53 protein-coding genes (1 of these 53 running past the window's edge) are annotated in these 57,671 nt (G+C 56.9%); 24 read left to right on the top strand and 29 right to left on the bottom strand.

Annotated features, from left to right (window positions below; translation table 11 throughout):
• On the bottom strand, positions 1-241 hold the 5' portion of the coding sequence (locus ABJT94_RS20245; RefSeq protein ID WP_348477762.1) for a hypoxanthine-guanine phosphoribosyltransferase. The gene continues 317 nt to the left of window position 1, outside the view; 241 of the gene's 558 nt are visible here — the first part of the coding sequence; it begins with the start codon at positions 239-241; the stop codon falls past the left edge of the window.
• A 138-nt stretch (positions 242-379) separates the two neighbouring features.
• Here ABJT94_RS20245 and ABJT94_RS20240 point away from each other — a divergent pair, with 138 nt between their 5' ends.
• Positions 380-892 carry a dihydrofolate reductase gene (locus ABJT94_RS20240; RefSeq protein ID WP_348477763.1) on the top strand — a complete coding sequence of 171 codons (513 nt, stop codon included), beginning with the start codon at positions 380-382 and terminating at the stop codon, positions 890-892.
• Positions 893-898: 6 nt separating this feature from the next.
• Here the strand turns inward: ABJT94_RS20240 and ABJT94_RS20235 are convergent, their stop codons facing one another.
• Positions 899-2,125, bottom strand: a complete 1,227-nt coding sequence (locus ABJT94_RS20235) for a multidrug effflux MFS transporter (RefSeq protein WP_348477764.1) — start codon at positions 2,123-2,125, stop codon at positions 899-901.
• 114 nt (positions 2,126-2,239) lie between these two features.
• Positions 2,240-3,385 carry a response regulator gene (locus ABJT94_RS20230; protein ID WP_348477765.1) on the bottom strand — a complete coding sequence of 382 codons (1,146 nt, stop codon included), beginning with the start codon at positions 3,383-3,385 and terminating at the stop codon, positions 2,240-2,242.
• A 135-nt stretch (positions 3,386-3,520) separates the two neighbouring features.
• On the opposite strand from ABJT94_RS20230, the gene ABJT94_RS20225 reads away from it, so the two are divergent.
• The gene (locus ABJT94_RS20225; protein WP_348477766.1) at positions 3,521-5,203 is read left to right on the top strand and encodes a diguanylate cyclase; all 1,683 of its coding nucleotides are present in this window, start codon (positions 3,521-3,523) and stop codon (positions 5,201-5,203) included.
• On the opposite strand, the gene ABJT94_RS20220 is transcribed toward ABJT94_RS20225, so the two are convergent.
• The 6 genes from ABJT94_RS20220 to ABJT94_RS20195 all read right to left on the bottom strand — a co-directional run bounded on the left by ABJT94_RS20220 (position 5,145) and on the right by ABJT94_RS20195 (position 12,420).
• Complete coding sequence (locus ABJT94_RS20220; protein WP_348477767.1) at positions 5,145-5,537, bottom strand: response regulator; 393 nt, start codon at positions 5,535-5,537, stop codon at positions 5,145-5,147. The genes ABJT94_RS20225 and ABJT94_RS20220 overlap by 59 nt on opposite strands.
• Before the next feature lie 80 nt (positions 5,538-5,617).
• Positions 5,618-8,446 carry a PAS domain S-box protein gene (locus ABJT94_RS20215; protein ID WP_348477768.1) on the bottom strand — a complete coding sequence of 943 codons (2,829 nt, stop codon included), beginning with the start codon at positions 8,444-8,446 and terminating at the stop codon, positions 5,618-5,620.
• Positions 8,447-8,535: 89 nt separating this feature from the next.
• On the bottom strand, positions 8,536-9,597 hold the full coding sequence (locus ABJT94_RS20210) for a Glu/Leu/Phe/Val dehydrogenase dimerization domain-containing protein (RefSeq protein ID WP_348477769.1): 1,062 nt from the start codon (positions 9,595-9,597) through the stop codon (positions 8,536-8,538).
• A 178-nt stretch (positions 9,598-9,775) separates the two neighbouring features.
• Positions 9,776-10,237: a Spy/CpxP family protein refolding chaperone gene (locus ABJT94_RS20205; RefSeq protein WP_348477770.1), complete on the bottom strand. Its 462-nt coding sequence runs from the start codon at positions 10,235-10,237 to the stop codon at positions 9,776-9,778.
• Between the two features lie 108 nt (positions 10,238-10,345).
• On the bottom strand, positions 10,346-11,014 hold the full coding sequence (locus tag ABJT94_RS20200; RefSeq protein WP_348477771.1) for a response regulator: 669 nt from the start codon (positions 11,012-11,014) through the stop codon (positions 10,346-10,348).
• Positions 11,014-12,420, bottom strand: coding sequence for an ATP-binding protein (locus tag ABJT94_RS20195; protein WP_348477772.1), 1,407 nt, complete (start codon positions 12,418-12,420; stop codon positions 11,014-11,016). Before ABJT94_RS20195 ends, ABJT94_RS20200 begins: the two co-directional genes overlap by 1 nt.
• Before the next feature lie 425 nt (positions 12,421-12,845).
• On the opposite strand from ABJT94_RS20195, the gene chrA reads away from it, so the two are divergent.
• Entirely contained in the window at positions 12,846-14,036 is a 1,191-nt protein-coding gene (chrA, locus tag ABJT94_RS20190; RefSeq protein ID WP_348477773.1) for a chromate efflux transporter, read from the top strand.
• 134 nt (positions 14,037-14,170) lie between these two features.
• Entirely contained in the window at positions 14,171-14,584 is a 414-nt protein-coding gene (locus ABJT94_RS20185) for a VOC family protein (RefSeq protein WP_348477774.1), read from the top strand.
• Positions 14,585-14,643: 59 nt separating this feature from the next.
• On the opposite strand, the gene soxR is transcribed toward ABJT94_RS20185, so the two are convergent.
• The gene (gene soxR / locus ABJT94_RS20180; RefSeq protein ID WP_348477775.1) at positions 14,644-15,084 is read right to left on the bottom strand and encodes a redox-sensitive transcriptional activator SoxR; all 441 of its coding nucleotides are present in this window, start codon (positions 15,082-15,084) and stop codon (positions 14,644-14,646) included.
• A 368-nt stretch (positions 15,085-15,452) separates the two neighbouring features.
• On the opposite strand from soxR, the gene ABJT94_RS20175 reads away from it, so the two are divergent.
• Positions 15,453-16,295 (top strand): helix-turn-helix transcriptional regulator, encoded by an 843-nt coding sequence (locus tag ABJT94_RS20175; RefSeq protein ID WP_348477776.1) that lies wholly within the window; start codon positions 15,453-15,455, stop codon positions 16,293-16,295.
• Between the two features lie 270 nt (positions 16,296-16,565).
• Here ABJT94_RS20175 and ABJT94_RS20170 read toward each other — a convergent pair whose 3' ends face one another.
• Positions 16,566-16,718, bottom strand: coding sequence for a hypothetical protein (locus ABJT94_RS20170; RefSeq protein ID WP_348477777.1), 153 nt, complete (start codon positions 16,716-16,718; stop codon positions 16,566-16,568).
• A gap of 117 nt (positions 16,719-16,835) precedes the next feature.
• On the opposite strand from ABJT94_RS20170, the gene dctP reads away from it, so the two are divergent.
• The 6 genes from dctP to ABJT94_RS20140 all read left to right on the top strand — a co-directional run bounded on the left by dctP (position 16,836) and on the right by ABJT94_RS20140 (position 22,869).
• Positions 16,836-17,876 carry a TRAP transporter substrate-binding protein DctP gene (gene dctP, locus ABJT94_RS20165; protein ID WP_348477778.1) on the top strand — a complete coding sequence of 347 codons (1,041 nt, stop codon included), beginning with the start codon at positions 16,836-16,838 and terminating at the stop codon, positions 17,874-17,876.
• Between the two features lie 279 nt (positions 17,877-18,155).
• Complete coding sequence (locus ABJT94_RS20160; RefSeq protein WP_348477779.1) at positions 18,156-18,746, top strand: TRAP transporter small permease; 591 nt, start codon at positions 18,156-18,158, stop codon at positions 18,744-18,746.
• Positions 18,747-18,796: 50 nt separating this feature from the next.
• Positions 18,797-20,080, top strand: a complete 1,284-nt coding sequence (locus ABJT94_RS20155) for a TRAP transporter large permease (protein WP_348477780.1) — start codon at positions 18,797-18,799, stop codon at positions 20,078-20,080.
• Positions 20,081-20,107: 27 nt separating this feature from the next.
• Positions 20,108-20,551: a universal stress protein gene (locus tag ABJT94_RS20150; RefSeq protein WP_348477781.1), complete on the top strand. Its 444-nt coding sequence runs from the start codon at positions 20,108-20,110 to the stop codon at positions 20,549-20,551.
• Between the two features lie 135 nt (positions 20,552-20,686).
• Positions 20,687-21,823 (top strand): zinc-binding dehydrogenase, encoded by a 1,137-nt coding sequence (locus tag ABJT94_RS20145; RefSeq protein WP_348477814.1) that lies wholly within the window; start codon positions 20,687-20,689, stop codon positions 21,821-21,823.
• Positions 21,824-21,834: 11 nt separating this feature from the next.
• Positions 21,835-22,869, top strand: coding sequence for a proline racemase family protein (locus tag ABJT94_RS20140; RefSeq protein WP_348477815.1), 1,035 nt, complete (start codon positions 21,835-21,837; stop codon positions 22,867-22,869).
• 19 nt (positions 22,870-22,888) lie between these two features.
• On the opposite strand, the gene ABJT94_RS20135 is transcribed toward ABJT94_RS20140, so the two are convergent.
• The 5 genes from ABJT94_RS20135 to ABJT94_RS20115 form a co-directional block, all read right to left on the bottom strand.
• On the bottom strand, positions 22,889-23,281 hold the full coding sequence (locus ABJT94_RS20135; RefSeq protein WP_348477782.1) for a DUF393 domain-containing protein: 393 nt from the start codon (positions 23,279-23,281) through the stop codon (positions 22,889-22,891).
• An 8-nt stretch (positions 23,282-23,289) separates the two neighbouring features.
• Positions 23,290-24,207 carry an oxygen-dependent coproporphyrinogen oxidase gene (hemF, locus tag ABJT94_RS20130; protein WP_348477783.1) on the bottom strand — a complete coding sequence of 306 codons (918 nt, stop codon included), beginning with the start codon at positions 24,205-24,207 and terminating at the stop codon, positions 23,290-23,292.
• Positions 24,208-24,241: 34 nt separating this feature from the next.
• Positions 24,242-24,823, bottom strand: a complete 582-nt coding sequence (locus tag ABJT94_RS20125; RefSeq protein WP_348477784.1) for an L-threonylcarbamoyladenylate synthase — start codon at positions 24,821-24,823, stop codon at positions 24,242-24,244.
• A gap of 230 nt (positions 24,824-25,053) precedes the next feature.
• On the bottom strand, positions 25,054-26,151 hold the full coding sequence (gene dprA / locus ABJT94_RS20120) for a DNA-processing protein DprA (protein ID WP_348477785.1): 1,098 nt from the start codon (positions 26,149-26,151) through the stop codon (positions 25,054-25,056).
• Between the two features lie 115 nt (positions 26,152-26,266).
• Complete coding sequence (locus ABJT94_RS20115; protein ID WP_348477786.1) at positions 26,267-27,340, bottom strand: LysM domain-containing protein; 1,074 nt, start codon at positions 27,338-27,340, stop codon at positions 26,267-26,269.
• Between the two features lie 529 nt (positions 27,341-27,869).
• Between ABJT94_RS20115 and def the strand changes: the two genes are divergently transcribed.
• From def to ABJT94_RS20070, 9 genes are all read left to right on the top strand, one after another.
• Positions 27,870-28,376, top strand: a complete 507-nt coding sequence (gene def / locus ABJT94_RS20110) for a peptide deformylase (RefSeq protein ID WP_348477787.1) — start codon at positions 27,870-27,872, stop codon at positions 28,374-28,376.
• 3 nt (positions 28,377-28,379) lie between these two features.
• Positions 28,380-29,348 carry a methionyl-tRNA formyltransferase gene (gene fmt, locus ABJT94_RS20105; protein ID WP_348477788.1) on the top strand — a complete coding sequence of 323 codons (969 nt, stop codon included), beginning with the start codon at positions 28,380-28,382 and terminating at the stop codon, positions 29,346-29,348.
• Positions 29,345-30,634 (top strand): 16S rRNA (cytosine(967)-C(5))-methyltransferase RsmB, encoded by a 1,290-nt coding sequence (gene rsmB / locus ABJT94_RS20100; protein WP_348477789.1) that lies wholly within the window; start codon positions 29,345-29,347, stop codon positions 30,632-30,634. Before fmt ends, rsmB begins: the two co-directional genes overlap by 4 nt.
• Before the next feature lie 19 nt (positions 30,635-30,653).
• Positions 30,654-32,030 carry a Trk system potassium transporter TrkA gene (gene trkA, locus ABJT94_RS20095; RefSeq protein ID WP_348477790.1) on the top strand — a complete coding sequence of 459 codons (1,377 nt, stop codon included), beginning with the start codon at positions 30,654-30,656 and terminating at the stop codon, positions 32,028-32,030.
• Positions 32,031-32,216: 186 nt separating this feature from the next.
• Positions 32,217-33,665: a TrkH family potassium uptake protein gene (locus ABJT94_RS20090; protein ID WP_348477791.1), complete on the top strand. Its 1,449-nt coding sequence runs from the start codon at positions 32,217-32,219 to the stop codon at positions 33,663-33,665.
• Positions 33,666-33,916: 251 nt separating this feature from the next.
• Positions 33,917-34,903, top strand: a complete 987-nt coding sequence (gene glyQ / locus ABJT94_RS20085) for a glycine--tRNA ligase subunit alpha (protein WP_348477792.1) — start codon at positions 33,917-33,919, stop codon at positions 34,901-34,903.
• A 6-nt stretch (positions 34,904-34,909) separates the two neighbouring features.
• Entirely contained in the window at positions 34,910-36,985 is a 2,076-nt protein-coding gene (gene glyS, locus ABJT94_RS20080) for a glycine--tRNA ligase subunit beta (protein ID WP_348477793.1), read from the top strand.
• A gap of 134 nt (positions 36,986-37,119) precedes the next feature.
• Complete coding sequence (locus ABJT94_RS20075; protein ID WP_348477794.1) at positions 37,120-37,875, top strand: lysophospholipid acyltransferase family protein; 756 nt, start codon at positions 37,120-37,122, stop codon at positions 37,873-37,875.
• A gap of 201 nt (positions 37,876-38,076) precedes the next feature.
• The gene (locus ABJT94_RS20070; protein WP_348477795.1) at positions 38,077-40,665 is read left to right on the top strand and encodes an EAL domain-containing protein; all 2,589 of its coding nucleotides are present in this window, start codon (positions 38,077-38,079) and stop codon (positions 40,663-40,665) included.
• An 88-nt stretch (positions 40,666-40,753) separates the two neighbouring features.
• On the opposite strand, the gene ABJT94_RS20065 is transcribed toward ABJT94_RS20070, so the two are convergent.
• The 5 genes from ABJT94_RS20065 to ABJT94_RS20045 form a co-directional block, all read right to left on the bottom strand.
• Positions 40,754-41,506, bottom strand: a complete 753-nt coding sequence (locus ABJT94_RS20065; protein ID WP_348477796.1) for a DsbA family protein — start codon at positions 41,504-41,506, stop codon at positions 40,754-40,756.
• A 54-nt stretch (positions 41,507-41,560) separates the two neighbouring features.
• Positions 41,561-42,181, bottom strand: coding sequence for a DUF924 family protein (locus ABJT94_RS20060; protein ID WP_348477797.1), 621 nt, complete (start codon positions 42,179-42,181; stop codon positions 41,561-41,563).
• The gene (locus ABJT94_RS20055) at positions 42,162-44,027 is read right to left on the bottom strand and encodes a hypothetical protein (RefSeq protein ID WP_348477798.1); all 1,866 of its coding nucleotides are present in this window, start codon (positions 44,025-44,027) and stop codon (positions 42,162-42,164) included. Before ABJT94_RS20055 ends, ABJT94_RS20060 begins: the two co-directional genes overlap by 20 nt.
• 124 nt (positions 44,028-44,151) lie before the next feature.
• Positions 44,152-45,687 (bottom strand): GTPase, encoded by a 1,536-nt coding sequence (locus ABJT94_RS20050; RefSeq protein ID WP_348477799.1) that lies wholly within the window; start codon positions 45,685-45,687, stop codon positions 44,152-44,154.
• Positions 45,671-46,879, bottom strand: a complete 1,209-nt coding sequence (locus ABJT94_RS20045) for a GTPase (protein WP_348477800.1) — start codon at positions 46,877-46,879, stop codon at positions 45,671-45,673. Before ABJT94_RS20045 ends, ABJT94_RS20050 begins: the two co-directional genes overlap by 17 nt.
• 214 nt (positions 46,880-47,093) lie before the next feature.
• Between ABJT94_RS20045 and ABJT94_RS20040 the strand changes: the two genes are divergently transcribed.
• Positions 47,094-47,333, top strand: coding sequence for a DUF5062 family protein (locus tag ABJT94_RS20040; protein WP_348477801.1), 240 nt, complete (start codon positions 47,094-47,096; stop codon positions 47,331-47,333).
• On the opposite strand, the gene ABJT94_RS20035 is transcribed toward ABJT94_RS20040, so the two are convergent.
• A complete protein-coding gene (locus tag ABJT94_RS20035; protein WP_348477802.1) occupies positions 47,330-47,914 on the bottom strand; it encodes a VTT domain-containing protein in 585 nt (194 codons plus the stop codon). The genes ABJT94_RS20040 and ABJT94_RS20035 overlap by 4 nt on opposite strands.
• Positions 47,915-48,093: 179 nt before the next feature.
• Here ABJT94_RS20035 and ABJT94_RS20030 point away from each other — a divergent pair, with 179 nt between their 5' ends.
• On the top strand, positions 48,094-48,966 hold the full coding sequence (locus tag ABJT94_RS20030) for a DUF1989 domain-containing protein (RefSeq protein ID WP_348477803.1): 873 nt from the start codon (positions 48,094-48,096) through the stop codon (positions 48,964-48,966).
• On the opposite strand, the gene ABJT94_RS20025 is transcribed toward ABJT94_RS20030, so the two are convergent.
• Positions 48,923-49,633, bottom strand: a complete 711-nt coding sequence (locus tag ABJT94_RS20025) for a 16S rRNA pseudouridine(516) synthase (protein ID WP_348477804.1) — start codon at positions 49,631-49,633, stop codon at positions 48,923-48,925. The genes ABJT94_RS20030 and ABJT94_RS20025 overlap by 44 nt on opposite strands.
• Before the next feature lie 148 nt (positions 49,634-49,781).
• Between ABJT94_RS20025 and ABJT94_RS20020 the strand changes: the two genes are divergently transcribed.
• Entirely contained in the window at positions 49,782-50,060 is a 279-nt protein-coding gene (locus tag ABJT94_RS20020; RefSeq protein WP_348477805.1) for a hypothetical protein, read from the top strand.
• Positions 50,061-50,164: 104 nt separating this feature from the next.
• Positions 50,165-50,380, top strand: a complete 216-nt coding sequence (locus ABJT94_RS20015; RefSeq protein ID WP_348477806.1) for a TIGR02450 family Trp-rich protein — start codon at positions 50,165-50,167, stop codon at positions 50,378-50,380.
• A gap of 38 nt (positions 50,381-50,418) precedes the next feature.
• On the opposite strand, the gene ABJT94_RS20010 is transcribed toward ABJT94_RS20015, so the two are convergent.
• The 6 genes from ABJT94_RS20010 to ABJT94_RS19985 form a co-directional block, all read right to left on the bottom strand.
• Complete coding sequence (locus ABJT94_RS20010; protein WP_348477807.1) at positions 50,419-51,435, bottom strand: TauD/TfdA family dioxygenase; 1,017 nt, start codon at positions 51,433-51,435, stop codon at positions 50,419-50,421.
• Between the two features lie 271 nt (positions 51,436-51,706).
• On the bottom strand, positions 51,707-51,943 hold the full coding sequence (locus tag ABJT94_RS20005; RefSeq protein ID WP_348477808.1) for a hypothetical protein: 237 nt from the start codon (positions 51,941-51,943) through the stop codon (positions 51,707-51,709).
• On the bottom strand, positions 51,940-52,431 hold the full coding sequence (locus ABJT94_RS20000) for an MOSC domain-containing protein (protein ID WP_348477809.1): 492 nt from the start codon (positions 52,429-52,431) through the stop codon (positions 51,940-51,942). The genes ABJT94_RS20005 and ABJT94_RS20000 overlap by 4 nt, the downstream gene beginning before the upstream one ends.
• Before the next feature lie 88 nt (positions 52,432-52,519).
• On the bottom strand, positions 52,520-52,762 hold the full coding sequence (locus ABJT94_RS19995) for a YdcH family protein (RefSeq protein ID WP_348477810.1): 243 nt from the start codon (positions 52,760-52,762) through the stop codon (positions 52,520-52,522).
• A gap of 325 nt (positions 52,763-53,087) precedes the next feature.
• Complete coding sequence (locus tag ABJT94_RS19990; RefSeq protein WP_348477811.1) at positions 53,088-54,764, bottom strand: hypothetical protein; 1,677 nt, start codon at positions 54,762-54,764, stop codon at positions 53,088-53,090.
• Positions 54,765-54,866: 102 nt separating this feature from the next.
• Entirely contained in the window at positions 54,867-57,353 is a 2,487-nt protein-coding gene (locus tag ABJT94_RS19985; RefSeq protein ID WP_348483107.1) for a hypothetical protein, read from the bottom strand.
• Positions 57,354-57,671 lie beyond the last annotated feature (318 nt).

Genomic DNA, 57,671 nt, shown 5'->3' with positions numbered 1-57,671 from the left:
CGTCGCGGTAGCGGGTGGCGTGAAGGTAGCTGATTTCCAGCGGGAAACCGAGTTTGGTCACCAGTTTGCCGGTGAGCACCAGGCCGCCGTTCATCACGCTGAAGACGATGGGGTTTTTCTGGGCCAGGTCCTGCGAAATGCCGACCGCCATGTTATCGATGGCTTGCTCGACCTGTGCTTCTGTAAACAGGCAATCAGCTTCATTCCAGACTTGCTGGATATCAGACGGGATGGCGGTCATTACTGCCTCTGTGGTCAGGTTTTAAACGGGGGGCGAACTTTAGCGGCTCCTTGAGTGCGGTGCAAGCGGAGCGACAGACTGTTCACTGTTCGGTAGTATAGTCGCTGTTTTTTACCACGAATACTGACGGAGAGTTCGATGCACATCGCCCTCATCTGGGCCATGGCCCGCAATGGCGTCATAGGCCGGGACAACAAGCTGCCCTGGTACCTGCCGGAAGACCTCAAGTACTTCAAACGGGTCACCACTGGCAAACCCGTCATTATGGGCCGTAAAACCTACGACAGCATTGGCCGGCCCCTGCCCAACCGCACCAATATTGTGGTCACCCGGGATGCCAGCCTTACTCTGGAGGGCGTTAAGGTCGTCACTTGCCTGGAAGACGCGCTGGATATCGCCCGGGCTGAATCGGTGATCAGTGATGTCGATGAGGTGATTGTGATGGGCGGCGCCGAGATCTATGCCCAGGCCCTGCCATATGCCGACCGGCTTTATGTCACCCTGGTACACGCTGAGGTTGAAGGCGATGCTGTCTTCCCGCCGATCGATCTGGGCGCTTACCAGGAACTGGCGCGGGAAGATTTCAACGCCGAAGGCGCCAACCCGTTCGACTATTCCTTTGTCGTTTACGAGCGGCCCGAAGCGGATTAAGCCGCGCTACTCTTCAACAAAGCCGTTCAGCCCCATCCAGGTGCAGAACAGGGAAGCGCTACCGAAGATCGTGAACCCCGCGACCAGCGGAATCAGGGTGTCGTTGAAAAACAACCCCACCAGGTAGGAAAGCGGCACCGAGATAAAGCTGGTCAGGGAACCGATCAGCGCCGCACCCAGGCCCGCCACCTTGCCCAGTGGCTGCATCGCCATTGCATTCAGGTTGCCGAACAACAGGCCGACCGAGAAAAAGCCGCTGGCACCGATCACCATAAACTGCCCTATCGGCGGCAGCCCGCCCTGCAGCAACGCCAGCACCCAGAGCAACGCGAAACAGCCAATGAAACCGAACAACGCCAGATAACTGATCAGCCGTGTGCCAAAGCGCATCACCAGCCGGCTGTTGACGTAAGACGCGACGCCAATGGAACCCGCCATAGCAGCGAAGTAAAGCGGGAAGCGGTCGCCCACGTCGTAGAGTTCCTGATAAATCGCCTGGGCCGAACTGAGGTAGGTGAGAAAACCCCCGAAAATAAAGCCGGCCGCGGCGGTGAACCACATGGCGCTGCGGGTGGTCAGCACAATGCCGGCATCACGCAGCAAGGCTGTCCAGGCAAAGGGCTTGCGCTTGGCTTTGGGCAGCGTTTCGGGGTGGCGCCAGCCGAACCAGACGGTAATAACGAGTGCAAGGCCAATGAATACCGCAAAAATCATCCGCCAGTGAGAGAGTTTGACCACTAACTGGCCAACCGCCGGGGCGATCATCGGCACGATGATGAACACCATCATGATGAACGACATCACCTGCGCCATGGCACGCCCAATGTATCGATCGCGGATAATCGCGACCGATACGATACGCGGGCCGGAAACGCCAAATCCCTGCACCAGCCGACCGAACAGCATCCACTCCAGTGTCTGCGCCTGCATCGAAATCACCGAACCTATGGTAAAACAGACCAACCCACTGAAAATCGACGGTCGCCGGCCAATCACGTCGGATAACGGACCGTAAAACAACTGGCCAAAGGCCATGCCCAGCACCAGAAAGGTTATGATCATGTGGGTTTGGGCAACGTCGGTAATGGCCAGGTCGGCAGCAATGGCCGGCATGGCTGGCAACATCGCATCCATGCTCAGGGCAACCAGGGAGGTCATCAGTGCCATTAGGGTGACGAATTCGGGCAGGCGCATTTCGGGGCGGGCGGGTTTGGCCGGTGGAGCGGTGGTCATTATGGTTCAGTCCGGAACAGGTCGGCGGCAGAAGTGCCGACGATGCAAACGCGCAGTTTATCACGCTTTGAGCGCACAGGCGGGGCGCCGCCCCAATGCGTGACTTATGGCGGCTCAGACCTGTAAATCCAGCCCCAGAGCACGTTGCAGGCGCAGCATCTTATTGGCTTCGGGCTGGGGCCGGGTCTGCATTCCGGCCAGGTGCATTAACAGCAAATCCCGGCGAACGGCATCGGACGGCAGGTGATGAATCGCGCCGATGAATTCGCGCATGGGCAACGGTAATTGCCAATTGATCTTAACGGCATTGCCATAGCGCGAACCGAACTGAGTCACCAATTGGTCGAGCATGGCGTCATCGGGCTCGCTGGTCGGGTTGGGGTGTTGTTCAATCACATCCAACACCGCAAATTCACCCAGCCGGGAGAGCAGACCGGCGGTGTAATAGGGAGCCGGGTCCAGCTTAAGCCGGGCAGCAAGTTTAGCGGCGGCTTCGGCGACGCGCTGGCTTTCTTCCGAGTAACGCTGCATGCGGTTTTTAATTGTGGGCGGCCGATCTGCTGAGCCTTGGTTCAGCAACAGGGCACTCACCTGGGCAATCGCCATGGCGACGCCCATGGTTGCAATGGCATCCAACAGGGTCAGCACTGAACGGCCGTAGCGCCGCATCTCGCTGCTGTTGGCCACGCTCAGCAAGCGCGAGGTGATGATCACATCATCCTGCCACCGCTTGGCCAGTAGTTTGGCCGTTGGCAGTTCGTCCTGCCACTGCAGCGACAGCACTTCCTGCGCATCCGGCAGCAGGGTTAAGCGGTCGAGCTGCTGTGCCTGCGCTTCCAGCCAGGCGACCCAGTCTGTCGGCGTATCCGACGGTTCAACCGCGGAGTGACCGGAAGCGGGTTTGAAAAACGGCGTCAGTCGTTCCATCACGTCTTCAGGTGTGAACGGTTTGACGATATAGCCGTTCAACCCGGCACGGTGGCTGGCAATAACGGATTGGCGATCGCCCCGGCCGGTCACCATAACAATGGGCACGGTATCGTTTTGCTGGCGAATGCGACGTGCCAGATCCAGACCGGTATCACTACCCAGGAGGTTCCAGTCGCAGAGTACCAGGTCCATCGGTTTGGTGCGCCACAGGGACCAGGCTGAGTCGGCATCTTCGGCTTCATGCAACGACAAGCTGTTGCGGATACTGCCGACGATGGTCAGCAAGAGTTCCCGCATCAGCGGGTCGTCCTCTACGATCAAAATGTTCATGACTGCTACGCACTGCCTATTCTCGCTAACTAGGCTATAATAACTTGACCAGAGGGTCATAGCCATGCGACTCCAGTCGAACGCAAGCTTTGCGGAAAATGCGCTGGCGTAGCAACCCCCGATAACGAGGTAACAATGGCGTCGAACGACGTATTGGCAAAACTTGCATCGTTGCGCCATCAGTTTCAGCAGCGCCTGCCGAACGAAATCGAGCGCCTCGCTGAACTCTGGGATAACTGGATTCAGCGCGGCGAGGATGCAGACCGGCAAGCGTTATTGCGTCAACTTCATACGTTGAAAGGCAATAGCGGTACCTTTGGTTTCTCGGCTTTGAGTGCACAGGCAGCACAACTGGAAACCGCGCTGGATGCCCGGCAACGTAACCAGGCCTCCGCTGTGAGCGGTTACTCCGATCTGCTGGTCGAATTGCGGGCCGCCATCACACAAGGCGACAAGGCTGCGCCTGATGCACCGCATATGGTTTCAAACCCTGAGGCCGAGTCAGCAATACGCCCAACCAGTGCCCCTGCGCAGCGCCCGCTGCTGGCCTACATAGCCGAAGAAAACACCACGCCCGACCAGGCGCTGCTGAATAACCTGTGCGTTCAGGGTTATGACGTTACCAACGCACCGCTGTCGAGTAATGCCGAACAATTGCCGCCCTGGGTATTGCTGGACCTGTCTGAAACACAGGGGTCGGTACGCCGCTTTCTAGCACCCATTCACCATTGGCTCAAACAAGGCGTGAACGTCATCGCGCTGATCGATCAACTGGATTTTCAGGCGCAGCTGGCGCTGGTGCGTGCCGGTGTTCGCCATTGCCTGGTGCGTCCGGTATCCGTCGATCAGTTGTTGCGCCTGCTGAAGCCTCGCATGGGGCAGGCACCGGCGTTTCAGGGGCGGGTATTGATGCTCGACGACCAGCATCAGGTCATGCACTACTACCAAACCCTGCTGGAAGCTTCAGGGTTGAACGTTCAAACAGAAAGCGACCCGGCCCGGGTGTTCTGGCAGATCGAGCAGTTCGACCCGGACCTGCTGTTGCTCGACATCAACATGCCCAAAGCCACCGGCCCCGAAGTAGCACGAGTGCTGCGGCTGCACGAGCGCTTCGCAACCCTGCCGATCCTGTTTCTGACAGCCGATTTCGACCAGGCAGCACAGCGCAGTGACCTGCTCAACATCGGCTCGGACGATTTGTTGTACAAAAGCATGGACGAGGACGAATTGGTTCAGCAAGTAACAGCACGCGCCGAGCGGGCCCGCCAGTTGCGAGACCAGATCAACCGGGATGCGCTGTCGGGTCTGAACAACCACGGTGCGGTGCAGCGCGCCTCGGAACTGGCTTTTGCCCGGGCGCACCGCCAGCAAACACAAAGCAGTCTGGTGGTGCTGGATCTGGACCACTTCAAGGCAGTAAACGATCGTTACGGGCACGATATGGGCGATCAGGTAATTCGCACCCTGTCGCAGTTGTTGCTGGCCCGGTTTCGCCATACCGATACGGTTGGGCGTTACGGTGGCGAGGAATTTGTCATTCTGTTGCCGGATACCCCGACCGAACGGGCCAAAGTACTGACCGATGCCATTCGCAGCGATATGTCAGCCCTGAGGTTCACGACTCCCACGGGCAGCTTCACCGTCACCTTCAGCGCCGGCATCAGCAATGCCCGGAATTACAGCAGCCACCTGGAACAATTCAAAGCCGCCGATGAAGCGTTGTACCAGGCCAAGCAGGGGGGCCGGAACCAGGTGGTGATCAGCCCGCCGACGGCTGCGCCTGATCCCACAGCTGGCGCACCTGATCGGCCAGCGTAAGCGGGTCGAACGGTTTGGGAATAACCCCGATGGCACCCAATGCCTGATACTCGCTGATCTCGCCGGGCTGGGCCCTGGCGGTCATGAACACGGCGGGCACCTCGCTCATGCCAGGCAACGTGCGTAACCGGCGCAGGGTTTCAGGGCCGTCGAGGTCTGGCATCATCACATCGAGCAACACCAGGTCCGGAATACGGTGGCTTACCGCACTCAGGCACTCAGCCCCCGAGGCACACTGGGTAATTTCCAGCCCGCCCACCGTCACCAGCGCCAACTCGGCTATCGCGCGGATATCCGGATCATCTTCCACATGCATGACATGGTTCAACGGCATAGGCCGGTACCTCTGGATCAGAAATCTGACGCCAATCTAACAGCTTTTAACTAACATCACACAGCTTGCAGCCTGTCGTTCTATACTCTCATCAAAACCACTCGAAATTCGGTCAGCCCCGGACGCGATTCGAAGCCGATATCGCCACCCATGTTTTGCACAATGCTGTGGCTGATCGCCAGCCCGAGCCCGGTGCCGCCCTTTTGTCGGCTGTCTCGGTTGTCGGCCTGGCTAAAACGCTGAAATATCTGTGACCTGAACGCCTCCGGGATGCCCGGGCCGTGGTCGCGCACCGTGATGGTGACGGTGCTGGTGGTCGTTTGCGCATCAATCGTCACGTACCCGCCCTCGGGCGAAAACTTAATGGCGTTGGAGAGCAGGTTGGCCATGATCTGTTCGAAGCGGTGCGCATCAACCTTCACGTTAACCGGCGGTACCTCTCCGATGGTCACCGCAACGCGATGCAAATGAGCATAGCCCGCTATGTTGTCGGCCGTGGTGGCTAGCAATGGCTGCAGGGCATGAGCCTGCAAATCGAACGGCATGCGCCCGGCAATGAGTTTATCCATATCCAGCAGGTCGTTTGCCAGCAAAATCAGGCGGTCGGTGTTTTTCAGGGCAACGCTCACCATTTTGCTGGCGGCGGCTGGCACTTCACCCAAATGCCCGGCTGCCAATAATTTCAATGACCCGGAAATGGACGTCAGAGGGGTGCGCAGTTCGTGGCTGACGGTCGACACCAGCTCGCTTTTTAACCGCTCTATGCGGCGCCGGTCGCTGATGTCGTCGTACACCGTCCATAGCAGGCGGCTGCCATCCACGTCCAAGACTTTCAGGCCGATAACATTAGCCGGGTACTGGTGGCCGTCGCGGTGCTTGACCTTCACCTCAACCGGGCCGATCTGATCTTTTTCAGCGGATTCACGAACGCCCTGCTGGTCAATCTGGTGGCTCAGACCAGGCGAGAGTTCACGTTTGGTCATGGTCAGCAAGGTGTCACGGTCGTAACCGCTCTGCTGCACAAGCGAATCGTTAACCGCTATAAAGTGGCCATTGGACAGGTCAGTCAGCGCAATGCCCAGCGGTGACAATTCAAACAGAACCCGAAGCCGGGCTTCGCGCTGCTGCAATAAGCGCTGGTCCTGGTCACGCCCAAGAACCGACTCAATCCACCGGCCAAGCAATCGAACGAACGCCAGGTTCGATTCATCGATCGATTTTTCCAACGGTGTTGAAGATGAAAAGTTCAACGTGCCATAAACCTGGCCATTCACCGTCAACCTGATACCCACATAGGTCTCTACACCAAACAGGTCATAGCACGGGTGCCGCTGATACGCGGAACCGGCGACTGCCTGGATAATCAGCTCATCGCTGCGATCAAGAATCAAACTGCAAAAGGTATCCCCCAATGCAAAAACATCACCAGGGGTTAATGGCACGCCATCAGGGGCATGGCAAAAACGTACCTTGTAATCATCGTGATCTACCTGGCTGATAATACCCAGCTCCAGCCCCAGGTGTTCACTGCCCAAGGCCAGTGCCCGGTTAAGCCGTTCGTTCAAGTGAATACTGTCGTCGGTCGCCAGATCATTCAGCACCTTCAAAAACTGCAGCTGGCGGTGCAGGCTCTGCTTGATGTTCGTTTCGTCGGTTACATCGATGCTCAAGCCAACCAATCCGGCAATATCACCCGTTGAATCACGCAACGGTATTTTGGATACCCGGTACCACAAAGGTCGACCCTCCTGATCTGCACCTTCGCTTTCGAGCAGTGAGATCGATTCACCCTGCTCAAGCACTGGCCGCTCTTGCTCGTCAGCCCGATCGGCCAAATACCCGGGATACAGATCACGGTCATGCTTACCCAAAATGTCTGCCTCACTGGCCAGCCCCAGGTGATCCAGCTCAGCTCGATTGGCCAATATTTTTCGACCGCTGCGATCCTTCACGTAAATGTTCATCGGGATGTTGTCGATGATGGTGCGCAGCAATCGCTCCCGACTTTGCAAGGCCTGGTTAGTTTGCAAGCGTTTGAACTCGCTTTCTTTTAATTCGCTGATGTCCAAATGCGTTCCCATCACCCATTCGGGTCGCCCATCATCCATCCAACTGACGACTTTCCCCCGGTCCAACACCCAGACCCAGTGCCCGAGTTTGTGCTTCATCCGGCAAACCAGTTCATAAACCGGCGTTTCACCATTGAAGTGTGCGTTCAGCAGTACTTCTGACGAGGACAGATCCTCCGGATGCGCAAGCGATTGCCAGGTATTAATGGACACCGGCTCCAGTTCCGCTAGCTGATACCCGACGATATTGGCCCAGCGCTCATTAAAGACCGTGGCTCCGGTTTGAACGTTCCATTCCCAGAGGCCCGCCTGGGTCCCCTCGGTGAGCGCCCGCAAATACACCCGGTCCGGATTCTCTCGTCGTTGCAGCTCAACCTCGGCCAGCTCAGCCAGGTCCGCAAGAACCGTACGCTCGTTGTCGGTGAGTGTGCGGGGTGACGGATCAATCAGGCAAAGAGTGCCCAGAGCTGATCCGTCACGCGCTCGCAATGGCATGCCGGCGTAGAAACGAATCTTCGGTTCACCGGCTACCAGTGGGTTGTCTGCAAAGCGACTGTCCAGAAGCGCATCCGGGATCTCGAACAACACCTTGCCCAGAATCGCGTGACCGCAAAATGACATTGAGCGTGGGGTTTCAGTCGCCTCAAGCCCCTGGCGAGACTTGAACCATTGGCGGTTGGCGTCCACCAGGCTTATCAGCACAGTCTGGACACCGAGCGCGTTGCGAGCCAGCCGGGTGATTCGGTCGAACTCCACCTCAGCAGGCGTGTCCAGAATATCTAGGTTGCCCAGGGCTCGCAGGCGCTGGCGTTCGTTGTCGGGGATCGGTGGTTCTTGCATCAATACCGTCGTCGTCTCAGGTTATTGCTGTGCAGTCTAGCACTGCACAGCACGGTCTGTGACGGTATTGATGCGGACAGGCGTTTCGGTTACTCGACCGATTGCAACCGCTCTCGGGCCATGGTGTCGGCCAGGTCGCTGTTAGCGATGTTCTCGCGGGCAGAGCGTTCGAACAACGCCATCAGGGTGTCGTAAATACCTTCGATGTGGTCGCTCACGGTGTCGGTGTTGTAGTTGCCCTGCTTCTCATAACACACATCGATGATGCCCCCGGCGTTGATCACATAGTCCGGTGCGTAGCAGACGCCCCTGGCGTGCACCAGCCGGCCGGTACCGGCAGTATCGAGCTGGTTATTGGCAGAGCCGGCAATGATGCTCGCCTGCAGTTGTTCCAGCGAGTGCGGATTCACGGTGGCACCGAGTGCACAGGGTGCGAAAATGTCCATCGGTTGACGATAAATATCGTCCAGCCCAACTGCTTTGGCGTCCAGTTCCTTGATTGCGCGCTGCACCACTTCGGTGTTGATATCCGTCACCACCAGGTGGGCACCGGCTTCGGCCAGCATTTCTGCCAGGCGATAACCGACATTGCCCAGGCCCTGAATACCGACAGTCAGGCCATTCAGGTCGTCCCGCTGCAGACGATGTTTAACCGCCGCCTGGATCCCGAGAAAACAGCCGTAGGCGGTTGCCGGTGAAGGGTCGCCGGATTTGGTGTGGCCTTCGAGGGTTTGTTTGTCGTCACAGCCCGAGACGTGTGCGGTTACTTCACGCACGATTTTCATATCGGCCACCGATGTGCCCGAGTCTTCCGCGGCGATATAGAGGCCGCCCAGACGCTCCAGGAAGCGGCCAAAGGCTCGCATTTGCGCCGGCGTTTTCTGGGTTTTCGGGTCGCCGATGATGACGGATTTGCCACCGCCCAGCGGCAGCCGCGCGAGGGCGCTCTTGTAGGTCATGCCGCGCGACAGGCGCAGTACGTCGGTTAGGGCATCGGCATCGCTCTGGTAGGGATAGTAGCGTGTGCCACCCATGGCCGGGCCGAGGTGGGTGTTGTGGATGGCGATAATGGCACGCAGGCCGGAGTCGGGGTCGCAGACGTAGCTGACGTGTTCGTGCTGGTCGAACTCGACATGATCAAACAGGCTCATGACGATGATCCTTTTTTGTTGGGTAAGTGCCGGGGTCACCGGTACTGTTGAGAGGCGTTAGCCATGTCGGCCCTTGTGAGGCCTTGGGGGTAACCTTAATTCGTCAGGCGGGTTTGTCCAGTGTTTATGAAAAAAGCCCGCACTGGGCGGGCAAGGGAACCTTGAATGGGCGGTTTACCTACTGGGCATCGGTGGATTGCTCAGCGGGCGCGTAACGGCCGCCCCGGTGACTGCCGTGCATCCCTTTCTTGCCCCGGGGCTGATGCGCTTCGAGATAGGTGATTAGCCCTTCAACCTGGTCGGCCTGCAATACCGTGCCCAGTTCATCGGTCAGGGCGGTACGGGCAGCGTCGCGGAACGCCTGACGCTCTTCTGCCGTTGGGCGGTCAGCACCGATGTCGCGTTGCTCCCGGTGCTGCTCACGCCGCTCTGCCATCTGGGTGGTCATAATGTCCACCACCTCTGCACGCTGGGCGTCGGTCAGATTCAACTGGGTAAAGATGTAGTCGAACCGGTCAGTCATGCGACTCTGGTTCATGGCATCGTGGGCGTAAACGGCACTGGCACTGCCCGCCAGGGCGACGACAACACCGATGGCGATCAGCGATTGGCGCGGGGTGGTCGAAAAAATGGATTTCATGGTCTGGTTCTCCGTTATGTGGGCCCTCTGACCCGGTGAAAACCAGTATCGGCTGCCACTTCGCAGAAAGTGTGGAGCCACCATGGATGACAGATTCTTTGCATTGGCTTATTCGAATTTGTAGCCAGCCCCATACACCGAACGCACAAATTCCTGATCGGGCGCCAGCGTCGAAAGTTTACGGCGCAGGTTTTTGATGTGGCTGTCGATGGTTCGGTCGCTGACTAGCCGACGGTCGGGGTAGATGTCGTCCATCAGTTGGTCACGGGTAAAAATGCGGCCGGGCTGCTTCATCAATAATTGCAGCAGGCGCATTTCGATGGCGGTGAGTTCGGTGTCCCGGTCGCCAAAGCGGGCGCGGTTGCTGTTTTCGGCCAACTGCAACTGCGGCTCCGGCGCGCTATCGGGAACTTGGTGCGTGCGGCGCAGCACGGCCTTTACCCGGGCCACGACTTCACGCGGGCTGAACGGTTTGCAGATGTAGTCGTCTGCGCCGAGCTCCAGGCCCAGCAACCGGTCGATTTCCTCGACACGGGCCGTGGTCATGATAATGGGAGTCTGCTGAGTGCTGCGAATGGACCGGCACAGGCTGAGCCCGTCGGTGCCGGGGAGCATAAGGTCGAGCAGTATCAGGTCGGGCGTTTCCCGGCTTAGCCAGTCCAGAACGCCATCGCCCCGGTCGAGCAGGCTGACGCTGTAGCCATCGCGCGTCAGGTAGTCGCGCAGTACCGTTGCCAGTTTGGTTTCGTCTTCAACAATAAGAATGTGGCCGCTCATCAGGCGGGGCTCCCTGAGTCTGGTTGATCGGAAGGATGCGCAAAGAAGACCGATACCATCAGGCCTCCGAGCGGGGAATGGGTGGCGGTCACCTGGCCATGGTGGGCCTCGGCAATGCTGCGCACAATCGACAAGCCAAGGCCCGAACCACCGCTGGCGCGGCTGCGTGACGCTTCAACGCGATACAACCGATCGAACAGCAACGCCAGCGCACCGTCCGGAACGCCGGGGGATGAATCGGACCAGCGCACCGTGATACCAGCGTCGCTGCGCTGAACCTCGACCACAACCCGACCCGGTTTGTTGGCGCTGCCATCGGTGTAGCGCAGGCTGTTTTGCATCAGGTTGCTGAACAGCTGCATCAGACGGTTCGGGTCGCCAGTTATCGTTACCGGTGCGTCGGGTGCCTTGAGTGCCCAGTCGAGATGCTTGCGGGCCAGCTCCAGATCGAAGTGGCCGTGAACGGTGTTGAGCACGTCGAGCAGATCAATCTCAGCTGGCTGGTAGGCCAGGGTGCCAGCATCTCCCAGCGACAAATCATGCAGGTCGTTCACCAGCCCGCCCAGACGCTGAATCTCCTGAAACAGTGAGGCCAGGGTGTCGGGGTCTGGTTGGCGGATGCCATCGAGCAGGGCTTCAATTTCGGCCTTTAACACGGCGATGGGTGTGCGCAGTTCATGGGCGATGTCGACGATCCAGCGCTGGCGCGCCTGCTGGTTGCGCTGCAGGGTTTCCGCCAGTACGTTGAAATCCCGCGCCAGGTCGGACAGTTCATCGTTGCCGCGCACGACCAGGCGCTGCTGCATGTCTTCACTGCCCAGGTCGCCACTGGCCAGTCGATGAAAGGCGATCTTCAAATCGGCAATGGGGCGCAGCAGTCGCGCCGCAAAGGGGATGGCCAATGCCGCCGACACCAGCAGGGTGATCAGTGCTATCCAGCGCAACTGGCGCCGCTGTTGGCTGGCGAACAAGCGGTCGAATTCGGCGCCCAGACGCACCGCTTGCGGTACCCCCAGCGAGCCGACGGTCTCGCCGTTAAGTTCAATGGGCAACCAATAGGCGCGTCGCTGCAGCCTGGGGTCGCCAATCAGCAATGTATTGCCGGCATCACTTAGCAGTACCGGCTCCCGGCGCGGGTCGCGGGGCGAACGCCCGGGTGTGGCGTTGCTCACCAGCCGATAGAAACGCATGGGCTCACGCTGCACCCAGGCCCAACTGCCCTGCTCTGCGTATATATCCGACAGTGCCGACAGCAAAGGCGCCAGCCGGCGGCTTTGCACCTGTTCAAGATAGGCCTCGAAACCGGCGTCGAAGGCGCGATTGTTGGTGATCACAATGGCGCTGGCCACCAGTGCGTTGGCGAGCAGGATAATGAGAAACAACTTGTATCGAAGACTGATGCGCATGGTCGTCCGCCATGAGGTGATGCTACCGATTCTAGTGTACTGTAACAGACTAAATGTCCTTACCAGCGAGTCGTCAGGCGGCCAGATGCAAGGCGCATCGGCGCAGTAATAGTGGGCCTATTTCAAGCCGATGCAACGCAGTCAGGTGGCTGCCTGACGACTCGCCCGAAGGGAGCGTCCCAAAAGGCCCACCCCGGCGTTGCCGCTCTTGGAAAGGGAGCCACCCTTCCCGGCGAGCGGCGCCTTGTGGTGAACCTTTTGGGGCGCTCTGGTATGGGCATTTAGACTGTTACAGTACACTAGCAGCGCAATGTGCAGCCATTGTGCATTGCGGAAGGCTGTCTTGGATCTGTCATATTAGCGCCATAAACTGTTCATCAGAATCGTGACGGTGCACTAGCACCCAACTGAACAGGGCCAACACCTTGACTCCCAGTACTGACACCCGGAACACCACCACCTGGCAACGCACCTGGGACGTATTCTGGCGCTTTTTATGGCTGGGGTGCACCAGTTTCGGTGGTCCGGCGGCGCATTTGGGCTATTTTCGCACCACCTTTGTGGTTCGGCTGAACTGGCTCGGTGAAGAACAGTACGCCCACCTGCTGGCGCTGAGCCAGTTTCTGCCCGGCCCCGGTTCGAGCCAGGTCGGCTTCGCGATTGGCCAGCACCGGGCAGGGCTGCCCGGCGCAATCGCGGCATTTATCGGCTTTACCCTGCCGTCGTTTGTGATCATGACCGCCGTGGCGGTGACCAGCCTGACCGCCACGGCCGCCTGGGTTCCAGGGGTTATCATGGGCCTTAAATGGCTGGCTGTGGTCGTGGTACTCGATGCCGTGACCGGCATGTTTGCCCGTTTTTGTGATGCCAAAGCAACCCAGGCGGTCGCACTGCTGTCCCTCGCCACCCTGGTGGTGTGGCCCGGCGTAGGCGGGCAAATGCTGGTATTGCTGGTGGCCGCCGCCTGGGGCGCCAGCCGCCAGACCCGTGACGCGGGCTCCGTTCCTGACGGAACCCGGGGCCGGGTACACTGGCTTTCGCTCGCTGTGTTTCTGCTGCTGGCGGTGGTTGGTGTGTTGGGCTTGCCGGGCAGCCTGTGGGCCGATTTCTACCAGACCGGCGCACTGGTGTTTGGCGGCGGCCATGTGGTGTTGCCGTTGCTGCAGGCCACGGTAGGCGATGCCATCAGTCAGGATGCCTTTCTGCTGGGGTACGCCGTCGCCCAGGCGTTGCCCGGCCCGCTGTTTTCACTGGCGGCTTACCTGGGTGCGCTGCTTCAGCCTGAAACACCGCTGCTTGGCGCGGCGCTGGCCACCCTGGCCATCTTTCTGCCTGGCTTTCTGCTGTTGCTGGCAGTGCGCGACTACTGGCAGGCACTGCTGGCCCGGCCGCGCGTCAGCGGCGCCGTTTCCGGCATCAACGCGGCCGTCGTCGGCTTGCTGATGGCGGCCTTGTACCAACCGGTGTTTCTGCAGGGCGTGCAAGTGCCCTGGCAACTGGCACCGGTGGTGATCGGGGTGCTGTTGCTACGCAGCCAGCGTGTTCCGCTGGTTTTGCTGGTGCTGGGGTTTGCGTTGAGTGGCGTACTGCTGGACGTACTGATGCAGACAAGCTGACACTGTGATTGGCGGCAGCCGGTGGCGCACAGCATCTCGCCAACATTACCTTAAATAATCCCAAAAAAGCACTTTACCTCAAGTTAAGCTGAGGTATTAGCATCGGTGTGGCTAACCACAGAGGAGTCACAGCAATGCATCTGGAACACATCAATCTCGTCATCAAATCACTCGACCGGTCACTGGCCTTTTACCGGGCTGCCTTTCCGCACTGGCGCATTCGCACCCGGGGCGAGGGCACCTGGCACGGCAAGCCCCGAATCTGGGTGCATTTTGGAGACGGCTACCACTACATCGCGCTGAATGAAATGGGGGAAGGCGAGAACCGGGACCTGACCGGTCACCAGGTGGGTCTGGCCCACTTTGCCTATGTCACTCAGAACCTCGATGCGGTGATCAAACGTCTGCGTCAGGCGGGCTTTGAAGTGACCAACCCGGGTGACGAAAATCCCCACCGGCGCAACGTCTACTTCCTTGACCCGGACGGGTTTGAAGTGGAATTTGTGCAGTACCTGAGCGACCTGCCCGAAGAGAGGAATTTGGAATAGTTGTGAGCTGCGAGCTGCGAACTATGCGCTATGAGCTTCGAGTCTTGAGCTAACAGCTCTCAGCTCTCTCCCCCCTCCCAAAGCACCGGCCCGGAGCCTTGCTCGCCGAGAGCATCGTCCGGGTTTCGCAGGCGGCAGTTGTCCATCGATAAACAGCCGCAGCCGATGCAGGTGTTCAGTTCATCGCGCAGGCGTTGCATCGCTTCAATGCGCTCGGTCAGCGCCTGGTGCCAGCGCACCGACAATTGCTGCCAGTTGTCTTTGGTGATGTCCTGTTGCTCACCCAGTTCACGGAACATCTCTGCGATCTCTCTAAGGCTGAACCCAAGTCGTTGTGCCGTCTTGATCACGGCGACCCGGCGCAGCATGCGCCGGTTATAGCGGCGCTGATTTCCAGCGTTGCGTTGGCTGTGAATCAGCCCCTTTTGCTCGTAAAAATGCAGGGTGGCGACCGACACCCCGGCACGTCGTGCCAACTGGCCAACTGATATTTCTGACACGGGACTTACCCTGTTCAACATGACGGGCATCAGACTAGCGCCTGCGTCACCCGAACTGAAGCCCATATCGCCATGCAAAACACACTATTTGTGCCATTGAGTGAACAAAACCAACAGGAGTTATCCACAGAGGTGTCGTTTGCGTCCGCCCAGGGAGCCGCGCCATGGCGGCGTTCGTCGCGCCATGTTCTATTGCGCCGCTATTCAGCAGGATTGTTTATTGTGAAAGGGGTCACATAGCGGTAGCGTCGGTGTCCTTAGCTGACTACCTGGCCAGGGTTTAATACCCAGAGGCGTAGCCGGTGCTTCCAGTACACCCCGATGGCGTCCGATTGACGGCAAACCGGGCCAAAACCAGACTAAACACTATGACTGCAAATCAGTGTGCGACCGGGCCCAGCCCGGGGGTCGATTTCGACGACATTGAGTTTCTGTTCAATGAGAGTGCCGGTGCTTTTATTGCACAGGTCCGCCACATGAACGAGTTGAGCACGCCTGCGATGACGCGGCTGCTGTCGGTTTCCAAGAAAACTTATATGGAGATGGAGAAAGGCAAACGCCAGTACCGCATGCACATCATCAACTGGTGGTGTTTTGTGATGGGCATGTCGCCGCTGCACTTGCTGGCCCAGTCGAATTATTTCAGCCACTTGCCCATTGGCGACTATCGCAATATTCGCCAGGTTCGCCTGGCATCGCTGTTGCAGCGGGTTTCACCGGACGATTGCCTGGCGACCTTGCAAAACATGATCGATCATTGCCCGCGGCATATCGGCCGCGACGCCGATGACTCGGTGTGCATCCAGCCCAGCGAACTTGCCGGTGTGCGGCCGTTTTTCTACGACAAAGACTATTACCGGATGGTGGCCGATGGCCTGCTGTTCTTTCTTCAGGAGAACCAGCTGACCCGGCGTGACCTGGCCCGGTACCTGAATGTCACCCCGCGTACCGTGCGGCGCATTCTCTCGGGTGAGGTGTCCATTAATTTCAGCTACTACGCGCGGTTTTATCTGTCGACCGGTGTTTACCCGTTGCGCATTCTGGATGACAGCCCTTATTTGAAAATCCGGCTGAAACTGGAACAGCGTTTGTGCCTGATCAATGACCTGATCGCCGGTTATGCCAGCTCACCCGACCTGTTGGATGAACTGCTCATTTCACTTTCTCACCTGCCTTTGGGTAACGGCTGGTGTGAGCTGTTCGAACGCTAACCTCATTCCGGCAGCATACCCTCAACCGAGCCTTACACCCTTCCAATAACCCTCAAAATACTTTCGAACACGAAACTTTAATGCTGCCATCTATTTTTCCATTCGCTCACTGTTCCAAACCTAGGTGCGGTTTGCAACCTCTGCTAACTTATTGAAACGAGCATCTTTTTAGCGCACACCGATACCTCGGCTCTACCGATATGCGAGGGTCTTCTTTGGGGGCGATAATTTTAGGGGAATCAGCTTTTATAAGGCTTTCCACTTAGCCATTCAGGCACTTTCAAAGCCGTAGCAGGTCGGGCCGGCTTGGCGCTCGCGATGCCGGGAGAACGGGCTCGTTTGATTGTTGCAAGCCTCCATCATCCCGGTTAGCTGAAATATTTTAATGCCCATTTCCTTGCCAGAGCCGAATTGTTTTGCCATTCTGATATAGCTCTAAAGGATTTTGGGGGTGCTAAGTCGATGGATATCGGCCTGTTTCAGACCCTCAACCCTAACCAACAGAAACCCACCCGGGGTGTTCGACCAGCGCCGGGGTGAATGGAGGTTAACCACATGAAAACATCTGCATCTGTTACCAAGATTTTGGGCATCTCTGCCCTGGCGGCCGCAACTATGGGCGCCGCCACCCTGGCCCAGGCTGCCAACTGGCGCTACGCACACGAAGAGTACGAAGGCGACGTTCAGGACGTGTACGCCTATGCCTTCAAGGAATACATTGAAGACAATTCCGACCACACCCTTCAGGTCTATCGCTTCGGTGAGCTCGGTGAGTCCGATGACATCATGGAGCAAACCCAGAACGGTATTCTGCAATTCGTGAACCAGTCGCCCGGCTTTACCGGTTCCCTGATTCCGGAAGCACAGATCTTCTTTATCCCCTATCTGATGCCCACCGACATGGACACCGTGGTTCAGTTCTTCCGCGAAAGTGAAGCGATTAACGAAGATTTCCCCGAGCTGTACGCAGAGCAAAACCTCGAGCTGCTGCAAATGTATCCGGAAGGGGAAATGGTCGTCACCGCCGACGAACCGATCACCGAACCGGCTGACTTTGATGGTAAAAAAATCCGCATCATGACCAACCCGCTGCTGGCCTCTACCTATGAAGCCTTTGGCGCCACCGCAACCCCGCTGCCCTGGGGTGAAGTGTATGGTGCACTGCAGACCAACATGATTCAGGGCCAGGAAAACCCAATTTTCTGGATTGAATCCGGTGGTTTGTACGAAGTATCTCCCAACCTGACCTTTACCGGGCACGGCTGGTTCACCACGGCGGCCATGGCCAACAAGGATTTCTACGACGGCCTGTCTTCTGAAGACCAGCAGTTGATTCAGGATGCAGCTGACCATGCCTTCGAGGAAATCCTCGTACACATCGACGGCCTGGCTGATGAAGCCCTTGCAGCGATTGAAGCGGCCAGCGATGACGTCACAGTGACTCGCCTGACCGATGAACAGATCGAGATGTTCAAGGCACGGGCACCTGAAGTGGAAGAGACCTTCATCGAAATGACCGGTGAAAGCGGTGAAGCACTGCTTAACCAGTTCAAGGAAGACCTCGAAGAAGTGACCAACTAAAAACCGCAAGCGCTGGCAACGCACTCGCCTTGTCAGCAGAACACCGGGTGCTCTGGTACCCGTTTTGTTCACGGCCAGCTCCCGGCAGCCCGTTTACTGCGCTGCCCCGGGCTGGCCGACATATCCAGATCCATACCCGGGTGGCATTTCTGGTGCTACTCCGCTTGGATACCAGACTCAGCCGCTGCGTCAACGCTGACGGCTGTCTTTGGCCCTGACAACACGGATCTGTTCAGATGAGCCTTTGCTCAGCGTTTGTTACGCACAGGAGCCATTTCAATGTCTGACCCGTCTAATGAAATGGATGACACCGGAGCCTTTGAGTCCGGCCTGCCCGGTTTTCTGGGTGTCATCGATGTCGCCATCAGTAAAGTCGAGGCGGTTATCCTGGCCCTCGGCGTCATCCTGATGGCTGTCAATACCTGCACCAACGTCATACTCCGCTTCGTCTTGGGAGAGGGCCTGTTTTTTTCCGGTGAGATCAACCGGATTCTCATTATTATGATTACCTTCGCTGGCATCGGCTATGCGGCGCGTCACGGGCGGCATATTCGCATGTCCGCTATTTATGACGTGCTGCCGACAACGCCGCGGCGCGTACTGATGATTCTGATTGCCCTGTTTACCTCTGCGATCATGTTTTTCCTGTGTTATTACTCGGTCGATTACATCATGAATCTGTACGATCGTGGCCGCATTTTGCCGGCACTGGGTTTTGAAATCTGGATGATCTATGTGTGGGTGCCTGTCGGTTTCGCTGTTACCGGAACCCAGTATCTGTTAACGGCAATAAAGAACGTGACATCGACCGATGTCTATCTGTCTACCGGCGTGGTGGATGGTTATGCCGACAACGAAAAAGAAGTGTGATCTGACAACGCTTTTTCGTTGACTAAAAGAACACTAAAAATGAGGCAATCATGGCTACGACCCTGATGTTCATAATGATAGGCTTGCTGCTGCTTGGCTTTCCTATGATGATTCCGCTGACCACCGCTGCACTGGTTGGCTTCTACATGATGTTCGATGGTTTCGGACAAAACACGACCTTTATTCAACAGATGATGGGCGGCATTCGCCCGGCTTCACTGATCGCCGTGCCCATGTTCATTCTGGCGGCCGACATCATGACTCGCGGTCAATCCGCCAATCGGCTGATCGATATGGTGATGTCCTTCATCGGACACGTAAAAGGTGGTCTCGCCATCAGTACCGCCGCTTCCTGCACGCTGTTTGGTGCGGTTTCCGGTTCGACTCAGGCGACGGTGGTTGCTGTGGGTTCTCCGCTGCGACCGAAGATGCTCAAAGCCGGATACTCCGATCCGTTTACCCTGGCGCTGATCATCAACGCCAGCGACATCGCGTTCCTGATTCCGCCCAGTATCGGCATGATTATCTACGGCGTCATTTCCGAGACCTCCATTGCCGAACTGTTCATCGCCGGTGTCGGCCCGGGCCTTATGATTCTGGCTTTTTTCTCGCTTTACGCACTGATATACGCCTACCGGAACAACGTACCCACTGAACCCAAAGCCAGCTGGAACGAACGTGGTAAAGCGGTGTTGGGCGCTCTGTGGCCACTCATGTTCCCGGTGATTATTGTCGGTGGTATCTACGGCGGTATTTTCAGCCCGACAGAGGCAGCCGCAGTCTGTGTCCTTTACGCGGTGTTCCTGGAATTCATTGTGTTCCGTGAATTGAAACTGCCAGACATGTACCGCATTGCCAAATCAACCGGCTTAATCACCGCCGTTGTGTTTATACTGGTTGCCGTGGGCAACGGCTTCTCCTGGATTATTTCGTTCGCCCAGATTCCACAAACCATCCTCGAAGCGGTCGGTGTTAACGAAATGGGCCCCGCGGGCGTTCTTATTTCCATCTGCATCGCCTTCTTTATTGCCTGCATGTTCGTCGACCCGATTGTGGTTATTCTGGTACTGACGCCCATCTTTGCACCGGCCATCGCCGCTACCGGGCTGGACCCGGTTCTGGTGGGTATTCTGATTACCCTGCAGGTGGCTATCGGCTCTGCCACGCCGCCTTTTGGTTGCGACATTTTCACCGCCATCGCTATTTTCAAACGGCCTTACTGGGAAGTCATTCGCGGTACACCACCGTTTATTTTTATTCTGATTTTCTCGGCGGCACTGCTGATCATGTTTCCGCAAATTGCGTTGTTCCTACGGGACCTTGCTTTCCGTTGAGTGCATAACTAACAGGGAGACCAACCGATGTTTAAGAAAATGCTGGTGGCTGTTGACGGATCCAAAGCGGCATTGCGTGCCATGGAACAGGCTATTGAGTTTCAGCAAATGACACCCGACGCAGAGATCTTCCTGATCTGCGTCTACAAACACCACAGCCTGTTCGCGGCCTCGCTGTCGGTCGGCCGACCTGAAGATCTGCAAATACCCGATGACACATTGGCTGGCTACGCCAAAGAAATTGTTGAACACGCCAAGCACATTGCTACTGAAAAGGGCGCGAAGAACCTGCGGGGGTTTGTGAAAGGTGGTCGACCGTCTAAGATGATTGTCGAGTTTGCCAAAAGCAAAGGCATTGATTTGATCGTTATGGGTGCCCACGGCACCCATGATGCCAAAGACGGGCTTTTGCTGGGCAGTGTCTCGCACCGGGTTGCCAGTCTGGCGCATTGCCCGACCCTGATCGTCTGAGCGCAGTGCGTGTATTCGGCACCTTAGGGAGCCGGTGCTTTTGTTCCATTGTACATACCCACTTAATCGGTTTTTGGGGCTTCATTCAGGAGGCTGATCGTGCATTCGGGATACAATGACGACATTCCTGCCAGCATGACGGCTATGGTACTGACCGGCCATGGTGGCATTGAGCAACTGGACTACCGGACCGACGTGCCAACGCCTAGGCCCGGCCCGGGCGAGGTGCTGGTAAGGGTCACCGCTTCAGCCAAAAACAACACCGACCGCAAGGCACGCGAGGGCCTTTACCCAACTCAGGATAACGACGAAGTTACCTCCTTCCAGATGGGCGGGGAAGCGACCCTGACCTTCCCGCGCATTCAGGGCGCTGATGTGGTTGGTCGCGTGGCCGCAGTGGGCGATGGCGTCAGCCCGGAACGGCTGGGTGAACGCGGCCTGCTCGATTTCAATATTTACCCCGATGCACGGCGCACCCTGAACCTGATCCCGGATTACTACGGCCACGGTGCCGACGGCGGCTATGCCGACTACGTTGTCGTGCCCGCCGATCAGTTTCATCACATCAGCAATGCTGAGCTCGATGACGCCCAGCTGGCAACTCTGGGAATGTGCTCCTACCAGACAGCGCTGCACATGCTGACCTCGGCCCGGGTAAAAGCCGGTGAGCGAATCCTGGTCACCGGCGCCAGTGGCGGTGTCGGCACGGCGCTGATTCAGCTATGCCGCATTATCGGTGCCATCCCCTATGCGTTAAGCCAGGCCGATAAAACCGAGGCACTGTTAAAACTGGGTGCTGAAGCCGTGTTCGACCGCAGTAACATGCAGGGCTTTACCGAGCGCGTTCTGGAGGTGACCGGCGGCTACCCAATGGATGCCGTTATGGATCTGGTTGGCGGCGAGTCGACCAATCAGTTCATCGACACCATGATCGTCGACATGCACAAACGCAACGACAACCCCCGGCTCAGCATTGCTGGCGCCAGTGGTGGTAACGTCAGTGAACTGCTGTGGACGAAAATCTACCTGTACCAGGTACAACTGTTTGGCGTGTCTCATGGCACCCGCGAAGAAGCGGACCAATTAATTGAATGGATTCGCAGCGGTGAGCTTAAACCGGTATTGCATGCCGCGTTCAAACTCTCCGACCTGCATCGGGCGGAAACCTATTTTATGAACCGGGCCAGCAATTACCTGGGCAAAATCGTGATCGTCCCGGATTCACAATGGGCCGAACATGGTGCACCCCATGCACTGGAGAATGCCGGATGAGCAACCCGCAGGTGCCTTCAACCCTGACGCTGCAATTGCTCGATACCCATGCGGGTGGCGATGTGAGCCGCATAGTTACTGGCGGTATCTCCCCTCTGCCTGGCGCCACCGTGCGTGCGCAAATGGAGTATCTGCGCGACCATGCCGATGGCCTGCGCACCCTACTGCTCGAAGAGCCTTATGGCATTCCGGAAATGTCGATTGACCTGCTGATGCCAGCTACCGACCCGAGGGCCGTCGCGGGGTACATCATCATGGAAGTCATGGGTTATCCGATTTATTCCGGGTCCAACACCCTGTGCACCGCGACAGCGGTACTGGAACTCGGTCTGGTGGAAAAGCAGGAAGGTGAGCAGCATTTCTCTCTGGAATCTCCAGCCGGGCTGGTCAACATTACGGCCCGGGTACGCAACAACGTCGTGGAGTCGGTTACCTGTGAAGGCCTGCCCAGTTACATCGACACCTACCAGGCGGTACTGACAGTCCCGGGCATTGGCGACGTCACCTACAGCGTTGCCTACAGCGGTGGCTTCTATGCCCTGGTCGATGCAACCGAGCTCGGCTTTGACCTGACACCGGATGAAGAGCGCGCCCTCAGCGACTGCGCCCACGCTATTGTTACAGCCATTCAGGCCGAGCCACCCTATTCACACTACAGCCTGGGCGATGTCGGGCCGCTTCCCTTTCTGCATTTTATGGGACCGATAGAGACGGTCAGAGAGGGCTATTACCGGTCGCGCTCGGCGACTTACGTACACCCCGGTGTCATTTGCCGCAGCACCACCGGCACCGGTACTTCAGCCAGACTGGCGCTGATGCATTACGAAGGCCTGATCAGGCCCGGCGACAAGCTGGAAACGGTTTCGTTACGAGATACCCGTTTTGTGGGTGAATACAAGGGGATACAACAGCAGGCTCGCTTCCCGGTGATTGAAAACACCATTACCGGTAAGAGCTACGTGATTGCGAAATCAGACATTCTGGTTAACGGTGATGACCCCATGGTCACCACCCAGGGGCTGGACCAACTGCTGTCTGTTAAATAACCCGGCGTCGGCTTGCGGTTCACTCCGCCTGGGAAGGAGGCAACTGGCAGGTTCCGGTGCTGCAATAGCGCCGATCAAACCGGCGGTCTGCCCAGCGCCGATACAGATTGCCGGCAACGGACACCACACCAGGCCACAACAGCGGTCGGAACAACCAGCCTACCCGGGTGTGTTGCCAGGCTGCCACCGTCGCGTTCAGGCCGGTAACCCACTCACCACTGTCTGTTTGCAAATGCAGCGTCCGCAGCAAAGAGGCCCGGTCGGGCTGATGGGCATCGGGCAAGTGGTGAATGTCGCGCAGCGCAAGCCCGCGGTCGGCAAGGCGACGCAGCAGGCGAACTTCTTTGGCGCACAACGGGCATGACCCGTCGAAATAGAGAGTATCCATACCCAACTCTACGAGCCATTTCATGGTCGGGATCAGTCAGCCCAGTGTTGCGGCTTTAGATAGTGCGTTAGTAACCGTTCTTCATCACTGCCGGGTTCGGGTGTATGGCCGTACACCCATTGCACGTGAGGCGGCAGCGACATCAGGATCGACTCGGTACGTCCGCCAGACTGCAGCCCGAACAGAGTGCCCCGGTCGAACACAAGATTGAATTCCACGTAGCGACCACGGCGCACTTCCTGCCAATCACGATGCGCCTGGGTGTAGGGCGTTGCCTTGCGCCGTTGCAGGATGGGCAGATACGCATCGAGATAACTGTTGCCAACGGCCTGCATAAACCCAAAGCAGGTTTCAAAATCCCACTCGTTCAGATCGTCATAAAACAAACCGCCGATGCCGCGGGGTTCATTGCGGTGTTTCAGATAAAAGTAATCATCGCACCAGGTTTTAAAACGCGGATACACCGACTCACCGAAGGGTTCGCACGCCGCCTTGGCCGTTTGATGCCAGTGCTTGCAGTCTTCATCGAATCCGTAGAAAGGCGTCAGATCGTAACCGCCACCGAACCACCAGACCGGCTTCATGCCGTCTTTTTCGGCCACAAAAAAGCGCACATTGGCATGCGACGTTGGCGCAAAGGGGTTGCGCGGGTGAATCACCAGCGACACGCCCAACGCCTGCCAGCGACACCCGGCCAGTTCGGGACGGTGCGCGGTGGCGCTGGCAGGCATGGTATCGCCCATCACATGGCTGAAACCGACACCGCCTTTTTCAATCACGGACCCGCCCTGTAAAACGCGTGACCGGCCACCTCCGCCTTCGGTGCGCTCCCAGCTTTCTTCCGCAAAACGAGCCGATCCGTCTTCACGCTCGAGTGCCGCACAGATGCGATCCTGCAAGTCGAGCAGGTAGGCTTTTATGGGTTCGATATCGAATTCAGTCTGTGTCATGCGGTCTCCAGAGTGACAGGGGCGGCGGGTAGGCTCAGGCTCGAAACAGCTCACCGGTCAGCAAATCACGAATCTGACTCGGCTGGGCACCGGGAAACGTTTTGCCCGGTGCAATGCCATCGAGTTCGGCACCCAGCTTCAGGGCTACCTGTAAGCGGTCGGTCAGCGCGGGTTTGCCACTGCGATTGGCACTGGTCGACACCAGTGGGATGCCCGCATGGCGACACAAGGCCCGTGCCATCGGGTGACCCGGCACACGTACTGCAATGGTCGGGCGATTGCCGGTTACCCAGGCGGGCAGGCTACCATTATGTTCGACAACCCAGGTGAACGGACCGGGCCAGCGCTCGGTCATGCGGTAAACCAGATCGGAACTCAGCGGGGCGAGAAAGGGGGCAAGCTGCTCGTAGTCGGCCGCAATAATGATCAGCCCCTTGTCGACCGGGCGCTCTTTGATGGACAAAATTCGCCCGACGGCATCAGGGTTCCAGGGGTCACAGCCCAACCCCCAAACGCCCTCGGTCGGGTAAGCCACCACACCACCGGCCAGCAGTCGCTTGCCCAGTTGGCGGGCTGCAAAATCGAGGGGTTTTGGCAGCAGAGTTTCTGCAGTCACGATAAGGGAATCCGGATTCAGACCAGGGAGCGGGGAAGGGTACTGAATTAAAAGACGCGGAACAATAAAAGACGCGAAACATCGAAAGACGCAGGACATGAACAGACGCAGAACAAGAACTGACGCAAGAGCCTAATTGACGTCTTTTTAGTTTTACGTCTTTTCATGTTTTGCGTCCCTTGGTGTTCCGCGTCTTTTATTGTCCCGCGTCCTTCCATATCCTACGGCATTTAAAGTCGGCAATAACCCCCGGGTTGCTGTTGAATCCATCCGGCCAACTCCAGTTCCAGCAGGGGTTCCAGCAAAGTCTGGGACGGGCATTCCAGATGGTCACTGAGTACATCCAGCGGCTGGGGCTCCGATGACAGCAACCCCAACAGGGTGGTTTGCAGTTCGGGCAGGTTTGGGTCCAGCGGTGGGCAGGGTGCTTCGGGTGAACGAATACGCAGAGATTCCAACATACCATCGCCCAGCAAATCATCAATGCTGGTCAGCAGCTGAGCGCCATCCTGAATCAGCCGGTGGCAGCCTGCCGTATTTGGATTGCTGATGTCGCCGGGCAGTGCAAACACCTCGCGGCCCTGTTCCAGCGCATGATCTGCGGTAATCAGTGAGCCGCTGCGCTCGGCCGCTTCCACCACCACAATGGCGTCGCTCAACCCGCTGATGATGCGGTTTCGTCGTGGAAAATGGCCGGGTTTGGGCTGCGTGCCCAACGGGTATTCGGACACCAGGGCACCGTGACTTATTACCTGGGAGAACAGCCCTGCATTCTGCTTGGGGTAAACAACATCGACACCGCAGCCGAGCACCGCCAGTGTCTTGCCACTGCCTTCCAGCGCGCCCTCATGGGCACAGGCGTCGATACCCGCCGCACCGCCACTGGTGACCACGAAGCCAGCTTCACTGATCCCGCGCCCTAGGGTCAGGGCATGTTTGCGCGCCGAGAGGCTGGCATTGCGGCTGCCGACCACACCAACCTGGCTCTGCGCCAACAGATCCGGATTACCCCGCACCCACAACATGAGAGGCGGATCTGGAATGTGGGTCAATAACAGCGGGTAGGCGTCACATTGCAAACTGACCAGATGACAATTTTCCTGCTGCTGCCAGCGCATCTGCTCCAGCGCACGCCGGTATACAGGGTGCTGTTCACCCAGGTTGTGAATGTCGCATAGGGTTTGCTTGATAGCGGGGGGTAGCGGCCAGCGCCGGGCGTGCCGGAACAGGTCGCGGGGGTCGTCCACCACGTCCAAAAGCTGGTGGCAACGTTTCAGGCCGAAACCGGGCGTCAATACCCAGCACAGCCAGTGCAGGCGTTCATCCATGCAAACGGGTCCTTTTCCCTGATGTGGCTCCGGCTGTTTCCCTGCCGGACATGACGATTTACTGCTTGAGGCCGGAACCGCTCTACCATGAGCAGCCCCGGACGGGTGCGACCGGTCAGAAACCCGGTGAACGCACCTGATCACCCACGCTCATGGGCAGATCGGCTTCCAGAATCAGGCCGTAAGAGGCTTTCTCGAACACTCGAAAGACCATCATCAACCCGGCGTCTGTTTCCGGCAGTTGCAGGCGATCATTGGTAATCGGGTCGCGCACCCGGTCACCACGCAAATGGACCCGGAAGATATTGCCCGCTTCCAATCCTTCGCGTGCTCCCTTGTTGATGGTGACAACATCGAACTGACCAATACTGCGCACACCGCGCGCAACCCGCAGGATCTCACCTTCAACGCCATCGGGTGGCTCACTCGGGTAGAACATGGAATTCAACAGCGTCTCGTCGGAAGGCAGCAGACGGTCTCGCAGACCAATTTGCTGGTTGGTGCGCTGCAGGCCCAGGGTGCCGATGTCGCGGCTGTAATCCGACAGGCGTGCCTGGCCCAGTTCGATCGCTTCGAACCCCAGGTCTTCGCCCGTGTCAGGGTCTGTCAGTGGCTCGCCTTCGCGGTATATCTGGTAGGTGCGCAGAGATTCGTCGAAATCACCCCGTGCGTAAACGGTATCGCCAGCGCCCACAATCAGACGGCCTTCCTGTCCGCTGACGATGTAAGGCGCTTCTGTGAGCTGATTTTCCGAAAGAATGCGGTTGCCGGTCAGGAAACCCGCCACGTATTCACGGGGAATGGAAGGGATGGCACCCAGAATGGGGGTGACACGGGCGGTGGGTCGTAATTTGACCAGGCCACCTTCAACGTCTTCCGGCGAAACGCGCACGGTGCTGGCATCTTCACCCCGGGTGAGCGTCGTCAGCCGCTGTTCGCCATCGACCAGAATGAGCCCGATAACATCGCCGGGGTAAATCAGGTGCGGGTTTTCAATTTGCGTGTTGAGTTGCCAGATGTCCTGCCATTTCCAGGGGTCGGCCAGGTACATTTCAGCGATATCCCAGAGTGTATCGCCTTTCTGAACGGTATAGCGTTCGGGCACATCGGCATTGAGCGCAACGTTTTCCGACCACGCAGGAAGCGCGCCGAAGCACAGAATGACAAAAGCTGCGATGGTGTTCCTCATGGCCAGTTTCCCTATAACAATCTACGGTACGGTCTATGGTGCGCCACAATAAGGTCAATGGTGCGATCAATATTAATTGGTAACCAAACGATCACTGGAGTGATCAGTATATAAGCAGTCGCCCGGAAAGCCGACCTGCAAAACAGGCAGATTTTGCCGTTCAATTCATCGCGGTTGGTAACCCGCCGGGACTAGCTTTAACTCTTCACCGGTCAAGGTACCTGGGGCCGGGTCCGTATTAAGCGCTTACACCTGCTCTAAGAGTGACCACTTTTAGTTTAGCAGTCAATCGCTTAGCGAGACATATTAAAGCCCACTGTGAGCTGTTTTAGACGCTTTATCGCTGGTTTTGAGAGCAATGTCACACTAAACCCGGACCAAACCCCGGGTAGAAGTCATGGCCTAACGCTGTATGTCCCGGATTTTTTACCGTTTTTAGCACCTTGCCTTGCGTTGCAAGCACCGGTTTGCGCCCATATTGTGTAAAATGCGCTCATAACACTCCGAATTAAGACAAGGCACTGGAACCATGGCATTACTGGACATACTCGAATACCCCGATCCGCGCTTGCGAACCGTCGCCAAACCGGTAAAGACGGTCGATGACCGCATTCGCACCCTGGCCAGCGACATGCTGGAAACCATGTACGATGCACCGGGTATTGGCCTGGCTGCCAGTCAGGTGAACGTGCATGAACGCGTGATTGTGGTGGATATCTCCGAAGAGCAGGATGAGCCACACATTTTCATCAACCCCGAATACGAAAAACTCGGCAACGATATCGACTACCAGGAAGGCTGCCTGTCGGTACCGGGCTATTACGAGAAAGTAACCCGCTCCGACAAGATTCATGTGAAGGCACTGAATGTTGATGGCGAGCCCTTTGAACTGGTTGCTGAAGATCTGCTGGCCATTTGCATTCAGCATGAGATCGACCATCTCGATGGCAAACTCTTCGTCGACTACCTGTCCAACCTGAAGCGCACACGGATTCGCAAGAAGCTGGAAAAACAGCACAAACAGATGGCGTCCTGATTCATGTCGCTGAAGGTTATCTTCGCCGGAACCCCCGAGTTCGCGGCAGAGCACCTGCGCGCAGTACTCGGCTCTGATCATGAGGTTATTGCCGTTTACACCCGCCCTGACCAACCAGCAGGGCGTGGGCGCAAGCTCACGGCATCGCCCGTTAAAACCGTGGCCGAAGCGGCTGGCATTCCGGTGTATCAGCCCGCCACGCTGCGCAACAGCGACGCCCAGGCAGAACTGGCGGCGTTAAACGCCGACCTGATGATCGTCGTCGCCTACGGGCTGATTCTGCCGCAGGCTGTGCTCGATGCACCGCGCCTGGGTTGCATCAATGTTCACGCCTCCCTGCTACCCCGCTGGCGCGGTGCCGCCCCCATTCACCGGGCACTGCTGGCCGGTGACGCTGAAACCGGCGTAACCATCATGCAGATGAACGCCGGGCTCGATACCGGCGATATGCTGCTCAAGGCCCGATGCCCGATCACACCCGACATGACCAGCGAACGCCTGCATGACGCGCTGATCGAGTGCGGCAAGCCCGCGCTGATCGATGCCCTGGCCAGCCTGGAAGCCGGCACCGCAAAGGCCGAACCGCAAAACGATGCCGACGCCACCTACGCCGAAAAACTCAGTAAGGCCGAAGGCGAGATCAACTGGGCTGAAAGCGCCGCGCACATTGACCGCCAGATTCGCGGGCTGACGCCCTGGCCGGGGGCCTATACGTACTGGCAAGGCCAGACGCTGCGCATTCACCAGGCCCGCGCCGGTGACCAGTCCGCTACCCACTCGCCCGGTACCATCCAGCAATTCAATCCGGCCGACCTGGTGGTTGCCTGCGGCACAGGCACCCTGGTAATCGAACGACTGCAATTGCCCGGCAAGAAAGCCATGGCGACCGCCGATGTACTGAACGCGCGCCGTGCGGCCTTCGAAGCCGACCCGGTTTTCACCAGCACCCACCCAGTCGAGGCCGCCCCATGAGCCAGAATGTCCGTGTCCTGGCGGCTCAGACCATATTGCAAGTCGCCGATCAGGGTCGCTCGCTGAGCGACTTGCTGCCGCGCTATCGCGACACCCTGGAAGAGACCGATCGCGGCCTCTACCAGAAACTGGTGTATGGAACGATTCGGCATTACCTCAGCCTCGACGAACTGTCACGCACCCTGCTCGACAAGCCCATTCAGCATAAAGAGCGGGTGATCCAGATGCTGTTGCTGGTGGGGTTGTACCAATTAATGTACCTGGACATACCCGAACACGCCGCCCTCAACGAAACCGTCGACGCCACCAAGCCGCTGAAAAAGCCCTGGGCCAAAGCCCTGTTGAATGCGGCATTGCGGCGCTTTCAGCGCGAGCGCGAGGCACTGCTCACCAACCTTCAGAACCAGCACGCCATGCCCGGCTGGCTGACCCGCCAACTGCGCAAGGATTACCCGGAACAGTGGCTCGACATCATGGCCAACAGCAACGATCAGGGGCCGATGACCCTGCGTGTGAATCAGCGCCAGGGCAGCCGTGAAGCCTGGCTGACAGACGCCGACGCCGCTGGCCTGTCAGTCGAGCCCTCGGCCATCACAGCCTCAGCCGTCACCCTGGCGCAACCGGTCGGCGTATTGCAGTTGCCGGGTTTCGAGCAGGGCCGGGTCAGCGTTCAGGACGAAGCCGCGCAGCAATGCGCCTTTCTGTTGGACCCCAAAGACGGCGAGCGCATTCTCGACGCCTGCGCTGCACCGGGTGGCAAAACCGGCCACCTGCTGGAACGGGCGGATGTTCAGGTCACCGCCCTCGACATCGACGCCGGGCGACTGGAGCGGGTGCAGGAAAACCTGACCCGCATTGGCCTTAAGGCCGACCTGAAAGCAGCCGATGCGGCCGAGCTGAAAAGCTGGTGGGACGGCACCCCCTTTGACCGAATATTGCTCGACGCCCCCTGCTCCGGCACCGGCGTCATTCGCCGCCACCCGGACATCAAGCTGCTGCGCAAACCCAAAGACGTTGAGTTCCTCACCCAGGTGCAGGACACCCTGTTGCATCGCCTCTGGCAAACGCTCAAACCGGGCGGAACCCTTCTGTATGCAACCTGCTCGCTGTTGCAGCGGGAGAATTCGGAGCGCATCAGTGCCTTTCTTGCGCGCCAGGCCGATGCCAGAGCCGTTAAGCTGCAACTGGCGGGTGACGCCGAGGTCGAGGTCGGGGTACAGTGGCTGCCTCAACCAGGCAGCCATGATGGGTTTTATTTTGCGTTGCTTGAAAAAGTGGCTGAATAGGTCGTAAAAGGACACAGGCGTGAAAATTATCATGTTGGGTGCCGGCCAGGTCGGCGCCACGCTGGCGGAGAACCTGGCCAGCGAAGACAATGACATCACCGTCGTCGACACCGATGCCGAGCGCCTGCGCAACCTGCAGGACCGGCTCGACATACGTACCGTCACCGGCATGGCGTCATTGCCCAATATTCTGGCCCAGGCCGGTGCCGAAGACGCCGACTTGCTGATTGCCGTGACCAGCAGCGACGAAGTCAACATGGCAGCCTGCCAGGTAGCCTACACCCTGTTTCGCACGCCGACCAAGATCGCCCGTATTCGAAGCCCACAATATACCCAGCACAGTGAAAAACTCTTTACACCGGAAGCCGTTCCGGTCGATGTACTGATCAGCCCCGAGCAACTGGTCACCAATTACATTCAGCGGTTGATAGAGACGCCAGGGGCCCTTCAGGTGCTGGACTTTGCTGGTGGCAAATTGCAACTGGTAGCCGTGCGGGCCTACCACGGCGGGCCGCTGGTGGGCCAGGAGCTGCGGTTCCTGAAACAGCACATGCCCTCGGTGCACACCCGGGTTGCCGCCATTTTCCGCAAAGACCGGCCCATCATCCCGGAAGGATCCACCGTCATCGAAGCCGATGATGAAGTGTTCTTCATCGCCGGGCGCACCGACATTCGAGCGGTGATGAGTGAGCTGCGCAGCAAAGAGCGCTCCTATAAACGCATCATCATCGCCGGTGGCGGCAACATTGGCTATCGGCTCGCGCTGGGCCTCGAAAGCCGCTATTCGGTTAAATTGCTGGAACGCAACGAAGCCCGCTGCCAATGGCTCAGCGAACATCTCAATCATGCCGTTGTGCTGCGCGGCGACGCCTCCGACCAGGATTTATTGCTCGACGAAAACGTCGAAGACACCGACATCTTTCTGGCACTGACCAATGACGACGAAGCCAACATCATGGCCTCCATGCTGGCCAAACGCCTCGGTTCGCGTAAAGTCATGACGCTGATCAACAACTCGGCCTATGTCGATCTGGTGCAAGGCGGTGAAATCGACGTTGCCATTTCACCTTCGCAAACCACCATTGGCAGCCTGCTGACCCACGTGCGCCGCGGTGACATCGTCAATGTGCACTCCCTGCGCCGCGGTGCGGCGGAAGCCATTGAGGCTATCGCTCACGGCGACAAGCGTTCTTCCAGAGTGGTCGGCCGGGCCATCGAAGACATCGACCTGCCCGAAGGCTGCACCATTGGTGCAATCGTGCGCAACGAGGAAGTCTTGATCGCCCGCGATGATCTGGTCATTGAATCCGACGACCACGTCATCCTGTTCCTGATCGACAAACGAAGAATCAGCGACGTCGAGCGATTGTTCCAGGTGGGATTGACGTTCTTTTAGAAGCCTTAGGTTAGCGATGAATCCAAGGTTGCGGGGTAGATTCAAGGAGCAGCGGGCAGGAAGCCCGCGTCCCGAACATCGGCACAGGGACGTGTCTCTGTCCGGCGGCGGATTGAAACTGACCCGTGACCCGAACTCACGCCAACGTAGACCAAATAACCAACTTGCCTGGAGTTAGCCCGAGAGATGCACTATCGAATGACCATCAAGGTTCTTGGCTTGCTGCTGATGGTCTTCAGTCTGTCGATGCTGCCGTCGGTGCTGGTGTCTTTCTATTATCAGGACGGCATTCACAACGCCTTTATTCTGGGTTTCCTGCTAACGCTCGTGGCCGGCTTTGTCAGCTGGATGCCGGTTCGGCATTACCAGGGTGAGCTGCGCACGCGCGATGGTTTTGTCATCACCGTGTTGTTCTGGGTGGTGCTGGGCCTGGCCGGTTCCATACCGATCCATCTGGCCCCAACGGCCACGGTGACCTACACCGACTCCTTCTTTGAAAGCTTTTCCGCGCTGACTACCACCGGTGCCACCGTCGTCGTCGGCCTCGACTCGCTGCCCAAAAGCCTGCTGTTCTACCGTCAGCAACTGCAATGGATGGGCGGCATGGGGATCATCGTGCTGGCCGTGGCAGTACTGCCCATGCTGGGCATCGGTGGTATGCAGCTGTACCGCACCGAAACCCCCGGGCCGGTCAAGGACACCAAGCTGACACCGCGCATTACCGAGACGGCCAAGGCCCTCTGGTACATCTATGCGGCTCTGACCATTGCCTGTGCATTGGCCTACTGGATCGCGGGGATGAGTCCCTTCGATGCCATCGCGCACAGCTTTTCCACGGTCGCCATTGGCGGCTTCTCAACCCATGATGCCAGCATGGGTTATTTCGACAGTGTCGCCATCGAAATGGTCGCCGTGGTCTTCATGATCCTGTCGGTCGCGAACTTTGGCCTGCACTTTGTCGCCTGGCGCAATCGCAGTATCAAGCAATACCTGCTCGACCCCGAGTACCGGTTCTTTATTGTCATTCTGCTGGTGTTCGTGGTCATGACCACCGCGACACTGATGGTCACCCGCGTCTATGCCCCAGGCGAAGCCTTACGCTACGGAATCTTTGAATCCGTTTCGTTGCTCACCACCACCGGCTACGGTACGGCCGATTTCGCCTCCTGGCCGCTGTACCTGCCGTTTTTCCTGATACTGGCGTCTTTTATTGGTGGTTGTGCCGGGTCCACGGCAGGTGGCATCAAGGCCATACGCACCATGTTGCTGCTGAAACAGGGTCTGCGCGAGATCAAACGGCTGATTCACCCAGCAGGCGTGTTTCCGATCAAGGTGGGCAAGCGTCCTGTTGGCGACCGAGTCATCGAAGCCGTCTGGGGCTTTTTCAGCATGTACATTATGATCTACGGGCTGATTCTGTTTGCCCTGCTCGCCACCGGCATGGACTTCGTCACCAGCTGGTCAGCTGTGGCGGCGGCCCTGAACAACCTGGGCCCCGGTCTCGGCGACGTCGCCAGCCATTACGCCAACATTCCCGACGTGGCCAAATGGGTGCTGTGCATCGCCATGCTGCTGGGCCGACTGGAAATTTTCACCCTGCTTGTTCTGTTCTCGCCGCACTTCTGGCGCAGTTAGCACTAAAGCTTAAGTGTGCCGGTGACACTAGCGGCGGATGCCGGGTGAACCCTTGTGGGGTAGTCCGCAGCATGGATGCTGCGGCCTAGGCTCCATGGATGGATTGAGTGGGCGGCATCCCGCCCGACCCCACAAGGGTTTACCCGGTAACCGTCGCGGGCCAGTGTCTCCCAGCCACAGTGACCCCGCCGCACCGCCTATGTATAATGCTGCGTTTGATTTTTGACCTTCCGACATCAGGATGTTTCGCTGTGACTGAACAGACCACGCCATCGACAGCACCACCCAACGATTCAACCACGGCCCGCAATCTGAAGACGTTTCAGGGCCTGATTCTGACGCTGCAACAATACTGGGCCGACCAGGGTTGTGTGATTCTGCAGCCGCTGGATATGGAAGTGGGCGCAGGCACCAGCCATCCGGCGACATTTTTGCGCGCCATCGGGCCAGAAACCTGGAACGTGGCCTATGTGCAGCCATCGCGTCGCCCGACCGACGGTCGTTACGGCGAAAACCCGAACCGCCTGCAGCACTATTACCAGTACCAGGTCATTTTGAAGCCGAACCCGAGCAACATTCAGGAGCTGTATCTGGGCTCGCTGGAGGCTATTGGTGTTGACCCTCTGGTGCACGACATCCGCTTTGTTGAAGACAACTGGGAAAACCCGACGCTGGGTGCCTGGGGTCTGGGCTGGGAAGTCTGGCTGAACGGCATGGAGGTGACTCAGTTCACCTACTTCCAGCAAGTCGGTGGCATTGAGTGTTACCCGGTCTCCGGCGAAATCACCTACGGCCTGGAACGCCTGGCCATGTACATTCAGGACGTCGATAACGTCTACGACCTGGTCTGGACCATCGGCCCCGATGGCAGCAAGGTCACCTACGGCGATGTGTACCTGCAGAACGAAATCGAGCAGTCAACCTACAACTTCGAACACGCCGATGTCGACAACCTGTTTCACCAGTTCGAATACCACGAAGGGGAAGCCCGCAAGCTGATCGACTTGAACTTGCCGCTGCCTGCCTACGAGCAAATTCTCAAGGCTGGCCACACCTTTAACTTGCTGGACGCCCGCCACGCCATCTCGGTTACCGAGCGCCAGCGTTATATTCTGCGCATTCGCACCCTCTCCCGGGATGTCGCCAAAGCCTACTATGAAGCCCGCAAAGCCATGGGCTTTCCGATGGCGCCAGCAGCGCTACGCGAAGAAATTCTCAGTGCCGGGAACAAGGACTAAGACCACATGACACAGGCTGATTTTCTGATTGAACTGGGCACCGAAGAACTGCCGCCCAAGGCACTGAAACCCTTGCAGGATGCCTTCGCCGATGGCCTGACCCAGCGCCTGAAAGACGCTGGCGTGAGCTTCGGCGACACCGAACGTTATGGCGCGCCGAGACGACTGGCCGTTTTGATTCGTGACCTGGGGCTGGCGCAACCGGACGAGGCTTTCGAACGCCGGGGCCCCGCCGTCAAAGCGGCCTTCGATGCCGAAGGCAAACCGACCAAAGCCGCCGAAGGCTTTGCCCGCGGCAACGGCGTCAGCGTCGATGCGCTGGAACGCATGGAAACCGACAAGGGCGAATGGCTGGTCTACCGTGGCGTCGAACCTGGCAAGGCCACGGCAGATTTGCTGCCGGAGCTGGTACAGCAAACCCTCGATGCCCTGCCGATTCCCAAGCGCATGCGCTGGGGCACAAGCCGCGACGAGTTTGTACGTCCGGTACAGTGGCTGGTCATGCTGTTGGGCAACGACGTGGTGCCTGCCACCGTTTATGGCATTGAATCCGGCCGGTTAAGCCGGGGCCATCGTTTCCACGCGCCGGTCGATATCGAGATTTCCGAACCGGCCGCCTATGCCGAGACATTGCGCACGCAAGGCAAGGTGCTGGCGTCGTTCAATGAGCGCCGCGACTACATTGAAACTCAGGCAAAAGCCGTGGCCAAAGCCGAAGGCGTTGAGGTGGTCATCGACCCCGATTTGCTCGACGAAGTGACGGCGCTGAACGAATGGCCGGTCGCCTTGCTCGGTAGTTTCGAATCCCGCTTCCTCTCGGTACCGGCCGAAGCGCTGGTATCGTCGATGCAGGAGCACCAGAAATACTTCCCAACGCACGACAGCAAGGGTGAATTGGCGCCACGCTTTGTGTTTATCGCCAACCTGGAAAGCAAAGACCCGGCCCAGGTAATCGCCGGTAACGAGAAAGTCATTCGCCCGCGCCTGGCCGATGCCGCCTTTTTCTGGGATACCGACCGCAAGACCCCTCTGGTCGACCGGGTGGAGAAACTCAAGTCGGTGACCTTTCAACAGCAATTGGGGTCGATGTACGACAAGGCCACCCGCTTGCGCGCCATCGCCGGTGAAATCGCCCGGCGACTGGGCGATGACGTCGAGCAGGCGGAACGCGCCGCCTGGCTGGCCAAGGCCGATCTGGTCACAGACATGGTGTTTGAATTCGACGACATGCAGGGCATTGCCGGCTACTACTACGCCCTGCACGATGGCGAACCCAAGGCTGTAGCCCAGGCTATTATCGAACAATACCGCCCCGCCGGTGCCGGTGACGAACTGCCGCTGAGCCGCGCTGGCATGGCGGTGGCATTGGCCGACCGGCTCGATAACCTCTCCGGTCTGTTTGGCATCGGCCAGCCGCCAACCGGCACCAAAGACCCCTTCGCACTGCGCCGGGCTGCCCTTGGGGTGCTGCGCATTCTGGTCGAGCGCGATCTGGATCTGGATCTGGTCGAGCTGGTCACCTTCGCCGCCGATCAGAATGCCAATCTGCCGCAGCGGGATACCCTGGTACCCCAGGTGGTCGACTATGCGCTCGACCGCTTCAGTGCCTGGTACGCCGATGCCGGTTTCCGCCACGATGTGTTCCAGGCCGTGCGGGCGCTGAACCCGAGCCGACCGCTGGACATCGACCGCCGGGTGAAAGCCGTGGCCAGCTTCAGTCATCTGGTGGAAGCCGAAGCGCTGGCGGCCGCTAACAAACGGGTTTCAAACCTGCTGGCCAAGGCCGAAGGGGATATCCGTGACGGCGTCGACGTCGCCCTGTTTGAATCCGACGCCGAAAGCACCCTCTGGCAGGCAATACAGTCAGCCGAGGCTCATATCACCCCTATGCTGGCGGTCGTAGACTATCAGGGCGCCCTGCAGCACCTGGCCAGCCTGCGCGACAGCGTTGATGCCTACTTTGATGGTGTCATGGTGATGGCCGACGATGCTGCGGTGCGCAACAACCGCCTGGCGGTGTTGTCGAAATTGCGCCAGTTGTTTCTGAAAGTGGCCGACATTTCGGTACTACAGGCCCAGTAAGGCGAGTGAATGCGGGCCAGCTCCGGCCCGCGTCTCTTCCCCCGGGGAAAGGCTAAATTCACTTAAACGACATCGCCCGGACACTGTTTGTCGGTACACTGGGCGCCACTTTTAATCTGGCGAGAGCTGACGCTATGTGGTTGGCCTACCTGCGAACCTTTGTTTTTTATGCCTTTTTCTACGGGCCGTTTACCATTCTGTGGGCGTCGTTTTGCGCCCTCTTTGCCTATTTGCTGCCCTACCGGTTGCGCTATCACTTCGTGGTGGGTACCTGGGCCAAGCTGACGGTGTTCGCCAGCCGCTGGATTCTGGGCATCAAGTACCGCATTACCGGGCTCGAAAACCTCGACGGTACCGCGGGGGTAGTAGTGTCCAATCATCAGTCAGCCTGGGAAACCTTTTTCCTGCAGCGGCTGTTTCGGCCCCAGACGCAGGTGATCAAACGCAGCCTGCTGAAAATCCCCTTCTTCGGGTGGGCGTTTTCGATGTTGCGCCCCATCGCGATCGACCGGGCCGACCGGGTAGGCGCCATGAACCAGATTCTCGAACAGGGCATACCGCGCCTGAACGACGGTATTTTCGTGCTGATTTTCCCGGAAGGCACCCGGGCAGAACCCCACAAGGTTCGCAATTTTCAGCAAGGGGGCGCGCGCCTGGCCAAGGAAGCGGGCGTGCCACTGATTCCGGTAACTCACAATTCCGGCGATTATTGGCTGAACAAGCGCTTCGTGAAACTGCCTGGCACCATCGACGTCATCATTCACCCGCCCATTAACCTCGGCAGCCTAAAAGCCAGCGAAGGCACAAAACTCGCTCACACGGTCATCAGTGATGGCTTAACCCGCATTCAGGCGCAACACGAACGGGTGAATAGCAAACACCGGCATTAAGCCATACCCTGGCCTCATACCTATCGGCCTTCGCCCGGTAACGTCAGATACCGTCAGACGGGCCTGTCCGCTCACACATACGGTGTTAAAAAAAACGTCTAAACTGACCCATTAATGAACCGGCAGCTACCCTGGTCCGGTTAAACCACAATGGGAGTTGCGCGGTTGATATTGAACGTTTTCACAGGACTGTTAGCCTGGTTGACGCAGATTAGGCCGAGCCGGCGACCGGGGGATATCTGGCGAACGCTCAGGGTTTTCCCCTTCATTTTCTTCTCCCTGCACAGCATGGCCGAGATCGACGCGTCCGGGCAGGGCCAGGTGGTGCGGGTTGGGCTCTACGAGAACGAACCCAAGGTGTTCACCAATACCGCTGGTGAGCCCGCAGGCATTTTTATCGACTTGCTCAATGAAATTGCGGTTACGCAAAACTGGACTCTCGACTATCGGCCCTGCGACTGGAGCCAGTGTCTGAACTGGCTGGAAACCGGCCAGCTTGACCTGATGCCCGATGTTGCCCTCACCGACGACCGCCAGCGCCGCTTTGACTTTCATCAGCAGCCAGCACTGAACAGCTGGTCGCAACTCTACAGTCGGCCAGACCAACCCATCGTCTCCATCTTTCAGTTGAACGACGCACGAGTCGCCCTGCTGCAAGATTCTGTTCAACTTCCGTATTTCCAGTCGATGCTCATCAATTTTGGGCTTCAGACTGAGTTGATTGAAGCACCAGACTACCCCGAGGCATTTCGCAGAGTCCGCGATGGTGAAGCCGACGCCGCGGTTTCAAACTACCTGTACGGTGCCTTGCACGCTGCCCAATACAACTTGGTGGCCACTCCCATCGCGTTTCAACCCTCGCAGTTGTATTTCGCCACTGGCAAGGGCCAGAAATCCGATCTGTTGGCGGCAATCGACCAGCAACTCACTAACTGGCGCGCAAACAGTGCTTCGGTCTACTTCGATATTCTCAATGAATGGCAAAACCTGCCCCCAAAACCCCTGATTCCACGCTGGCTGATTCTATCGCTGACAACAGCCCTGGCCTTGCTGGCCATAACCGTTCTGCTGATTACCTGGCTACGCCACCTTGTAGCTGCACGCACCCGGGCTTTGTCAGACAGTGAACGCAAACTGACGACCATTCTCGACAGTGTCGGCGCCTTCATTTATATCAAAAATCGCGATTTCAAATATCAGTATGCCAACCAGCAACTGCTCGATTTTCTGGGTAAACGAAAAGAAGAAATACTTGATCGGACCGACTCGGATCTGTTTGGTGAAACCATGGCAACCCCTTATCTGAGTAATGACCGACAGGTTTTTGCCCAGGGACACCCAGTGCGTGCTGAAGAGACGCTCAAAGGTAGGGACGAGGAGCGCACCTTCTTATCCATCAAGATTCCGTTACACGATCACCAGGGGTCAATCTATGCCCTGTGCGGTATCTCGACGGACATTACCGAAGAGAAGGACAGGGAGGCCAGAATCCAGTATCTGGCGTATTACGAACCACTGACCGGCCTGCCCAATCGCGCCTATCTGTTCGACTACCTGGCCCCTGCCATGCTCAACCGGCCCCCGCACCAGGGTCTTGCCCTGATGGTGCTCGACCTCGATGACTTCAAAGACATTAACGACACACACGGGCACGACTATGGCGATCAGTTACTCATCGAAGTCGTCCGCCGACTTACCAACGCATTGTCGGACAAGGGCCATTTGATCCACCTCGGTGCCGATGAATTTGTGATAGTGATGTTCACAGAAGGCACACCGGACGACCCGGCCAGCGCTTTTTGTGAACAGGTAACGCAACACATGCGCAACGGCTATGAGTGGCGCGATTTCAGCAATCACTGCACCGCCAGCATTGGCCTGGCCCTGCTTGAACCCGCTGAGGCCGGTGACCTTGGGCAAACGCTTAAACACGCTGAAGTTGCCATGCACCAGGCGAAACTCAATGGACGCGACGGATGGTGTCTCTTTACCGAGCAGATGCATATCGCACTGCAAACGCGCCTGGCGCTCGATGCCGATATGCGCACCAGCCTCGCCGATCAGGATTTCTTTCTGGTGTACCAGCTTCAATTTGATGACCGGCAACAGGTCATTGGTGCCGAGGCGTTACTGCGCTGGCAACACCCGCAGCGCGGTCTGGTGTCGCCCATGGAGTTTATTCCACTGGCCGAACGCAATGGGCTGATCCTGCCACTCGGCCGCTGGGTATTGCTGACGGCTTGCCAGCAGCTGGTGCATTGGGCCGGGCAAACCGAAACCTCTGGCCTGTCAATGTCGGTCAATGTCAGTGCGGTGCAGTTCAGGTCGGCAGATTTTACCGCCATCGTAGCTGAAGTGCTGGCCCAGACCGGTGCCCGGGCAGAGCGATTAAAACTGGAATTGACAGAAACCATGCTGATCGACGACCTGGACGATGCCATTCGCAACATCAGCGCACTCAAGGCCATGGGGGTGGATGTAGCACTCGATGATTTTGGAACCGGTTACTCGTCGCTGGCATACCTGAAGCGATTGCCACTGGCCCAACTGAAAATTGACCAAACTTTTGTCGCCGACGTACTTATCGACCCTGTCGCCGCTGCCATAGCCCGCACCATCATCGGGCTCGGACACAGCCTCGACCTGAACGTCATCGCCGAAGGGGTTGAAACAGAGGAACAACGTGAATGGCTGAAGCAGGAAGGGTGTCTGGCGTATCAGGGCTATTTATTCGGACGCCCGGAAACTGCGGAGCAATTACGGCATCGTTGGGCACAACCTGCCGACTGATCAAGGGTATAAACGACACAGGGCGGTTGAGCCTGTTTTAAGACTCACCCCCCCGAAGCACCAGGCCCGTTGCGGGCCCGGGGATTACTTATTGCAAGCTGGCATCAATGGCAGCCTGAATATCGGCCTGTGGAAAAGCGCCGCGCAGAATCTCGGTACCCACCACAAAGGTGGGTGTGCCGGTAATGTTCAATTGCTGGGCCAGTGCCCGGTTGCTGGCCAGGGTTTGCTGAACCCAGTCGGCCTTGCTTTCCTCTTCCAGCTCAGTTCGATCGAGCCCCAGAGAGTCGACCACCTGCCAGACCTCGCTGTCCTGACCCAGACTGCCCGGACGAGCCAGAAGAGCATCGTGATAGGCCTGGTACTCATCCGGGTACAGTTCACTGATCGCCAGACTCACACGGGCAGCGGTCACCGAGGTCTCAGACAAAATCGGCCATTCTTTATACACAACACGCAGATTCGGGTTGGCTTCCGTCAATGCCTTAACGGTTTCCGAGGCGCGTTTGCAGTAGCCGCAGTTGTAATCGAAAAATTCAACCAGGGTGATGTCACCGTCCGGGTTGCCACCTACCGGATCCTTGTCGGCATTCGTCAGTTGATCACCCACAGAGGCTAACAGTTCATTCTGGCTGGCCTGCTGGGCTGCCTGCTCGCGCTCTTGCAGAATGCCAATGGCTTCCATGATGATTTCCGGGTTTTCCAGAATGTAGTTGCGCACCATCTGGTTAACGTCGTCTTCTGTCAGGTCTTCCGCCTGGGCAAAGACCGCCGTCAGTGCCAGCAAGGGCACCAATAACAGTAAACGTAACCGTGCGAATGGGGTGGGTGCGTTAAACATGGTGTCTCCAACAACGTGAGGGTTTTGACCACAGTATAGACGAGAGCTGATCATTTATTGACCAAATCGAGCGTTATTCTGTGAGAGGTAATCTTGCTCAGCCGGGGTCGACGGCCGATTCAGAACGGTATTGCGGTGCGGGTAACGGCCGAATTGCTCGATGATGACCCGGTGCTCTCCGGCGGCATCATGAAAGCTTTTCAGTGCTTCCCGGGCGCTGGGGTAATCGTTAAACAACTGGTCGATCTGTTGGCCCAGTACCTGATGGCACTCCAGTGACTCGGCGTGCATCAGTGGCATCAGGCAGAACATACGGCCACTCATGCCGAGCAACATCAGATGTCCGTTATCGAGCGCTTGCTGGCTCCACTGCAGGGCAAGCGGGTCCCAGGCAAAGGCCTCGGCACGACCGCGATACAGATTGCGACTGAACTGGTCGACCAGAATGATCAGCGCCAGTCGCCCTTCCGGGTGCTCGAGCCAGGCACTCAATTCGCCATCGATGGCGCGCTGATGGTCGGTAGCGAACCGTTCGGCGATCAGCCGGTCGGTTTCCTTGCCACCGCTGAACCAGCGTTTTTGATAGTGCGGCTCGGGCGGCTCCTGGTCACCAAACCAGAAATCGAGCACGGATTGCCAGGGTTTCATCGGCGTTTCAGGCCGCAGCCTGCTCATTCTCTGTCTCAGCGCCAGAGTTTAGCAGACTGCCCGCCACCATCGTCCAGTAGATTTGCAGAGTGTTGACCCAACGACCGGTCTGCGACAGGCTCGCCGGAGCGTCCCATTGTTCGGGCAACGCCAGCTGTTGGGCCAGGCTTTGCCGGCCGACGGGGGCACCCAGGGGTAGCGCCGGTAACTTGAGCATGGTTTGGTACCAGTTCAGGTACAACCGGGCCAACTGCCGATCGCGCAGTGTTTTTGCCTCCTGGGTAGCGGGTTCGAACCCAGCCCAGAGATGCAGTTGCTGCGCCGACTGCAAGGCGGAAAACAGCGTCTTGCCCAGCGCCAGGTTCGGGTGGGACAAGGCCGCCCTGGGCCACACCCCCTGAGCACTGCTGCGCCAGCGCTGGGTCAGCGATGCCAGATCCTGCTTGGGCGGATGCTTTTGCAGACCCAGGGCGTGCGCCATGGCGGCTTTTTGCGTTGCCCGGGTAGCGTTGTAGTGACGCATCACCTGGGCAGGCCGCACGGCTTTGCCACTGATCGCACTGGCGGGCGGCACCAGCGCATTCACGTCAATGCCGGTCTGGTTAACCCGTTGCTGTTGCTTCTGGTAAGTATGGTAGTGCTTCAACAGGGTACTGGCTGGCATTCGAACCCCGGCCTCGCGGTTCAGGGCTTTCTGATAACCTGCCGCGCTGGACAGCACCCAGGTAGCGGGCGAGGCCATGCGAAACTGGCCCTGGCTGGTTTCTTCATCGGCATCGGGGGTCGATTCTGCCGGTCCGATCCACTCCAGCCACTGATCTGCGGTTACGCCCAGGGTAGTGCAAAAAGACTGAAACTCCTGCCAGACGGGCATCAGACTGTTCAGCTTGCGGGTCAACCGCGTTACCTGGCGCGCTTCCCGGTGCCCGATCAGGGTTTGCATCATGGCCTCCTGGCGCGTCTGAAGGTGCTCGACCATGGGCGCGACGCGCAGCATCAGAGCGCCGGACCAGTCGGGTTTAAGCCGCGCCAGCGTGTGTTGCCACTGGTTGAAGGCCCCCCAGGTCCAGTAGGTAAAAGGCGGTGCCAGGGCACCCAGTTGCCGGGTCATTTCGCCGGTCAGCTGCTGTAGGGTGACCGCCTGAAGATAGGGCAGACCGATCTCCACCTCACACCGGCGCCGCAGCCATTGCAGTGAACTCTGGCGCACGGTAACAAAGGGCGCATTACTGATGCGAATGGTGGTGACCGAAGCGGTATTCAGGTAGGTGGTAATTTCATGCGTTAACGCGAATAACAGCAACTCGGTATCCGGATCCAGCTCCAGCCCCTCAGTGGTTGGGCGACGCGGTCTAAACAGTGCAGCGGGCACCAGCAGAATACCAGCGATGATCAGTTGCGTCAGGGCTGCACCGGCCTGGCTGGCCCAGACAGATACCGAGATCAGCGGCAACACCAGCAACAGTGCGATCAGCGGTAACAGCAGATAAACCGCAAAAGGAATCGCAGCCAGAATAAGCAGACTAAACCGGGTTTCCAGCTCTTCATCCGGGTGGCGGTACCGCCCGGCAAAATAGTGACTGAGCCCGCCGTCCAACAAATGCTGGCGCAGTTCATCGGCCGAGATTTTCTGGTTCGCCGTTGCCGTCTCGGCTTCGATGATCAGGCCAGCCCGGGTCAGTTTTTTGGCCCACTGACGGGCTTTCTCTTCCGGCAGGTTGCGCGCCAGCACGGTGCGCCGGTTGGCCATCAGATCGGCCAGTTGGGCGTCGCTGAGTTTAAGTTGTTCCTTGAGCGTGAGGCTGAGCTGAGTCTTGTTGGACACTGAATCCTGAAAGCCCAGGCAGACCAGGTGAAACCGTTGTGCAGACATGTTTGAACCGAGCCCTGTAAGCAGCGATGGTGGCCGGGTGCCACCAGAGCCCCAGAATTAGACAGGTCGGCTTTCTGCGCAAGTGAAAAAGGTTCAAACTGTGCGTTGGTTCAGGTGCGAACGCTTAACGCTTAAGCCCCTGACGTATCAGACGACCTGCACCGCGCGCCTGGCGCATCACGCTTTTCCAGTCCCGCTTGCGCCCCAGCCGGTTCAACCGCTGGGCCCGGCCGTGTTTAGCTTGCTCCAGGCGTTCATAAACGGCACTCCAGAGTAGATCGATGTTATAGCCGTCGGCGCCCTGGTCGAGCCGCACCGGCACCAGATCCGCCTCTGGCAAAGCAAGGTCTGCTGCGATGTGCTGCAGCGACTCGCTAATGGCAACAGCCTTGGGCGATGCCGGGTTGGACAGGTCATAGGGAGGCGACCATTCCCGAGCGGGAGACAAGCGATCTATGTGGCTGACCACCCCGAGTATCGGCGGCTGCCGCCGGGTCGGGTTGTCACGGAACCAGGCACGAATGGCGTCCAGCGCCTTCCGATCCAGTGCCCGGTCAGCCCGGTGTGCCGACACCACCCATAAAATACAGTCTACCGACTCCAGCTGCGCCCCCCATTCTTCCGTGCTCAGTTCGTGGCTCACGCCTGGCGTATCTATCAGAACCGCCAGCGGCTCGCCCGCCTCATCACTTAACTGATAGCGCTCGGCACGGGCCGTCATCGGCAGTACATCGACCGCGCTCTGAGTGTCATTCAGCAGGGCATTGACCAGGCTCGACTTGCCCACCTTGAGCTGGCCTGCGACCAGCACCTGAACCGGCCCCGGCGGCGGGCGCGTCGCTTGCTCATGCTCCGCCAGTTTGGCCATCTGGCCGGCATCGGCCTGCAAGCGCCCGGAATACAGGTCTATGGCGGCCCGACCGACTTCCTCGACCCAGATGCGAGCGCCTTTTTGCTGCAAATAGTCGCTGGTTCGGTCGAATGCGACGTTCAACAGGCGCTCCCGGACTTCCGCCAGTACCGCCGACATCGGGTTCACCGCCCGCACCAGCCGGAACAGGGTTTTGGCGCCTTTGTAATAGGGCTGGCTGGAGCTGCCCAGGTGCCAGAGCCGCATCACCTGCCCTACCTGGAAGTGACTGGACCCCGGAACATGCTCACCCAGCACCAGCCGGAGCCTCAGGCTGACCCGTTCACTGAGCAATAATGCCTCGGGCAGCGTGAAATTCCAGACCGGGTCTTTGTGATCCGGATAATAGTGGCGGGCGACGTGCTCAATGACCAGACGTGCCCGTTCCATTAGCAACGTCTGGCTACCCAGTATGATTTTGTCGGTATCCCGGGCCAGTTGCTGCACCTCGGTCCAGGCCGCCAGGTCCTGAGCCGACCAGTCTGGTTCTGGCGGCGAAACCGGCGCGGTGGTCTCGGCCGGCGTTTCGATACTGCCAATCAGGCGGCGTTGCAGCAGATGCACCAGCAAGTAGCCGCCGCCGGTGAGCACTGCCGTGCCCAAAAACCACAGTAACAGCCAACCTTGCTGCCACAGCCAGAGCCCGCCCAGGGGGATCAATAACAACAACGGCAAGACCATCAGCACCAGCACTAGACCCATCACGATGATGATCGGCCCGCGCCAGCGGCGTTTAATCGTCGCGGTCATGGTGCTCCCTGCGCATGCGGTCGTGAAACATTTGGTAAGCCTCTTGCAGCGAGCCTCGGTAGGCGTTGGCAACACCTTTAGGATCCGCCTTGCCCTGCGCCGACTGGTTCAGGTAATAACAGGCCGCCCTACCCAGCGCATAGGTGACCGCCGCACTGGCCGTACCTGCGGCCACAGCGCCGACCGATTGGCCGTAAACCGGGACCAGCTTGCCCAGCTGACGCGCCGCAAAACTGGCCCCAATGCCGACCAGAGTGCCCGACCCCAGTGAGGTACCGAACTCGGCCAGACTGCGACGGTCCCAGTCGAGCCCGTAAATGCGACCAATGGAATGCAGCATTTTGCCCTGCAAGGTCGGCACCGTTACAAAACCCGCCAGCGGGATCAGGTCGGTCAGGCCAGCGGCAGTGGCATAGCCCACCAGATGTGGATGCAATTGTTGCAGCCGGGCATCGGCATCGGTCAGTTGCAGACTGCGCAGTTGTTCACTCTGGGTGGCATTCAGCACCTGGTCCAGCACGGCCAGCAGGGCCTCCAGGCCATAATCCGGGTTGGTAAAGCCGTCTTCAGGGCGGGTCAGATCCACCGCCACGGCATGCACGGGCCCCGGGCCCGGAAGCGTTTCCAGCCTGGCCGCCTGAGTCATCAGTGCGCGTTGCAGATCGGTCAGGCCGGTGTCGCGTTGCAGTTCAGCGTAGTCCGGGTGATCCCGGTCGTCCGGGTAGCCATCGTGCAGCCGGGTCTGCACCAGCACGACCGGCCAACCGGGGTGGCGTTTGCGAATGCGATGCACCTGGGCAAAGACGTCATCCTGCTGCGGGTCCATGGCGCGGGCCACCACGATCAGCGCATCGGCCTGGTGTTCCTGTTCGGTCAGATCGTCTTCCGGCGCATAATCAACTTCGCCAAGGCCACGGGTATCAATAAAGCGAACCAGCGGCAACTCCGGCGGGAAATCAAACAGCCGGGCGTGGCGGGTACAGGGTTTGAAGCCTGCGCCAATCTCGGCTTCGGGGTGGCGGGTAATGGCATGCACAATCGATGTCTTGCCCGATTGCACCTTGCCCAGCAGCCAGAGCACCGGAGCCTCGCCCTGCACCTGCGGCGACACGGCGGCTTCAATGTCCGGCTCTGGCGACAGCACCGCATTGACGATGCGCTTCCAGTTTTTACCCCGGGGTTCCGATGACATAAACGTCTTGCCTTTACACTGATGCGGGCGACAAACCCAGTATGGCAGGTCACCCTGCAAATGAAACGCTCCGACTGGACGACAGCGGAGCCGCGTTTACACTGAAACCAGGCCCGCTCAATCGCCGTTGAAGCAACCTCCTGACTGCTTTGTTATGGGCTCGCCCCACCATCGTTTCAACATTATGCTCTGAACACTAACGGGGAACACCGGCATGAAAAAACTCAAGAATGAAAAAGAACTGGTCAAAAAAGCCATTGCCATGGGCAAGGCATACGGCGAGGCCAGAGGCGTGGTCGAGTTTGAACCCACGGATTCCGCCGAAGCGAAAATTGAGTACATTTATCGCTTACTGGTGCACGACAAGGTGATTCAGCCACTGCCGAATGACCAGATATCGCAACAGGACATGCGTCATCGCCTGGCCATTTGGGCCTCGAAAACGCCCGATTAAACCGGGCCCAGCAACAGGCCCAACCCATGCGATCCGCCAAAAATATAGATCGCGCAGATCACCCCTTCACCGATGGAGGCGCCCAGCAGGGTTTTCCATAATTTGATGCGAAGAATACTGCACACATAGACGATCATGTCGGTGGGCACAAAGGGGGCAAACCCCCAAATGCTGATGACAACGAGCTCGCGTTTGTGGAGTAACCGGGTCAGACGCTCAACCTGACGGGGGTATCGTTCGTGGAAATACTGGTCGAAGCGGACCTGCCGTGCCATTAAGTACACAATGGCCGAAGAGGTATACACCGCCACCTGATTGACCAGGAACAGGGGCAGGGGTGGAAGCACCAATACCCCGGCCAATACAAACGGCGTCGAGGGAATGAGCGTAAAGCCTCTGAGTGTGGACACCACGAAATACAGAAACAGACTAACGATCAGATTGTCGTTAAAAAACTGACGCAATGCTCGCGGCGCAAACCACTCCGGGTTGAGAAAATACACCGACAGCGACAGCGCTATGATGGCCCCCCAGGCCACCAGCCAGTTGCGGTTAACAATAACATCGGATTCTTTGTTCACAATGGGTAACAATGTCCTTTGGTGACGTGTCCTTTGAATCGATGCCATCACGCACCGAGGCTGTAGTTTATCGCGCAAGTCGTTTAAGTTTAACGGACAGAAGTCAGCATTTACCGGTTTACTACGTACCCGTGCGCCTGACCGGATCCAAAACCCGGCCAACAGGAGACCGCCATCTAATGAAACCCCCTGCTGAACACCCCGAACCAATCGATGCCCGAATGCGTCGAGCTGCCAAGCCCGTTATCGCTTACCCGCCGGATCAGTTACCGCATTACGATTCCGACCGGTTAAACCGGGCCCGCGCTACCCTGTCGCGGACCGACCGAGTTACGGTAAACCCCCGCGATGCTGCCACCTTCCACGTGCCCGCCGGGCACTTTTTCCGCATCATCAGCACCGAGGGCGCCCAGGTGGGCGACTTGAACCTGTGGAACCAGCACCAGTTGGCGGAACGCTTTTACAGCGGCAAAACACGCGCCCTGCACGGCACCCACCTCAGTACCGGTGACCGGCTGTGGGGCAGTTTCCCTTACCTGAGGCCGATGGCAACCATCACCGCCGACACGCTCGACTGGTATGGGTGGGATGATGATGGCGCCAGCGTTCACGATGTAATCGGCACCCGCTGTGACCCCTACACCGGCTACCTGCTCAATACCGGGCACTACCACCATTGCTGCCACTCCAACCTCACCCGCGCGCTGGCACAGCAACAGAACCTGCCTTTAGCCGGGGCGGAACAGCATGTTCACGATGTGCTCAATGTCTTCATGTGCACCGGCTTCACCCGGGATACCCACCAGTACTTTATGAAGGCCAGCCCGGTCCGCCCGGGTGACTATCTGGAGTTCTTTGCAGAAATCGACCTGCTCGGTGCGCTCTCTGCCTGCCCGGGTGGCGATTGCAGCGCAAGCCACTCCAGCGATGCGGCGGCCTGTTTTCCTTTGATCGTCGAGATCTATAAACCGGAAGGTGCAGCACTGGCAGGGTGGAAGCCGGCGTCAGTCAACGGCTATGACGGCCATCACGGGGTACCTCCAAAAGCCTGAATTCACCCGGGGCCAGCGAATCGTCCAGCTCATAAGGGCCTACTGCACTGCGGTGCAACGCCAGTACCGGGTTACGGAACCGGCCAAACATGCGTTTGATCTGGTGGTATTTACCCTCGGTCAGGACCAGTTCGGCTGTTGTGGCAGAGGTGATCGTCAGCGCGACGGGCGCGGTCACGATGTTTTCAGTTTCAAAATACATCCCCTCGGCAAACGCTTGCACATACCGGTCATCCAAGGGTTCTTTTACCCGTACCTGATACCGCTTGGGCACCTTACTTTCCGGCGCCGTCAACCGGCGCGACCAGCGGCCATCATTGGTCAGCAAGACAAGGCCGGAGGTATTCAGATCCAATCGACCCACGATATGCAACTCGTCTTTGGCCGGGTGATCAATCAAATCCAACACGGTAGTGTGCTGCTTGTCTCTGGTTGCGCAGACGACACCAACAGGCTTGTGCAGTATGAGGTATAGCGGTGAACGGTGCTGTAGCATCGTTCCCTGGCATTCAATTCGGTCAAACTCGCTGACCCGCCATTGGCCATCGTTAACCGGCACACCATTGACGGTGATGACTCCACGGGCAAGCAACGGCTTCACCGATTTCAGTGGAATCTGACAGGACTTCGCAATGAATCGGTCCAGGCGACTGTGTTTGGAATGCACAAACGTCCCTCAATGAGGAGCCAGTATTGGCAAAGTGGCCAGATACACGGCGTTAAAATGCCAGCGAACTGGTGACATTGGGCCGTTCACAGTACCCTTGTGTCAACGCTGAAACCACGGCCATGCCCCTCACAACGAGCAAACGTTCATGAAAAACACACTCAGACATCTGTTCCAGCCCGTTCTGCGTATTTTTGAATCGGGCGACGATCAATTCCGCTACGACAAGTCACACCGAAAGATTCTGCTTGCAGTCGGCGTACTGTTCCTGTTTCTGTCGGTAATATCGGCTGTACTGGCCATTAATTCTGCGCAGTTGGGCGGCCTCTTCCCCGTTCTCGCTTTCTTCCTAATCGGGTTCGTGTGTGTGGTTGTGGGCGCTCTGGGAAGTGACAAAGCCGTCGCCAAGATATGGGGCAACAAGTAAACCCTACCATCTACCAGTGCACCCTTGAGCGCTCCGGAAACAGCCGATCTCAATTGTATTCTGGGTAATATGCAAAGGGTCTCAACCCGAAACAGGAAGTTACCGTGATCAACATCAACCCGAGAAAACTACTCCACAGCAAATGGACGGCGACCAACCCCTCCAATAAGGAAAAGCACTTCCTCGTTACGGAGGTGGAGTTCAATGAGGAGGGAGAGGTCATTCATTGTTTGCTCGAAGCCGTTTTTACAAACCGATCGGAGCCAATAGACTGGACGGTACTGAAGGATGAAAACAACTGGCGCCAGGGTTGGGCATAAAACGCTGAAGTTCACTACCGGTGCAAACGCCCGTTCTCTTAATTCTGCATGGGAATGTCATCTTCCCATCGAAAGCCAACGCCACCGCTTTTCCAGACGCCCTCCCCGAAGGGGCTGGGGCCATCAATGTTCAGAAATTGAGGCAGCTCAACAGTCGGTGCCAGGTTGCGTACGCCTTTAACGGTACTGCGATGCATGATTCTCAACCCTTGCTGTTCGGGTGGCAAATGGGCTTCCGGCGAAGCGCGGTGAGCGACGGCCAGGTTATCGATGAACACACAGTCATTTTCCCGATAGTCATAAATAGCCGCATAACCGTTCTCGAGCCCGGCATTCAGGATATCGTTGTATTCATGACACAGCCGGGTCAGTTCATCTGCGTTCAACAGGCGAAAGCCATCGCCATCGGTTCGCTTTTCAATCACCGCGCCGGTCATGCCCAGGTGCAACCAGATGCACAGGCGACCGGAGATCGGATGCTTGTGAACGACCGGATGCACCACCCCCGATGCGGAATTCACCGACGAGAGCCGACGCCAATACGCTTGGCGATTCTGAGGCAGCGCGTCATAAGCGGCCCCCTGATGCGCAAAATAGGTACCGCCTCCTTTTTCGGCCGGCCTTATGATGTGGTAACCCGAATGCGAAAAGGTGGCGGCGATGAAACTGCCATCGTTGTGCCATTGCGGGCCCACGCCGGGAATGCCAGCGCGGCGATCGTTCGACAAGCGGAAGATATGCGGATTATTCCCGGGCGTCGACGGATGCATACCGTGTGTGCTATGAAGCGCTCTGCCACCCCACAAGCAACTTGACCGTAAAAAGTCATCGACACTCAGCGGCTGGTCATTTTTAAAAACGATGAAGCCCCGGTTTGCCATTTCAAGTTCCAGCGCCTGCACAACCTCGGGGTCCGGTAACGTCTCTGATATCAGATCTATGCCTCGAACCTCCGTACCCAGAGGCTCTAGCGGTATGATCGTACCACCGCAGTTCTCCACCCGTGCAACACGGGCAGGATCTAGCGGCGCGATGGTCAGTTCATCGGTTTTCATGGTCTGTGTCCTGTTGCCAATATCAATGCATAAGCTGTTGGCCGTTGCGGCGGATGGCCGACACCTCTGAGGCAAAACCCGGAGTTCGTCAAAGACCTGTGCCTGCCATTGACCGGTCACCTTAATGTCTACATGAAGGCAGGCATCGCGAGAATAAACCACCCCTCCGGCCATTCCGTGTTACCGGTGGCCAGCAGTAGTTAACTTTTGTAAAGACGCAGAGCAGCAAAAGAGGGTTTAGCGGGGGTACGTTGTGTTGTGGTGCCATTGCTCACTGGCGAGTGCGGGATTGAACGCCCAGACGATGCATTGTGTGGATCAGGTCTGCTTCACTGATTTGCACATACTCCAGAACACGGCCATACAGCATGGCGGTGGGCACATTACGGTTCCGGCATTCTTTCTGGGTCTGTTCGAGCACAGCCAAAACGATACGATCCGTGCGGGTCAGACCATCCCGGATGTCGGGCAACACGTCCTGCAAGGCCGGTTGGCCCTTAGAGCTCACAGACACGCCTGCACGAGACTTCCGAGTGCGAGTTCACCGCCTTGTAAGACTCGGGTAGTGATGCCTCCGTGTCCGCGCATTGCATTGTAGGTACCGGGACCGAGGGCTTTTTCCATCTTACTGCACGGGTGACACAAGCCGGTGTATTCCAACACAACGTCACCGATTCGAAAGGTTTTATCTTTCAGGGCCAACAAGTTCAGGCCAGACACCACCAGGTTGCGGCGGAATACCTCGGGGCCAATAGACTCCCGATGCAAGCATGAGGCAATCACGCTCAGATGTTCGTGTTGTATCAGCGTCACTTGCCGTTTGCTGGTTTCACGGCCACTGAATCGATCACCTGCCAGGCCTTTACCCGGGCTCACCATGGCACGATCGAGTATCAACATGGCCTGATCACGGGCGGGGCGGACACCGATCCACTCCACCCGGCCGGTTTGCGGGAGCGTATTTAGCAACCTTTGCATCGGCGTTGGTTCAGGCATTGGGGCTCTCTGTTACACAGATCAGGCAACCAGTTTGCCACAGTCACCCTGAGCAGGACAGCCTACGGATAACCCTTAGTACCACTGCCTAACCTGCGTTGGCTTTCAGCATTTGATACAACTGATCCTTCAAGTGCAGCCGTTGCTTCTTGCGCTCTTCAAGATAATCATCGTTCACAAACTCGCTGCCACTTTCAATGCCGTGGACCTCATGCTCCACGTCAGTATATTCTTCAAACAACTTGGCAAAGTGTCGATCATTCATTTTCAAATCATGAATCTGATCACGGTATTCTGGAAACTCATGCAATAAATCGTGTTTTTCAACCATGCATTGCTCCTTTTGATTTGGGAAGTGATTTCAATGGTGCAATGAGCGATCCACGCCCGATCGAAAAAAGAACGTTTCCTAGCCAGTCGAATAACGGTGAAAGAACAGCGTTAACCAACGCGTGAACGATCGATAGTTAGTTAGTCTGTAACACTGGCTACTGAATGGTCACGAGTGTAGAAGCCTGGCGCTTCCTGTCAAAAGGTTGCGGTGTAAGTTAGGTGTATGGTTGCCACTGAAGGGAGCCACCCCCGGGCATGCCGGATATGGGTATGTAAACTCCCCTGACAATTACACAATGTAACGATGGGTGTCTGGTTAACTGTTAGCTCGAGACACCTGTTCTTGAGTTGTATTCTTCCAAAAAATGATCAACCATAGCCTGACTTGTCCTCCCGAGCGCCTGGTTTATTACTTGCACCAAAGCTTGCCTTTCAGGTGTTTCAATATCTCCAAGGAACTCTTCTATTCTCGTTCTGGATAGATCAGAAATATTTGACTCGATTGCCACTAGCTGGGCTATGTATTGCCAATCATCAAGCGTTAAATCCGCGATATCCAGTTGCTGCCGAAGATGCTGGTCAAAGGTATCAAGCTGAAAGTAGTCGTCGACTCTCTGCTCAAATACCTGGCGTTCGATGACGCCATATTGTGGCCCGAGTTGCTGTTTTACCTGCGATTTAATGGCCTCCACATGGGCAAAGTTGTTGTATGCATAAATCAGCAGCCCTTTTTGATGATCAACGGTCTCAGTATCAATTTTTTCCAGACCGAGCCGACCGCGAGAAACATTGATTCGCCTAACAAGCTCCGGCTCATAAGGCCGCATAGAACGTGCTGTCTCGTATGCATCCAGTCCACTCTGGAAATCGCCTGTATAAAGGGTTCTTAAAATACCCAATTCAAGCCAGCCCTCATAGGCAACTGGAAAACGATCCAAATATCGCTCTGTGGTTCTGATTGCAGTTTCAGAATCCATATTGTTACACAGGCACATGAACCCGCTCAAAGAGGATTCGCTATACGGGTCTTTCTCTAGTGCTTGCTGCATGAGCTCTTTCGCTTGGTCACCCCGATCAGTTGCCGCGTACACACCCGCGAGATTCATTAGCACATAGCCCCTGTCATAGCCGGATATTCTCGCAATATTTAAAGCTAAATCGGCGAGAACATAGTCCTGTTCCACCTCGTACCCGTCTTTCCAGTCTCTGGCTTTGATAGTCAGAATCTGGGCTTCCAAAACACTCAGGTCTTTTCCTTCAGGTCGTGGGTAGTATGCCTCGTATTCACTGGCTATCGCTTCCATAGCGTCGTAAGAACCTCCCCATCGCGGCTGGCTGCGTGATATTCGAGTTGAAGCGACCAGATAACTCCAGGGAACCTCTGTCAGAGAGCGGTCAACTATCGCATCTCTGCTCTGTGCGAATGCACGACCCATTGAGCCGTAGGCATCAATGGCGGCCTCGTAACCAAATGGAATACCCGGATTGAGTTCAATGGCTCTCGAGGCGTACCCAGCTGATTGAAGTAGCTTTTCCTGATATTGGGCCATGTGCCTGGGATGCACCCTATTTGAAGTGCCATGACCGCGAATGACCCAACCCTCGGTGTTCAGTCTATAGCTTTCAAAAAGATTGGCGTGAACGTTGTTGGGTTCCGCTTTTACCCATGCCTTCAGACTCTCTGAGAAAGCCTCATCCAGCACTATGACTTGGCTGTAATACTTCGAACATCTTCGTTCAAAGTCGATGTTAGGGCCTTCAATATTCAGGCAGGGAGCCATGAAATTCGATACGAGATCCACATTGTTATTTCGTATAGCGTCAGTTAACTGAGGGACAAGTAGTTTCCAATCGCGCTCAACAAAAGCACTCGGACTGGAGTTCGCTTCAAACGAGATTAGTGTATTATCCTCGCTCAATGTCGTGGCACAGCCAGCTAAAAGGAGACTGACGACCATTACGGCTGCTCCTGAAATGTATATTTTTGAGAAAGCTTTCACCAGTATTCCTCTTAACTTTCCAAGAACCCCAATCAGAAATAATATCAAACCCAAATGCTACACATCGCATTCGAGCCTGATATACAGCCAATCAGACAGGCACTAGGGAGCAGGGTCCACCGCTAGACGAAGCCCATGCTCACCTACTGATAAGTAGTAGATATACTCATTATCCAGCTCAACCTCGGTAGGCTCTCCATATACTGTCCATTCTTTTACGAAGGACAGTGGGTTAAGAGACACTTCTTTCACTCTACCGTTAGACTGTACAACAATAACCCGATTGCTGGAGGCATCCATACCAACTGCGTCTACCGCGACACCGGTTGGCGTAACTCCCTGAACAAACGTCATTTCAGGGGCATTGAAAAGGTCACCACCACGAGTCATTAGATAGGTGTCATCTGGTGTGATCCAGACGTCACCATTCATCCGATGATCGCCATGATAGGGGGAGTCGCCCAACAATGTTATCTCGTCACCGGCTATATCAAAAGCTTCTATGTCACTCGGACTAGTTTTAGTGTCTGCTGCATATATCGTTAGTTGATCTGAGGATATTTCAAGATTTGTTTGATAATAGATAGACGCCGAATCCATGAGGATATTTGTTACTGAGTCATATCTTTGAATCTGAGTATGTTGATCAGACCCGGAAGAAATGAAAACATCACCCTCATTGTTCGCAACCACATCGTAAGGATCTATCGATACAGGCAAAGTACTCTCCACAGTCAAATTAGAGAGGTTGATGATGGCAATTGCTCCCGACTCCTCCCCTTCACCCACAGAGTAACTGAACTCTCTATCCATTAACGTTATGTACAATTTTTCGTTGTCTTCAGAGAGAAATAGTCTATTTGGCATACGAGAGAAGTTGAATTCTTTCTCGAGTGTCATATTGCTAATATTGATTACTGAAACTGATTTATTCTCTTTATGAGTAGCGAAGAAAAGCCCTAATTCAGGCGAAATAGTAGCATCAGTGACTACAGGCATCGATGGAAATTCACGGAGTTCTGACAACCAATCATCTTCTGTGTTTAAAACACCATCATTATCTACGTCAGGATCAGAATTATCACCTATGCCATCACCGTCATAGTCTTCCGACTCAGTTGAATCCCAGGCGAAAGCATCGTCAATATCAAGCACACCGTCATTGTCATCGTCTTCGTCAATAAAATTTGAGTTTCCATCACCGTCAGTATCAATAATGTCTGAAGTCGATAATGTATTCGAAAAATGCTGAAGCGCTGCTTCCTGTGAGACCAGTTCAGATATACCTGAAAGGTTAAAAAGCATGTCTGAAATGGAGGCAACAGAATCAAATCCTGATCTATCTGTGGACAAATCTTCTAGGGTTAAATCTTGAGCTGTTAGTACTGAAACATGATCATTGGGAATGGTTATGAGTGAATCATAGCTCCCATCATCATCCAGCGTCTGAACCAGCCTCGCCAGATTAGTTACTTCGGTTGTATGAATATTGTTGGTTTCAAAAATATCCAATAATGTGATGACAGGTTTCGCCTGTATTTCAGGCAATACTAACGACCCTAGAGAAAAGGTAATGTAGTCACCGTCGTTATAGCTAAACTCGCCCTTTTCATTAGTAACGCCAGCAACATTAGAAGTCGTTGAAAAGGAGATCCCCTGTATCAGGCTATCCATTATTACGCCTGTATTGTCGCCTTCAGTGCTGGACAAAGGTTCATTTCTGAAATCTACTCCGGTAACTGTATAAAGCTGAGATGAGCTGCCAAGCCAGCTCCAATTTTTCATAGGGCTTTCATCTGTCCTTCCCGGATCAAAGGTCGATGCGCCAACAAAGCTAATGTCTGCTAAGTCATAGCCTTCTTCAAATTCGAGAAGGCTCGCAGGTACGGAATATACTTGCCGGCCGGGAATTGTCATCAGCGTTGTATCTAGTTCCAGCCTGGAAGCGAACCAATTCTCGTCCTGATCGAGGAAATCAAATTGTATCTCGCCAGCACGACTATCCGTTATTTCAGCATCAATCAAAACCCCGTCATTGTATATCGTGACCGCATGTACAACGGGTAAGGTGAAAGCCGGTATCGCTTTTTGGAGGCTCACATCGTAACTATCAGGATGAACGATGCGACTACCGGTTGATACAGTAGCACCGCCCTCTCGAGTTACTGAAAATATCCTTGAGGTAGATGCTTCCGCTTTGTCGACCAGCTCTATTTTATACCCGTGCATTGCAAAGGAATTCTCACCTGCAGCACCTGTTGAAGGCATGTAGAAGTAACCACGCATGTAATATCCGCCATTACGTTCAAACAGACTGCCATTGGCCCAAAGCATGTAATATGAGCCGTCTGGAAAAGTCACACGGGCATGGTCGATGTCGTCAATACCGTTCTCGTCTTCCACATGTATGTAAGCCATCATGGTCAGGTTACTGTCTGATTCATGTTCGTAGTGCGCATGCACGTAGGTTTGAACATCGAGGATTTTGGGAGCTTCATTCGAACCGCCACCACCACTTGGGCCACAACCTTGCAAGATTATCAGCGACATCAGGGTGAGGCCCTGAGCGATCCATTTATTGTTATTCATCAACCGGAACTCCTTACGGTTTATTGACATACGTCAGCGCAGAGTATGTAAAATTTTCCGACAAGGCAACGCAGCGTTCCAATTTTACGGGGGTGTTATTGAGATCCTGGCGTGATTAGACAATATTTTGACAAGAAAGATCGAGATACAGGAGTTGGTTTTCGAAACTTTTCGTGAGTTATCGCCGCATTTACTGGTATTTATTCAGGCAGCGTTCAATTGTAGAAGGATTCAAACGCTCATGCCCTTACGAGTCTACCTGTATATATTTTTTGCAATCGGTGAGGGGCGTTTTTTTGACACCCTTGGTAAGGGGGT

This window comes from Saccharospirillum sp. (assembly GCF_039982735.1).
Lineage (GTDB): Bacteria > Pseudomonadota > Gammaproteobacteria > Pseudomonadales > Natronospirillaceae > Saccharospirillum.
This window is presented reverse-complemented; position numbering and strand designations above follow the sequence as displayed.

What these genes read in the sequence shown, in the direction of transcription:
- ABJT94_RS20020 (WP_348477805.1), top strand. Translation starts at nt 49,782, where the DNA reads ATGAAAAACACACTCAGACATCTGTTCCAGCCCGTTCTGCGTATTTTT.
- glyS (WP_348477793.1), top strand. Translation starts at nt 34,910, where the DNA reads ATGACACAGGCTGATTTTCTGATTGAACTGGGCACCGAAGAACTGCCG.
- ABJT94_RS20075 (WP_348477794.1), top strand. Translation starts at nt 37,120, where the DNA reads ATGTGGTTGGCCTACCTGCGAACCTTTGTTTTTTATGCCTTTTTCTAC.
- hemF (WP_348477783.1), bottom strand. Translation starts at nt 24,207, where the DNA reads ATGACACAGACTGAATTCGATATCGAACCCATAAAAGCCTACCTGCTC.
- ABJT94_RS20145 (WP_348477814.1), top strand. Translation starts at nt 20,687, where the DNA reads ATGACGGCTATGGTACTGACCGGCCATGGTGGCATTGAGCAACTGGAC.
- ABJT94_RS20230 (WP_348477765.1), bottom strand. Translation starts at nt 3,385, where the DNA reads ATGAACATTTTGATCGTAGAGGACGACCCGCTGATGCGGGAACTCTTG.
- ABJT94_RS20240 (WP_348477763.1), top strand. Translation starts at nt 380, where the DNA reads ATGCACATCGCCCTCATCTGGGCCATGGCCCGCAATGGCGTCATAGGC.
- ABJT94_RS20050 (WP_348477799.1), bottom strand. Translation starts at nt 45,687, where the DNA reads ATGACCGCGACGATTAAACGCCGCTGGCGCGGGCCGATCATCATCGTG.
- dctP (WP_348477778.1), top strand. Translation starts at nt 16,836, where the DNA reads ATGGAGGTTAACCACATGAAAACATCTGCATCTGTTACCAAGATTTTG.
- ABJT94_RS20235 (WP_348477764.1), bottom strand. Translation starts at nt 2,125, where the DNA reads ATGACCACCGCTCCACCGGCCAAACCCGCCCGCCCCGAAATGCGCCTG.
- ABJT94_RS20045 (WP_348477800.1), bottom strand. Translation starts at nt 46,879, where the DNA reads ATGTCATCGGAACCCCGGGGTAAAAACTGGAAGCGCATCGTCAATGCG.
- ABJT94_RS20055 (WP_348477798.1), bottom strand. Translation starts at nt 44,027, where the DNA reads ATGTCTGCACAACGGTTTCACCTGGTCTGCCTGGGCTTTCAGGATTCA.
- ABJT94_RS20170 (WP_348477777.1), bottom strand. Translation starts at nt 16,718, where the DNA reads ATGGCAAAACAATTCGGCTCTGGCAAGGAAATGGGCATTAAAATATTT.
- ABJT94_RS20195 (WP_348477772.1), bottom strand. Translation starts at nt 12,420, where the DNA reads ATGCGCATCAGTCTTCGATACAAGTTGTTTCTCATTATCCTGCTCGCC.
- fmt (WP_348477788.1), top strand. Translation starts at nt 28,380, where the DNA reads ATGTCGCTGAAGGTTATCTTCGCCGGAACCCCCGAGTTCGCGGCAGAG.
- ABJT94_RS20060 (WP_348477797.1), bottom strand. Translation starts at nt 42,181, where the DNA reads ATGAGCAGGCTGCGGCCTGAAACGCCGATGAAACCCTGGCAATCCGTG.
- ABJT94_RS20115 (WP_348477786.1), bottom strand. Translation starts at nt 27,340, where the DNA reads ATGAGGAACACCATCGCAGCTTTTGTCATTCTGTGCTTCGGCGCGCTT.
- ABJT94_RS20135 (WP_348477782.1), bottom strand. Translation starts at nt 23,281, where the DNA reads ATGAAATGGCTCGTAGAGTTGGGTATGGATACTCTCTATTTCGACGGG.
- ABJT94_RS20215 (WP_348477768.1), bottom strand. Translation starts at nt 8,446, where the DNA reads ATGCAAGAACCACCGATCCCCGACAACGAACGCCAGCGCCTGCGAGCC.
- ABJT94_RS20160 (WP_348477779.1), top strand. Translation starts at nt 18,156, where the DNA reads ATGTCTGACCCGTCTAATGAAATGGATGACACCGGAGCCTTTGAGTCC.
- dprA (WP_348477785.1), bottom strand. Translation starts at nt 26,151, where the DNA reads ATGGATGAACGCCTGCACTGGCTGTGCTGGGTATTGACGCCCGGTTTC.
- ABJT94_RS20205 (WP_348477770.1), bottom strand. Translation starts at nt 10,237, where the DNA reads ATGAAATCCATTTTTTCGACCACCCCGCGCCAATCGCTGATCGCCATC.
- ABJT94_RS20065 (WP_348477796.1), bottom strand. Translation starts at nt 41,506, where the DNA reads ATGTTTAACGCACCCACCCCATTCGCACGGTTACGTTTACTGTTATTG.
- ABJT94_RS20030 (WP_348477803.1), top strand. Translation starts at nt 48,094, where the DNA reads ATGAAACCCCCTGCTGAACACCCCGAACCAATCGATGCCCGAATGCGT.
- ABJT94_RS19995 (WP_348477810.1), bottom strand. Translation starts at nt 52,762, where the DNA reads ATGGTTGAAAAACACGATTTATTGCATGAGTTTCCAGAATACCGTGAT.
- ABJT94_RS20200 (WP_348477771.1), bottom strand. Translation starts at nt 11,014, where the DNA reads ATGAGCGGCCACATTCTTATTGTTGAAGACGAAACCAAACTGGCAACG.
- ABJT94_RS20220 (WP_348477767.1), bottom strand. Translation starts at nt 5,537, where the DNA reads ATGCCGTTGAACCATGTCATGCATGTGGAAGATGATCCGGATATCCGC.
- ABJT94_RS19985 (WP_348483107.1), bottom strand. Translation starts at nt 57,353, where the DNA reads ATGAATAACAATAAATGGATCGCTCAGGGCCTCACCCTGATGTCGCTG.
- ABJT94_RS20000 (WP_348477809.1), bottom strand. Translation starts at nt 52,431, where the DNA reads ATGCCTGAACCAACGCCGATGCAAAGGTTGCTAAATACGCTCCCGCAA.
- ABJT94_RS20010 (WP_348477807.1), bottom strand. Translation starts at nt 51,435, where the DNA reads ATGAAAACCGATGAACTGACCATCGCGCCGCTAGATCCTGCCCGTGTT.
- ABJT94_RS20155 (WP_348477780.1), top strand. Translation starts at nt 18,797, where the DNA reads ATGGCTACGACCCTGATGTTCATAATGATAGGCTTGCTGCTGCTTGGC.
- rsmB (WP_348477789.1), top strand. Translation starts at nt 29,345, where the DNA reads ATGAGCCAGAATGTCCGTGTCCTGGCGGCTCAGACCATATTGCAAGTC.
- ABJT94_RS20185 (WP_348477774.1), top strand. Translation starts at nt 14,171, where the DNA reads ATGCATCTGGAACACATCAATCTCGTCATCAAATCACTCGACCGGTCA.
- ABJT94_RS20090 (WP_348477791.1), top strand. Translation starts at nt 32,217, where the DNA reads ATGCACTATCGAATGACCATCAAGGTTCTTGGCTTGCTGCTGATGGTC.
- ABJT94_RS20225 (WP_348477766.1), top strand. Translation starts at nt 3,521, where the DNA reads ATGGCGTCGAACGACGTATTGGCAAAACTTGCATCGTTGCGCCATCAG.
- ABJT94_RS20175 (WP_348477776.1), top strand. Translation starts at nt 15,453, where the DNA reads ATGACTGCAAATCAGTGTGCGACCGGGCCCAGCCCGGGGGTCGATTTC.
- ABJT94_RS20210 (WP_348477769.1), bottom strand. Translation starts at nt 9,597, where the DNA reads ATGAGCCTGTTTGATCATGTCGAGTTCGACCAGCACGAACACGTCAGC.
- ABJT94_RS20040 (WP_348477801.1), top strand. Translation starts at nt 47,094, where the DNA reads ATGAAAAAACTCAAGAATGAAAAAGAACTGGTCAAAAAAGCCATTGCC.
- def (WP_348477787.1), top strand. Translation starts at nt 27,870, where the DNA reads ATGGCATTACTGGACATACTCGAATACCCCGATCCGCGCTTGCGAACC.
- ABJT94_RS20150 (WP_348477781.1), top strand. Translation starts at nt 20,108, where the DNA reads ATGTTTAAGAAAATGCTGGTGGCTGTTGACGGATCCAAAGCGGCATTG.